Source organism: Xanthocytophaga agilis (assembly GCF_030068605.1).
Taxonomy (GTDB): domain Bacteria; phylum Bacteroidota; class Bacteroidia; order Cytophagales; family 172606-1; genus Xanthocytophaga; species Xanthocytophaga agilis.
In genome coordinates this window covers 229,688-279,373 of the sequence record NZ_JASJOU010000013.1, presented here as the reverse complement: position 1 = coordinate 279,373, position 49,686 = coordinate 229,688, and the positions used below count along the sequence as shown (strand labels likewise).

Sequence of the window (49,686 nt, the reverse complement as noted above, 5' to 3'; positions counted from 1 at the left end):
AAGCATTGTTGGTGGTTATAGTGAAGGTGATCACCTCTTCCCATTCCGAACAGAGAAGTTAAGCCCTTTCACGCCCATGATACTGCCTTCACCGGTGGGAAAGTAGGTCGCCGCCACTTTACTATTACTCTTTATTACTTCTAAGCCACTCGTTACGAGTGGCTTTTTTGTTTGTAACCATTCTTTCTATTCCGTTCCACAACTTTTATTTCTCAATCGCTACTTTTACATTGAAGCTCTCTATCTTTGTGACTTTATCAATTTAAAAAGCCACTAATGGCAAGAGAGCAAATATCAAATTTTCGGATGCTGGCCAAAACCATCGTTGGCCTGGAAGACATTTTAGCCAAAGAGCTACTTCAATTAGGAGCTCAAGAAATAGAAGTTCACAATAGAGCCGTTAGCTTTAGTGGTGATAAAGGGTTTATGTATAAGGCTAATCTGAACCTTCGTACAGCCTTACGCATTCTCAAGCCTATTAAGGAGTTCACTGTTCGGAATGAACAACATCTTTATAAAGAAATCCAAAAGATTTACTGGCCCGACTATCTAGATGTGACTGATACTTTAGCTATTGATTGTGTGTTAAGTACTGATCTTTTTAGTCATTCTCAGTTTATTGCTCAAAAGGCTAAAGATGCTATTGTAGATCAATTTAGAGATGAGTTTGGGGCTCGGCCTTCCGTAGAATTGGATAAACCTACGTTGCGGATAAACTTGCATATTAAAAACAATATCTGTACTGTTTCCTTAGACAGTTCAGGAGATTCACTACACAAGAGAGGATATCGGGATAAAACAAATCTGGCTCCCATTAATGAGGTCCTTGCTGCCGGATTAGTTCTTTTAAGTGGATGGGATAAAGAAGCTCCTCTTATTAATCCTATGTGTGGATCAGGCACTATTCTTATTGAGGCAGCTCTACTAGCTTGTAATATTCCTCCTGGCTATTATCAAGATGAATTTGGGTTTCAACGCTGGAAAGATTATGATGCTAATTTATGGGATAAGATTTATGAATCTTCTATGAAGAAAGTAAATACAAATAACATAGAGCTAATTGGTATTGAAATTTCACGAAATGTAGCACGGAAGGCAAAAGAAAATATAAAACGAGCGCAGCTAGATGATGTAATTACTATTTATAATGAACCATTTGAAGACTTTGAACCTACCTTTAAACCTGGAATTCTTATTGTCAATCCTCCCTATGGTGAAAGGATGGATCAGGATGAAGATATCAATGGTTTATACAAAAGTATGGGAGATACTTTTAAGAAAAAATACAGTGGCTCTACAGCGTGGATCATTAGTTCCAATATGGATGCTTTAAAGCATGTAGGGCTAAAACCATCCCGTAAAATTGTGGTATTTAATGGACCTCTTGAGTGTCGGTTTATGCGTTTTGATATGTACAGTGGTACAAAGAAAGGAGCGAAAACGGATCAATCTGCTACCTAAACTAAGCACTATCTGAATTTGGAATTAGTATGTTCTAAAAACAAATAAAATAGTAGTCTGTTTTTAGAAAGTTACAAAACATGTATCTTTCTGGCATATATTTTTCAATGCGTAACAGCATATCTTTTTACCAATTTATTTTAATACACTTATGGCAGCTTGCGATCCCGTATCATTTTCAGGAATAACTCCATCTGTTTTTGAAACCCTAAAAGGTGAATTAGCTAGAAAAGGTTTTAGTATCGAAGGTACCAGTGGCGTTATCAATGGTCCTTTTGGTATCTCTATACAATATTCCTGGGATGAAGCTACTCAGACATTGCACACAGAAGTGCTTGAGAAAAGTTTCTTCGTTTCCTGTGGACAGATTTATAGCCAGTTATCTGAGACTATAGACAAATTTACAGCTTAAAAGTTTGAAGAGGAAAACCTGTTACCGAGTTTTAAAAACTCAGCAACAGGTTTTTTATTTAATTATCATGCTATTGGCAATCCAGCCAAAAAGGAAGATACCAATCAAATAGATGGTACCTGTAGTTTCAATCCATGATTGGTTAAGAACTATACCTACCAGTGTAATAAAGCCTATAACTGCCAGACCTATTGTATAGAGTTTATATATACGTATTTCACGTGGCGTAATAGCGTCAAAGAAACGGGACAATGGAAGTACCATCGTCGCTCCAAAGATGGTTAGGGCAAGTAAAAGCAGTTCATCAGATATAAACCATCCTACAAGGGATAATATAGCAACTCCTAGTGAAGTACCTACCCAGTTAGCTCCTTCTTTTTCGTTGTCTGTCAGAATATGTTTGCCATATTTATCCAACCGCAAAAAGAGATTAAATAGTGGATTGATAATCCATGTCAGATAAATAAGAAAAGTCACTAAGACTGCAACAGGACGTAAAAACGGATATTGATCAGATGCCTTATTCAGGATTCTGTTGAGAATGTAGATACCAATAATGATTCCCCACTGTGTTTTTCCCTGATGCTTATTAAGCCAGAAAAAGAATTGCAGGAAAATTCGATACAGGAAATTTTGAGCTTTTAAGGCTTCCAGCATACCTGATCGCGCTATTTCCATAGTAGGGTTTAGCCGAAGTGCTTCTGCAAAATGAATCTTGGCTGCCTGCGGATTTCCTTGTTCCAGCTTTGCCCAACCTACATTGGCATGTGACCATGCATTATCCGGATCTTGCTCCAGTACATCTTCAATTGTAGCTAGCGCTTCCTGCTTGCGATTCAGTTTGGTCAGTGCCGTTGTACGAATATTAAGGCAACCCAAATGATTAGGATCTATGTTCAAACCCTCATCTGCATACTGCAACGCGTCCTGCCAGCGTTTTTGGTTCAGAAATATAATGGATAGTACATGAAAGAAGTCTGCTTCATGAGGATACATTTCAATTGCCTGTCGGATAAAACTTTCTGCCTCCTTATACTTTTCTAGTTCTGATAATACAATGGCATGAATATAGAGATTATAAGGTTCATCGGGTTCTATTGTAAGGAGAGTCTGTGTAATCTGTACTGCCTCAGCTTGTCGGTTCGTTTGTAATAAACAGTTTGCCAGCATGCGCATTGCTACTGTATTTTGAGGTTCCTGACCCAGCAGATTTCGTAACTCCTTTTCTGCCATATCATACCTGCTTTGTTCAATTAATACTTCTGCACGCTGTAAATGAGGATTTGCAATCATCGATATCGTTGTATAAATAAGTATAAGCCAATTTAGCTGCTTGTATTTTTCTGACTATGTTTACCATACCAGTACAGAACTACTATAGTGAGAACAATCCATGCCAGCAAAGGAACATTTTTCCCAAATATAATGCACAAGACAAGGAGAATTACTCCTATACCAATTAACTGTCCGGTTTGAACTACTTTTTGTTTTTCTGTCTGGTAGAGGTGTTTATGTTTCTTATGTGTATAGAGCCATAAGTCGGAAATATAAATTACCGGTTTCCATAAAGTGTTGAATAGGAACTGGAACAGGTAGAGGGAAATAAAAAACAACAAACATCCTAGAGGGAGTATGAGTAGAGCCCATACCATAGTTTGCTGTTTGAAAAAAAGAAATACAAATAATACAGCAATAAAGAGAAGTGAAAGTAGCGCATATCCATATTCTGTATGTGGCAATCGGGATGGGAGAGATAATAACCGATTAAATACAACATTTGCTGTACGACTGATTCTATATGGCCATTGTTTTTGTTTAATGGTTTTTCCCAGATGCTTTTGTACATCCTCATAAGATGGCTCAATACGCAAGGTTTCCTGTAAATGATATTCAGCTGCTTCATAGTCACCAAGATGCATAAGAGCAACACCTATGTCTCTTCTGAGATAAGGATTCTCTGGCTCAAGTTTAAGTGCTTGATTAATAGTAGCCCATGCTTCTTCCTTATGACCAAGCATAGAAAGTGAAAATAATCGGGCATCCAGACAATCTATGTGGTCAGGATCAAGTCGCAAGCCTTCATTGGCATAGATTAATCCTTCTTCATATTTTCCACGATGCTGATAGATTCGGGACAGGACCTCAAAATGCATAGCCCAGTCTGGCTCTAATTGAATGGCTGTTCGAATATGTTTTTCTGCCAGATCAAAATCCTTGATTCGTACCTCAACAAAGGCAGCCAGATAGTAAAAGTAGGCTCTGTCGGGTGCCAGATAGAGTAGCTTTTCAATCCATTGTTTTGCTTCACTGTATTGAGAAGATCCGGTAAGACTGCGAACCAGATTGGCTATGGCATCTACATGATCTGGTTCTGTTGTTAAAATCTTATAGAGTTCTTTGGCTGCCAGTTCATAACGTTCCTGATCAATCAGAACCTCTGCCCGTTTTAGAATAATGTCAGAAGAGTTAGACATTCGTTTGGTATTGATGGATCGCTGTTTGTAATGTATTAGATGTTATATAAACATAAACAGCAAATGAAATGAATGTGTAGTAGTTAAATCCTCTTCAGCCATATACAGATGAATTGCTGAAGAGGGCTATAGATCTAAAAATAACAGAAAAGTGGGTAACTCAGAATAAAATCAAACAAATGCTTTATTTCTTTATTTTCAGGTACTTTAAAATATCATCATACAAGCCACTCTCGTTGGCATATAACGCATAGTTTTTAGCTGCACTGAACCATTCCCGGGTTGTTGGTACATGGCGGCTGGTTGCAGCCTTTAAATCTTGTGTTGTTAATGGCATAGGACGGCCTGTTTTAAAGGACTCAGTGATCTTTGCTTCCACTGCAAGATCTACCACTGCTTTCAAATCAGCTCCTGAAAAATCTTCTGTAGCTTTGGCAATGGGCTCCAGATCTAGATTTTCTGTAGGTACTTCGCGAAGCAGTATCTGCAGGATTCCCAGACGTGCTGCTTTATCCGGAGGCTGTACAAATATCAGTCTGTCAAAACGGCCGGGACGACGGAAGGCTGCATCCAGGTACCAGGGCGAGTTGGTTGCTGCAAGGACGAGTACCCCTTCATTGGAGTATTCTACACCATCCAGTTCATTCAGAAACTGATTGATAAGAAATCTGCCTTCACTGCGACGCATATCTGAGCGACTGGCACCTAGTGCGTCTACTTCGTCAAAAAACAATACACAAGGAGCCTTGCGACGTGCCTGCTGGAATATCTGGTGCAGGTTTTTTTCACTGTTTCCTACCCACATATCCAGTACATCATTGATGCCAACAGAAATGAATCCTGCTTTGATCTCCCCAGCTGTAGCTCTAGCCAGTAATGTTTTTCCACAGCCAGGAGGGCCGTACATCAGAATACCTCCCCCAATCTTTTTACCATAAGCCTGATAAATCTGTGGATTCTGCATAGGGTAAATCACCTTCAGCGAAATCTCTTCTTTAACTTTATCCATCCCGCCTACTTCTTTGAACGTAACAGTAGGACGCTCCATATCTCTTTCAATAAAATCTTTTTCCGTTTCTTCCGAAGGCACACTCACTGAGACAGCCTGTCCACTGGTAGAAATGGCTTTATTCAACTTCTCTTCAAATTCTTTATCCTGCAGGTGTCCATTGCTGCTTATCGCTACTTTATAATGATCGTAGGCTTCTTTATAGGATTGTTTTTCAAACAAAAGCCTGGCATATAACATAAGTAGTGCGGCTTCGTTGTTTCCGAGAGACAACAATTCTTCGGTTACAACCAATGCTGCATCGTATTTTTTTAATGCATAAAATGTCTGAGCTAAACCAAGTTTTACAGATTCATTATGCGGATCATAGTTAAGAGTAGCTTTGTATTCCTGTTCGGCTTCTTCGTAGAGCATTTGACCATATAACATATCTGCAAGTTGTTTTCGCAGGACAACATTATTGGGAGAATAGGTTAAAGCTTCACGAAGGTTTTTTATAATGTCAGCGTAATTCATGTATTAACTTAATTAGTAGATGCTGGAAATAAACAGACTTCCTACGAATATATTCTTTTGAAGGAATGATTGTAAATTTTAGCAATGATTTTATAGATTTCCAAAAGTAATATTTTAGGTTAATGTAAAATTGTCAGTATTATTGTTCTGGAGAAGAAATTTTTATCAGATACTATGTACTTTCAAAAAGTATTGTCTTTCAGGATTCTAAATTATAGGATATAAAGATAACTCCGGTACATTCTGTTCAGATAAAAGATTGGTACTATTCCAAAGATTGGTCTGTTATTTGCTTATATTTGTCTGGTTACCTTTTAAAATAATCCAACATTAATAAGTACTTTATTTTGTAAGTGTTACCAGGTTTATCTTTTACTATTTTTGTTAACCTATGTCTTTATTTAAATCATCAAACCCAGCTCTGAAATCCTCTACCTTTGAGCAGATGGCTGGTACTGCATATGACTCTGATGTAATGACTATGCAGGGTGCTATTAATAAATCAGCTACATTGTTGATTATTCTTGTAGCTGCTGCTGGTCTTTCATGGTTTGCCATGTTATCAAATACTGCTTTGGGTTTTCCTATGATGATTGGTGGCGTATTTGGGGGATTACTGGTAGGGATTGTATTGACCTTTAAGAAAGAATGGGCTCCGTTCCTGGCTCCAGCATATGCTGTATTGGAAGGACTAGCTTTAGGTGCCATTTCTCTGCTATATGAACATGCGTTCTCTGGCTTAGTTTCGACAGCTATTGTATTGACTATCGCTGTATTTGCCGTAATGCTGTTTTTGTATGCAACACGTATCATTGAGGTTACTCAAAAATTCAGAATGATTGTAGTAGCTGCTACTGCCGGAATTGCTGTCTTTTATCTGTTAGCCTTTGTGTTACGATTCTTTGATATTGAAATGCCATTGATTCATGAAACGTCTACTATAGGAATTGTTTTTAGTCTGATAGTAGTGGTAGTAGCTGCATTGAATCTGGCTTTGGACTTTGATTTTATTGAGCAGGGAGCCCACCAAGGAGTTCCTAAATATATGGAATGGTATAGTGCTTTTGGATTATTGCTGACGTTGGTATGGTTGTATCTGGAGATCCTGCGCTTATTATCCAAGTTAAGAAGCAGATAGAACAATCCACTTTGATTTCTATAGATGGCGGGCAATCTCAGGATTGTCCGTTTTGTTTTATAGGCTATCCACAATGACAATCTGTTCATCTTAACTCAATATAGAATCACTAGAGTTAATCTAACTTGTCAGTCTCTTTTAGTTAAGGATGGGGATGGGGCAGTGACCTACGAACAGCATAATCCTCCTAATAATGCTAATAATGCTAATATTGAATAGGCGCCTACGTACTACCCAAGACAATCTCGTGTTTTATTCATAGCGAGCTGCCTCTTTTGTCTAACCGCAATATATTTTCTGCGCATGATTCACGGTAGGTTGCTGTTTGCGGTGAATTCCGATCAGATTTTGTTTTTGCGGTGAGTTATGCGCAAACATAAAAATGATCGGAACTCTAATCAAGATGAAAAGTGATTGGAGTTATAGGCAAGCTCTTCATTTAGTGAGCAGATTATGGTATCCTTATCAAAAAATAGTTTGCCATGAACTATGCGCAAAAAAATATCTCTAAAAGAATTGAGTTCTTTTAGAGATATTTGAAATGTTCCTTGTAATCGTAATTTGTTCTTACCTTACCATCTGTGGTATCCGTGTCTGTGTCTTGGATATACATACACCGGACGAGCAGGTACTACCACTACCGGACGAGGTCTGACAATGACAGCTGGTCTGGGTGCTACATATACAGGTGCAGGCGCATACACAACCGGAGGAGGAGGTACTGGACGTGCATACACTACCCGGCGTGGAGGAGGTGTTCCGATACGAACACTTACATATGTTTGTGAAAAAGCTTCCTGGGTTAAAACAACTCCTAATAAAAATACTAAACCAAAAAGAATGCGTTTCATAGTCGTGTTGTGTTATAGTTTATTGTTTAGATTACAAAAACTATGCAAAGGTTTAATACACTGGTAAACTTTTTTAGTTTATTCTTTTATGCTTTTCCTATTGATCTGTTTTATAGTTGATAATGAGGGATGTATTATTTTTTTACAAGCCCCAGCTTTTTCTTTAAGATCTCATTTTCCATTTTTAGCTGAGTTAAGATGAGTGTTTTTTCTTCTAGTTCAAGATTCGCTTCTTCAAGATTTTTAGTTTTGCGATACATTTCTTCCTGAGTAGTCTGCATCTCTTCCATATTTTGGCGCATTTCTTCTTCCTGGGCGCGTAAAGCTTCTGTTTGTTCCTGAGTATTCTCCAGTATAGCTTTCATCTTATCTGTTGTTTTTACATTAAGTAAAGCAGCTGCCAGAAATTCACCACATTTTTCCAGGAAAGAAACCTGATGGGGTTCAAAGCTCCCAAAAGTAGCAAGCTCCAGTATTGCTTCTGTTGTATCATTGTATCTCATCGGAACAATGATCAGAAAATTAGGGGTTGCTTCTCCTAGCCCTGAAGTGATATCTACATATCCCTGAGGAATTTCCCGAAGTAGAATCGTTGCACCTTCCAGATAAGCCTGACCTAGTAAACCTGTTTCTGCATTGATTCTCTTTTCAATGAATTTCTTTTTATCAAAGGCAAAACAGGCTGTCATGTCCAGATATTTTTCACCATATTGTTCTGTTACTACAAAAATGCTTCCTTGTTGAGCTTTTAGATATTTAGCCAGAAAACGGATGCACTCTTCAGCTAAAACAGACAATGTATTCTGGTGATTCCTTACCAGGGCTGAGAATTGTGCTAACCCTTCATTCACCCAGTTTCGGTTATCTTCTTCCTGCTTAACCTTTTTCATCTGCTCTCGCATTTGTAAGAGCTTCCCTGCCAGATTTGCCTGATTTAAAGATGCATTTTGTGTGGTCATTCCTGGCCACTCGACCTCATAATCTCCTTCAGAAATATGAGTAACGAAATTAGCTGCTGTGCGTAGGTTGACTATAGAGTTAGAGATAACTTCCTGTGCGTTTTTTACGTGAGTGGATGCTCCAGAATGAAAAAGATACTTTTGATTATTTGTTTCAAATTCATTAACCAGTTCTGCCCGTTGTGTTGCGTCCTTACGCAGGCGTAAAAAAATAAGGGCAATTGTTGGTAATCCTATCAGAATGATTAAAAACTGTATATAAATATTGCTTTGCATCGCCAGGTTGTATCGAAATTGTGCCTTTTGATGTAGTTCGTCTTCAAAAGTATGTACATACTTGATTGCTTTTTGATATACAGGGCCAATACTTGCTCCTTTATCTTTGTCAAACTCAGCCTTAAACTTCTCTATCTTTTCTTTTCTCAATAGATTAACCATGTATCCATGATAGTCTATGAAGTTCCAAATCACCGCTTTATACTGTTCAACCGCTTTCAGTCCTTCCGGATCTTGATAGTGCTGAACCGCTAGTAAGCTATCTAGCCTTTTAAAATTAGCTCTGCATAATTGCTCAATTTTCTCATGACTTATATACAGGTATTTTTCATTACGAATGATGGCATATCCTCGTATTGTAACATCAACATATCGGGTGATTTCATCATGAGCATAACGCAATTCATATTTGACCTGCTCTGTTTGTTTTTGTAAAGCAAGATTACTGTCGATGACACTACGGTTAAAGAAAATCAGACTGGCACCTACTACCAGTAGAAATGCAACAACTATCAATGTAATGTTAATGAGATTACCCCGGAGGGAGGTTACTATACGACTCATCTGAGAATAGGATATTAAGTTGAGGATGGTACCTATCTGAAAAGTATATGGTCGTAAGTACAGGCAAAAGTAGGAATGATTGTACGTGTCGCCAATCGTAAATAGTAAGTTTTGTTACATTTGTTTTGTTGGATACGTATTTGTAAATGAGTGCATTATGATTTGATAAGGAGAGATTTTACAATAAAGTAAATGAGTATAGAATAATAGTAGACTGCATTGTTTAAAGGTAATATGTAGTAATATCACGATCTGCAATACCTGGTTTACGCTGTCCTTCAATAGGAAAACATCCTGAGAATGGTATGAGTTAATAGAATGACATCCTCAGGATGAACAAAAAAAGAGCACTACACTAAGGCGGTTTTTATGAATGATCATCTTGCATAGGGCATTTCTTCTATATCCAGCGTAGTAAGTGCAGGGTTAAGTACTTTTTTGGTTATGACGACCCGAAAGACACGATTACCTGCTATATCAAACTCCCGGATATACTTACTCCGATCCTGTAGGGTTCGGTATACGGCAGAGTAATTTATTTTTACAGGCCATCCATTGAGAGCCAGCACTCCCGATAAACAGTCGATTGTTTTACTGAGGTTAGAAAAATAGGCATAATGAGGATCCTTTTTTCGGACGCTATTTAAGGTACCAATCGGAACGATTGTAAGCTCATAAATAAAACGAGTTTGAAGCGGCATAGCCATGTTTTTTGGAATTTATAGGTCTGTTCTTCTGTAAGTGTTAGTATTTTGAAAAATTATGCAATTATTTTTCAAATAGCAAACTTTTTGAACACATTTATCGTTATAAGACCATACCAGTTATTTAACTCCTTGACTCTCTTTGTGCAGGGAGTTTTTTATTTATTAATATATGTAATTTTTTCCACTATTTTCATTTTTTTGCTCTGTTGAGCTAAATTCTCTTCACAGAAAATCTACAGAATAGCCACAGCCTTCTCTTTCTGACCAGGGTTTATCACATTATTTCTGATAAAATTGAGTTATATATTACCTGAAAATACTTTCTGCTTTACCCTTTCCATTCATCTTCAAAACATTTAGTAATTTGCCGCAGTGATCAGATAATCAGTTAGCTTATGTCTTTCAATATATACATAAGAACCTGTTTGCTGTCTTAATAACATATCTCCACAAACAAATTTACTATTCTATATATTGTTATCTATGAGTGTATTTTTACCTTGTAATTATTTACGTATACTTTGCCTGATTGTGTTTGTTCTAATTGGTGGTGAATCCATAGCACAGCAAGTGAGTGCTGGAAATTGGCAGCAGCAGGCGATGTCGTTACGTAAAACTCTTGAAACCAAACATTATACATTACGTCCTGTTGACGATAACTTATCTGAACAAATTCTTTATCAGTTTATAGAAACTATTGATCCTCACCGACTGTATTTTCAGGCATCCGACTGGCAGTTGATGAAAGTATATCGTGCACAGATAGATGATGAATTAGCTGGAAAGGAATGGAAATTTCTTCCATTGGTATCTTCTCTTTATAAGAACCGATTGTTGCAGGCAGAAAAACGTATTGAAGAGATTACACAGAAGCCTTTTGTTTTTTCAGCTACAGAGACTATTGTATTCTCTGATGCACCCAAGGGAAAGGATAGTCTGAATTTTGCTGCTAATGATAAAGATGCTATTCAGAAGTGGACTAAATGGTTAAAATACCAGACTATTGATTTGATGGTAGATGATGTAGATGAGATTATAGAAGGGAAAATAGCTGCTATCAATGCAAAGGAACCTGCATCAAGGTTGAAGGTACGTACTGTTGAACAACGAAAGATTAAGCGGATCCTGGAGAGCCCTGCTGGGTTTGATGAATTTATTGCATCTGCCTTTTTCAACGCCATCGCAGAGTGTTTTGATCCCCATTCCAACTATTTCTCTCTGTCTACTGAAAAGAATTTTGAAGCATCTTTAGCGAAGGAGGGGTTATCATATGGCATCGATTTGGAAGAGAATGATAAGGGAGATGTATGTATTGCCCGCTTAGTACCTGGTGGACCTGCCTGGAAGTCTAACACATTACATAAGGGAGATGTACTATTAACATTACAATGGACTGGAAAATCTCTGGTTGATTTAAATGGAGCCGATGTATATGAAGTGGAAGAATTACTCAATGCCTCTTCGTCTGATAAGGTAGAAATTACTGTACAAAAAGCAAATGGACAGGAAGAAAAAGTAGCGTTGGTACGAGAGAAAATCAGAGAGGATGAGAATATTGTAAAAAGTTATGTATTAAAAGGTGATAAAAAGATAGGCTATATCTCTTTACCTGGTTTTTATACGGAGACAGAAGATGCCACCAGCTTAGGGTGTGCCAATGATGTAGCTAAGGAAATTTTGAAACTAAAGAAAGTAGGTATTGATGGTTTGATACTGGATATCCGTTACAATGGAGGAGGCTCTTTACAGGAAGGGCTGAATCTGGCAGGTATTTTTGTAGATGAAGGGCCATTGGGTATCATTCAGGGGAGCGATCTGAAACCAAGTATTATGAAAGATCAGAACAGAGGAACTATCTATGATGGACCATTGGTGTTGATGATAAATGGTCAAAGTGCTTCTGCATCAGAGTTATTAGCTGCAACATTACAGGATTATAACCGTGCATTGATTGTAGGATCTTCTACATTTGGGAAGGCAACCGGGCAGATAGTATTACCCTTAAGTGCAAATGCTAATCCAATGGCATTGAAAGAAGCTAAAGCTGACTGGGGATATGCAAAGGTGACTGTTAATAAGTTATATCGGATTACTGGCAAAAGTGCCCAGTTAAAAGGTGTACAACCACATATTTATCTGCCAGATATGTATGAAACAATTTTGTACAAAGAACATACAAAGCCGTTTGCAATGCCTTCTGATTCAGTCAATAAAAAGATCTACTATACTCCATTGAAAGCATTGCCTATAGAGGAACTTTCTGCAAAGAGTAAAACTAGAACAATGGCATTGCCTGTATTTCGGGCTATTCAGAAACAGAATGGGGTTCTGCGAAATCGTATAGCTAAAATCAATCGCTCCATACCTTTGCATCCGGCATCATATAGAACATATGTATTAGAGACTTATATAGGTTGGGAAGAATTTGAAAAAACGATGGAAGATGCCAAAGCTTCGTTTACAGTTGAAAATACAGGATATGACAAAGAGGTACTCCAGATAGATGCATACACCAAAGAAATCAATGAAGGGCTTATCGAAAATATTACACAGGATATTTATATAGAAGAAGCTTACCAGATTATGAAAGATTGGCTGGCTTTACTTAAATAGATGCTTCTTTGTAATCAAAGTATCGATGTTGCAATGTGCACAATCAGAAAAAATCTGATCTATGGTCTTTTTTTAGTTGTTTCCTGTATTACAAGCAGTAAGAACATACAAAATGGTTTTGCTATCAGCAAATCATGTACATGTTCTCCCTTAAAGGGATGGGTTGATACTTATAAAAGAAAAATTGTCTATAGATATGATCCAACGTCTGTTAAAATTAATGGACTGTTATATCATCCAGTTACTTTTGACTACAAAGAGGTTGGAAAAAGAAACAGTGGGTATTTGCGGATAAATCAAGATACAGTATTCTGGCTGGACACGACATGGGAAACAGAAAGTATTTTGGGTAATAAATTAAGGAAGGAGCAGGTATTTGCCATTTTGAGTCCAAACCAGATTTCAAATTGGGAATTACACACCTCTTCTGCTTTACTCCAGTCTCATTTGATTAGTCTAAAAGGAGTAATTAAATCTCATGAGGAACTGATTTATGAATATGAATTTAAAGTTGAAAATAAATCATTTTTGGGAAGTGATTACCTAACTATAAAACAAATGAGTATCTCAAAAGAAAGAGGTATAATTAGTTTAGTACTTCAATCTTCTGATGGAGAAAAAGCAGTATGTACATTTTAGGTTGCCTGCATTTCTATATAATACACAGATAAGGGAGAGTAGTCTCAAAATATAAAACACACACTTACTCAGCTTTTATAATATAAAGCTGAGTAAGTGTGTGTTTTTGCATTTTTATTGTGTCAGTGGTTTTGTTTGCAGAATAGAATGTTGTAAATATCAAAAGCTGCAAAATAAAAAATAACGAAAAATAGTGGGATTATTCGTTCTGTTTAAAAAAAACGTTATTTTTCACAGATCAAACCCCCTGAATCGTGTAATACTTATACTATGGCTATAAAAGTTGCTATTTCTCATAAGACAAAGTATTCTTATGACCGATATATAAATCTTGGTCCACACATTTTTCGTTTACGTCCTGCACCTCATTCCAGAACACCTATAGAAGGGTATTCTTTTAAAATATATCCTGAAAATCATTTTATTAACTGGCAACAGGATCCTTTTGGCAATTATTTGGCCAGAGTGGTTTTTCCTGAAAAAACCAATGAGCTGCGTATTGAAGTAGAGGTGATTGCCCGGATGGAAGTGATCAATCCATTTGATTTTTTTGTAGAAGATTCGGCAGAATACTATCCATTTGTCTATGATGAACAACTACAGAAAGAACTTGTGCCTTATCTGGAAGTACGTGAATCCGGACCCAAGCTGCTGGAGTGGGTTGAAAAGAATAAAATCCATGAAAAGAAACGTACAATAGATTATCTGGTGCAGCTTAACCAGCAACTGAATAAAGACATCTATTATAATATTCGTATGGAGTCGGGAGTGCAGACTTGTGAAGAGTCGCTAACCCGATTAAGTGGTTCCTGTCGGGATTCTGCCTGGCTTCTGGTACAAATATTACGACATCTGGGTATTGCAGCACGTTTTGTTTCCGGGTATTCTGTACAATTGAAAGCCGATGTAAAGCCATTGGAAGGGCCTCCTGGTCCTGGATCTGATATTACAGACTTACATGCCTGGGCTGAGGCCTATATTCCTGGAGCAGGATGGATTGGTTTGGATGCCACTTCTGGCTTACTGACTGGCGAAGGGCACATTCCGTTGAGTTGTACTCCGGATTATGCCAGTTCTGCGCCTGTAGTGGGAGGAAGAGATGCTGCTGAATCTGTTCTTGAGTTCGAAAACAAAGTATTTCGTATTCATGAAGATCCACGTGTGACAAAGCCTTATACAGATGAACAATGGAATAAGATTGTAGAAGTTGGCCATGTAGTAGAAGCTGATCTACAGGCTGGTGATGTACGTATGACAATGGGAGGTGAGCCAACCTTTGTGTCTATTGATGACATGGAGTCGCCGGAATGGAATTCTACTGCTGATGGACCTTTGAAACGGAAGCTGGCCTATGACTTATCTCTTCGTTTAAAGAACCGGTTTGCGTTTGGAGGACTTTTGCATTTTGGACAAGGCAAATGGTATCCGGGTGAACCATTTCCCAGATGGCAATATGCGTTATACTGGCGAAAAGATGGATTGTCTTTATGGCGTAATGATGACTTGATTGCGAAGGAAACAGATAATCGGTTTACCTTTCACGATTCTGAGCGTTTTATGATCGAATTGGCATACTATCTGGGAATTGCCCCTGAGAATATAGTACCTGCCTATGAAGATCCAGTCTATTGGGCATTGGAGGAGGGAAAGATACCCGTAAATCTTGACCCGCTGGATGTAAACTTAAAAGATTCTATAGAAAGACGTACGCTGGCTGGTCTTTTGGAAAGAGGAATGAACAATCCTAAAGGGTTTGCATTGCCTCTGGCCTGGAATTATTGGAATGATACCTGGGCTAGCTGTGTATGGCAATTTCGCCGAAGTCACTGTTTTCTGATTCCGGGAAATTCTCCTGTTGGTATGAGACTACCTCTGGAATCTCTACCATATGTAACAAAAAACAAACGGGAAGTAGCATTTGACCGTAGCCAGTTTGAAGATCTGCCTGATTTGATGGATTACCAGACAAGAGTTTCAGAACGATATGGCACACTAGCACCTCCTTATCAGACACCTGTTGCTACAAAAACAACTTCTAATGAAGAAGAAAAAGATACAAAAAAGAAGAATTCTTCTGCAAATAAAGGCAATGAGAAAGCTCCACTCTTTGAGGTTGATACAATTCGTACCGCTCTTTGTGTAGAGGAACGGGAAGGCATTCTATATGTTTTTCTGCCTCCGGTTAGCTATCTGGAACATTATATTGATTTGGTTGCTTCTATTGAGGCAACTGCAGAGAAACTCCAGATGCCTGTTCGTATAGAGGGATATGCTCCACCAACCGATTACCGGATGCAAAAACTGGTGGTGTCTCCTGATCCGGGTGTTATTGAAGTAAATATTCACCCGTCTCATAACTGGCAGGAATTAATTGACAATACAACAGCACTGTATGAAGAAGCATTTTTTGCGCGCCTAGGTACAGAGAAGTTTATGGTTGATGGACGCCATACTGGAACAGGGGGAGGCAACCATGTAACTATCGGAGGTGCAAAGCCTGCTGATAGCCCTATCTTACGACGACCTGATTTGTTGCGTAGTCTGATCACATATTGGCAACATCATCCAGCCCTAAGCTATCTGTTTTCCGGACCATTTATCGGACCTACCAGTCAGGCTCCGCGTATTGATGAAGGACGAGACGAAAGGCTCTATGAAGTAGAGCTTGCCTTTGATCAAATACCGGAAAACGAGCATGTGCCTTTCTGGATGGTAGACCGTATCTTCCGTAACCTACTTGTAGACATCACTGGCAATACACATCGTACAGAGTTTTGTATTGACAAATTATACTCTCCGGATTCTTCTACTGGACGATTAGGCTTACTGGAATTTCGGGCTTTTGATATGCCTCCACATAAGCATATGAATCTGGTGCAAACCTTATTGATTCGTGCGTTAGTGGCTAAGTTCTGGAATGAACCTTACAAGAAAAAACTAATCCGGTGGGGAACAGAGTTACACGATCGTTTCTTGTTACCACATTTTGCTTATATGGATATGATGGATGTGGTAAACGATCTGAAAGCTTCCGGTTACGATTTTGATATAGCCTGGTTTGATCCGTTTTTTGAGTTTCGTTTTCCACATCATGGTACTATTACAGTTGGAAATACACAACTCGAGTTGCGATTGGGTATTGAGCCTTGGCATGTCTTAGGTGAAGAACTTTCCAATGTAGGCACTGCTCGTTTTGTAGATTCCTCTCTGGAACGGTTACAGGTAAAGGTGAGTGGTTTTATACAAGATCGTCATATACTTATTTGTAATGGTTGTCGTGTTCCTTTACGTAATACAGGAGTGAAAGGGGAATATGTAGCAGGTGTTCGCTACAAAGCCTGGAATCCTCCATCTGCTTTACATCCTACCGTAGGGGTGGATTCCCCACTGGTGTTTGATATTGTAGATTCCTGGAACAACCGTATTCTGGGCGGATGTACCTATTTTGTTTCCCATCCGGGAGGACGCAGTTTTGATACCTATCCTGTGAATAGTTATGAAGCGGAATCCAGACGAATCAGTCGTTTCTGGGATTTTGGCCATACTCCTTCACAAACCAATCAGATTCCTGTACCTGTAAAATATACACCCAGCATATCACGGTTTGTCGCTGAAAATAAAAGCAGTGTAAAGCTGGATACTCCTGTTGAATTGATAAATTCTGAATATCCTAATACATTGGATTTAAGGAGGTTCTGGAAGGCAAGGTGATACTTAGAGAAGGATTTGGGTATATACTGCCATATTACCCGGTCTAATACTTACCTTTGTCAGAATATATAGGATGATATACTCATCCTGTTGGCAAAAAACATTGCAGCAGAAGATAGAAGATATTCGTATTGTACGAGAGATTATTTGGACATAACACAATTCAATGCTTACTGAGAATTCTATACGTTTGTTGCAGTCTTACCAGAAACAGATCAGTTCCTATGATGAAATAGTAGATAGCAAAGGGCAGGTAAAGCCTGTTTGGGCAACGCTTTTTGCTTCTATTGAAAAAATAGGAATACAGGAGATGACAAACCGGAAACAGGAGATTGTCAATACATTGCGGGAAATTGGAGCTACCTATAACGTATACGAATCCCCGGATGGAATGAACCGACCCTGGCAGTTGGATAGCATTCCGTTTCTGATAGAACAAAAAGAATGGCAACAGATTTCCAGAGGATTGCAGCAACGGGCTACCTTACTGGATTTGATGCTAAAGGATATATATGGTGATGGCAGGTTACTGAAAGATGGAATTTTACCTCCTGAGCTAGTCTATGGTAATACAGGATTTTATCGGGCCTGCCATGATGCAAAGATTGCCGGATCAAAGCAGTTGCTTGTCCATGCTGTAGATATGGCTCGTGGCCCTGATGGTCGTATGTGGGTGCTGGACAATCGAACACAAGCCCCTTCTGGTTCGGGTTATGCCTTAGTGAATAGAAGCGTGGTAAGTAAGCTGTTGCCCGAATTGGCTGAAGGCATGTATGTGAGTAGGCTGGCTCCATTCTTTACAACTATGCAGAATACTCTTATTCAGGCTTCTGGCCGTTTACGGGACAATCTGAATATTGTATATCTGACTCCTGGACCCAATAATGAGTCCTATTTTGAACAGGCATACCTGGCTTCCTATTTAGGCTATCCATTGGTGCAGGGTGATGATCTACTGGTTCGGGATGGCTATGTCTGGTTGAAATCCATAGATGGATTGGAACGAGTAGATGTGATTATAAGAAGGATTGACGATGAGTGGTGTGATCCGCTGGAGTTGCGTGAAGATTCTCGTCTCGGGGTGCCCGGGTTGTTACATGCCATTCGGATGGGAAATGTAACTGTCGTAAATCCTCCTGGTTCCAGTGTACTGGAAAATAATGCCCTGCATGCATTTTTACCCACTACCTGCCGTTATTTGCTGGGTGAAGATCTGATATTGCCACCTATTGCTACCTGGTGGTGCGGGCAAACAGCAGAACTAAACTATGTGCTGGAAAACCTGCACAAGCTAATTATCAAGAAAGCCAATCGTCGACAGAAGTTTCGTTCAGTGTATGGCAGATTACTTTCCCGCATGCAGTTGCAGGAGTTGAAAAAAGCTATTCGTGAATCTCCTTCAGAATACATTGCACAAGAAGAAGTAAGTTTTTCGACTACGCCATCGCTGATAGGAGATACCATTGAGCCACGTTATGCAGCTATCCGGGCCTATCTGATTGCTTCTGAAAATGGCTATCAGGTTATGCAGGGTGGACTAACGCGTAGCTCTCCTGAAAAAGATCGCTTTGTTGTATCTAACCAATACGGAAGTATTTCCAAAGACACCTGGATTGTATCAGATAGAGTAGAAGAGGTAAAAGAAAAGATTACATTGTCAGCAGGAATCAGCATACAAAAACATACCTCTTTGCCTAGTCGTAGTGCCGAAAATCTATTTTGGGTAGGCAGATACTGCGAACGTACATTATCTACTACTACCTTTATTGGGATTACATTGGATGTACTGAACGGACACCGGAATTTTGGAGGATCGACCAAGAGTGAACATATGGAATTGTTATTAAGGGCGCTTACTCATCTTACACTTACTTATCCTGGTTTTGTAGAAGATGAGAAGGGAGATATACTAAAAAATCCCTATCCGGAGATTCTGGACCTGATCTCCAATGCACAAAAGACAGGAACAATAGCCTATAATATCCAGTCATTTCTGATGTCTATCATTGCTGTTCGTGACAAATGGAATCTTGAAACCTGGCGCATTGTAGATCTGATCGAAAATATTCTGAAAAAGATAAAAGATCCGGCTACACTTAATACAAATACGGTTCAGCAATTGCTGGATAAGCTGCAAACCCGGTTGTTTACATTTTATGGGATTTTGTCTGAGACAATGCCCCGAAACAATGAGTATTTGTTGCTGGAAGCAGGAAAACAGATGGAACGGATTCTGTTACGGATTAGTATCCTGCGTTCTACACTGGTGTTTAAGTATGAAGAAAGTACCGAACATGAGATATTGGAAGCTGTACTATTGTATCATCACCTGTTGGTCAATTACCGGATGATGTATCGGGCTCAATTGACAGTAGAGGCTACACTAGACATGATCCTTCTGGAAGAAACATTGCCTTATTCGCTGGTATACCAGTTAAATGCATTGTCTGTTTGTCTGGGTAATCTACCGCGTGCAGGGCAGAATACAAGACTGAACCAAGCACAAAAGGCTGTGTTGGAAGCCTCTGCTTTGGTAAAGCTGTCTGATATCGCTCAACTGAGTAAATACGATTCGGAATCTTTCTATCGGGAAGATCTGGATAAATTGCTTTCAGAAGTGAGCAGGTTGATTTCTTCCGTTTCTGTGACGTTAACCAGCCTCTATTTCAGTCACACCATTATGCAGCATTCCTTTATTCAGTCATCTGACAACGGCAAAGCTCATGAAATATAACCTTACCCATATTACCCATTATGAGTATAAGGAGCCGGTAAATATTTATCATAGTCTGGCTTGCCTTACACCTCGTACGTTACCCAATCAGTTATGTGCTGATTTTACTATAAAGATCACTCCAAAGCCTACAGAGATTGTTGCACGTACCGATTTCTTTGGCAATACAGTGCACTACTTTTCTATTCATTCGGTACACACAGAACTGACGGTTTTGACAACCAGTCAGATAGACCGTTTTCCGCTGGGAAATGATTTGTCGTTGTTCGCTAAAGATATGACATGTGCCAGAGCGAGAGAAGAATGCTGGACAAGTACAGCCTTGAAGATACAGTTGTTGCAATTTATGTTGCCAAGTCCGTATGTATTTTGGGATGAAGAGATCAAGACTTTTGCAAAAGATTGTTTTCCGAATAACCAGTCGTTGTTTGACAGTGTGAAAATGTTGTGTCACAAGTTGTTCACTACCATTAAATATGTACCTGAGTCTACAACTATAAATACACCTATCAAAACGGTATTACATGAAAAGAAAGGTGTATGTCAGGATATTTCTCATCTGGCAATTGCCTGTATTCGGAGTATGGGGTTTGCTGCTCGTTATGTGAGCGGATATCTGGAAACACTGCCGCCACCTGATAAACCCAAGCTACAAGGATCAGATGCATCTCATGCCTGGATTTCTGTTTATATTCCGGATTTAGGATGGTGTGACTTTGATCCAACCAATGATATGATTCCGCAAGAACGCCATATTACTACTGCTTGGGGACGTGATTACAGTGATGTTCCTCCACTTAAGGGGATTATCTTTAGTGCAGGCAAACATACACTGAAGGTAGCTGTAGATGTATTATCTCTGGAATAAAAAAGAGGTCTGGATTTTACCAGACCTCTTTTTTATTATTTCTTGGCTCTTTTTTCAAGATCTTCTGCCTTGATAGTAATTTGTTTACCTAGTGGCTTGCCATCTCGATAGGTGATTACCCGAAAAATATCCGTTCCGTCAGGCAGTTCAACAGGTTTACTATACTTGTTGGAGAACTTATCCGGAAATGTATTGTCTGTAGTATAATAGATGTCTAGTCCGCTAAGTTCTGTACTCAAATCCACTACAATTTTGCCCGCGTTGTTTTTCTGAATTTTAAAGATAGGGTCGTAGATAGTTGTGGCATATTTGACTTCTGCAAGATCTGCCCGACCAAAATGATTTTCTACCCGTTTGGCAAAACCATCCCAGTTCTTTTTGTGCTTTGGAGACCAATACACTTCTGACAAAGCCCAGGCTCTGGGATACGTCATATATTCTACGTGACGGAAAGTTGGCACTTGTTCTGTCCATAGGTTGCCTTGCCCTCCCAGGATGTAGGTTGAATCTACACCCGCAGGAACAGGATTCCAGTCATAGGATGTTTTCAGACGCAGTGTGCTATAGATACGGATCTCTGTAGATATATCTCCTTGCATATAATCCAGATAAGCATACTGCACCGGACTCATTACAACCGGATGTTTCAGTTTGGCTGCTTCGATTCCACCCTGTACACTTCTCCAACTCATGACAGCTGCATTGGGAGCCAACCCACCTTCCAGAATTTCGTCCCAGCCAATCAGTTTTTTGCCTTTTTTCTCTATAATCTTTTCAACTCGTTTTACAAAATAACTCTGCAATTCTTCCAGTGTTTTTAATCCTTGTTTTTTCATCAGGGCCTGACAACCTGGATCTTTCTCCCAGAAACCATGATAGCATTCATCTCCCCCCATATGGATATACGTGCCTGGGAATAAAGTTGCTACTTCGCCGAATACTTTATCCAGAAACTCATATACTTTTTCATCTGAAGGATTTAGCGTATTGTCTTCCAGCATCTTGAATTTTCCATTACCATACCATTCAGAAAACTTGGTTCCGGGGTTTACTTTGGTGTTGGCATTTTTGGTACAGGACAACCAAGGGTAAGCAGCAATGGCTGCCATACTATGACCAGGTACATCTACTTCTGGTACAATGGTAACATACCGGTCCTGAGCATATTTTACGATTTCCTTAATATCTTCCTGAGTATAGAAACCACCATACGTAGCTTTTTCCCCTTCCTGCTGAGGCTTGCGGTCGCCAAAGTATCCTGTACGTTCTACACGCCATGCACCTACTTCTGTCAACTTTGGATAGCTTTTGATTTCAATACGCCAGCCGTTGTCATCTGCCAGGTGCCAGTGAAATACGTTGTATTTGTAACGTACCAATTGATCTATATAGGCTTTGACGTATTCTTTAGGGAAGAAGTGGCGGCTTACGTCCAGCATAATACCTCTCCATCCAAAGCGGGGATAGTCACTGATGCTTACTCCCGGAATCTGCCAGTTAATACCATTTACAGCTGTTTTGCTTTCAATCTCTTTAGGTAGTAGCTGCAGAAGAGTTTGGACGCCATAAAATAATCCGGCAGGCTGATTCGCTTTAATGGTAACTTCTGTAGGTGTTACATCCAGCAGGTAGCCATCTGGTTTAATTGCTGCATCCGGTTTTGTATTGAGCAGAAAGGTTATTTTGGAACCAGAAGCAGATTCTGCTGTTTTTAAATTAAGTCCTGTTGCTGGTTTTATTTTGTCGCTGAAATAGGTAGCTACTTTACGGGCTTCCGCGTTATTGGGTGCAACCAAGGTGGTACCTGAAGAGAGTGAAAAAGTACCGGAGGTAGATTGAAGACTGACAGGCTCAGGTATGATCGAATAGGTCTGGGCCTGCAAGGAGGCACACAGGCTGAAAAAGAGAAGAAGAGTACAGTAAGCGATTTTTTTCATATAGTTTAGGGATAATTAAGTTATATGCCTATCCTTGGAATAGTAAAATAAAACCATCTTGTTTGCATTCACAACATATTGTGTGTATAAGAGTGAATAAAACCAGAATCTGGTAGCTTTATTATTTTAGTTGTTTCTGTGGATATGTCCTATATAAACGAAGTAAAAGACTATTTCTACTCAAATAAATTCAAATTTATATAAATTGTTGACGATTATCATTTATGAGTTCATATGATGTAGTAATTATTGGTGCAGGTGCATCTGGTTTACTGGCTGCACGTGAGTTGGCTCGTGCTGGAAAGAAGGTAAGAGTATTGGAGGCAAGAGATCGGATTGGAGGACGTATTCATACTATACAAAAAGCTGGGTTTAGTATTCCTGTAGAAACAGGCGCTGAATTTGTGCATGGTGACTTGCCTGTGTCGCTGGGTTTGCTGAAAGAAGCCGGATTGGAGTATCTGGAGATGGAAGGATCTGCCTGGAGAGTAGAAGAGGGGAAGGTCCGGCAAAGTGATTCTTCTTCGATTGAAGAATGGGATTTGCTTCTTGAAAAGATGAGTCAACTAACAATAGATGAACCCATCGGGCAATTTCTGGAGACACACTTTCCTGATGAAGAATATAAAGGGCTAAGAGAATCCGTTACCGGTTTTGTAGAAGGCTATGATGCAGCAGAAACGTCCAAGGCAAGTACATTGGCTCTGCGTGAAGAATGGTCAGAAGAAAATGAAGCACCACAATACCGTATGCCAGCAGGATATAGTAAGCTACTTGCTTTCCTTGCAATAGATTGCGAAAAACAGGGTGGAGAAATTTCCCTCAATGCATTGGTAACCCATGTAAGCTGGCGTAAAGGACATGTAGAGGTACAGACAAGCAATGAAAAAACAGTGCATGCCTCTCAGATCATTTTTACGTTGCCACTAGGTGTATGGCAGGCTGAACCAAATAGTACTGGAACCATTCATATGAAGCCTGAGATTCCAGCAGTTCGATCTGCCTTTCAGCAAATGGGCTTTGGGGCTGTCATAAAGTTTGTCCTGGAATTTCAGTCTGCATTCTGGGAGAAAGAGGATCCGTTAACTATACAAAAAATGTCTGAACTGGGTTTTCTGTTTTCCGACGCAAATATTCCAACCTGGTGGACGCAGTCTCCTCAAAAAGCTCCTGTACTTTGTGGCTGGCTGGCTGGTCCCAAAGCTGTCGCTTATCAGAAATATACCAAAGAGCAGTTACTGGTACTGGCTATAGATACATTAGCTTATTTGTTTGGTACCTCATCAGCTGTAATAGAGGAACAACTGGTTGCGGAAGAAATAACTAACTGGACAATAGACCCACTGACACGTGGTGCCTATGCCTATGCTACTGTTGAGAGCAAAGAAGCTTTAAAAATAGTGTCTGAATCCGTAGAAGATACATTGTTTTTTGCCGGAGAAGCTTTGTATGATGGTCCTGCTATGGGAACTGTAGAAGCCGCATTTGCCAGTGGACTGGCTGTTGCACACCGGATAGTAAAAAGTTAGGATTCTGAATGAAAAATAAGTCAAAGCCTTGTATGAAATATTTGCTGTTATGTTGTCTGATGGTTGTGGGTTGTACTACTAGCCAGACAAAGGACACCACAGATTTAGGCAAGATAGATAGTAAAGATACACTACTTGTACAAAATGTGCAGGGACATACAGATACAGTGGTGATAGACAAGAGAGTTGCGTTATTTATTTCGCCAGATACGATACAAATAGAGAAGAGTAAGAAAGAACTGGGAGAAGAAAATTTTTATGTGGGAGCAGACGATTATATGTTTTATATGAGTAATGCCCGCGACTTTCTGGATAGTATGAAGATTGCGACGCTTGATATACAGGGAAAGAAGTTCGTAAAATTTATGTATAGTAATAAATCACAGCAAATGATAGCGTTGGATACGTTACCTGCTCTGTGGAGCATTTATTTTTAGAAGGTAAAAGATGTTGACATGACCATGATCAAAGAGGAGTATGAGAACTATTTTCAATAAGACTGTGGTAGCAGCCAAAAATACATATGAAATTACCTATGTTTAAGTATAGCCCGAATGTATATGAGTTGGGTGTATTTGACAGCATTGATGGAGTTTGTTCCATCTGCAATGAACAACGAAATCTGAAATATACAGGCTCTTTTTATAGCATTCATAAACCAGACTACATCTGTCCCTGGTGTATCGCAGATGGCAAAGCTGCTGAAAAATACAACGGAGAGTTTAATGACTATCTGGGTATTGAAGGTGTATCTCCAGATCCTAATGATCCACCTCCTTCTATTGCTCAGGAACTTCTAATAGAAGTAACAGAAAAAACACCTGGCTATCACTCCTTTCAACCAGAAGTATGGTTAACACATTGTGGTGAGCCTTGTGCACTGATTGGATATGCAGATAGCGAAACCATAAAGCCCTATCTGACAGAACTCAGAGCAGATATTGAATACCTGGGATATCCATCAGAATATATTATCAATCACCTGACAAAAGATGGTCCTCTGGCTGGGTATTTGTTTCAGTGCCTCACCTGTGGACAGCACAGACTGCATGCAGATGGTGATTAAATGTATTACTTATTGTAAGGTGATACCCAATATCTCATAGAGAGATTGAGCACCGTGTGAGGTAACTATTAATTCCCTCGAAAACTGGACTTTCCTGAACCATCCCTTCTGGAGCATTTTTTCCAACAAAAGAGCGCCTAACTGACCTGCCAGATGTGGACGTCGTTCGGACCAGTCAAGACACTGACGTGTTAAAGGACGACGGGTTGCTGGCAAACTATCAGCTGTAATACTGAACTGTGAGAGCCATTCCCAGCCCTTTTCTGTCACTAAATAGACTGAATCTGACTTCTGCAAATAGTCTTTTGTTTCCATTGCCTCCGTAATTTGTACCCCTACGTAACCTGCCATATGATCATAGCAGGTTCTACAATAATGAATGCCTTTGCCAGGAGCTGCGTTTGGTGATTTTGTAGATCTATCCGCTTTGGCAAGGTTTGCCAGAGACTCTACTACATAGGCCACTTCTGAACTAAAAAAATTGTAATACCGATGGCGCCCCTGTGTTTCTACCTTCAGGATATCTGCTTCTAACAGCCTGGACAGATGATTGCTGGCAGATGTTGTTGAAATATCTGCAGCAGTAGCTAGCTCAGTGGCTGTATAGGCTCGCCCATCCAGCAGGTTCCATAACATTCTGGCTCGGGTAGGTTCACATAATAAACCTGAGATAAAGACAAATTTCTCTTCTGTATCCATAGTTCAGTATAGGATGAAGTGTAAAGGTAGCCATTCCTGTACGTTTGCTCAAACAAACAAATCCAAAAATGATCGCAGTACTATTTGAAGCGTTTCCCGAAAAAGACAAATGGGATGAGTATCTGGATATTGCCGCCAGACTCCGGCCTGAGTTAAGCAAGATAGAAGGTTTTATCTCTATTGAGCGGTTTCAGAGCATTACACAACCCGAAAAAGTATTGTCCTTATCCTTCTGGCAGGACGAAGAGAGTATTGCCCAATGGCGAAATCTGGAGCTACACCGAATGGCTCAGAAAAAAGGCAGAGATTCTGTTTTTGAAAACTACCGGTTAGGGTCGCCACTGTAATAAGAGACTACGGAATGGCAGACAGACAACAAGCTCCTGACGACAGTAAATCCATTCATCATTAATTATCTTTTATGAAAGACATTGAAATTAAACTGGAAAACAAAGTTGGTACGTTAGCCTTACTTGGTGAAACATTAGGAAAAAACCAAATTAGCCTGGAAGGAGGTGGCGTATTTGACAATGGACAGTATGCGGTTGCACACTTTCTGGTTGAGGAGGCTGAACAGGCAAAGAAGGTATTGGAAGAGGTAGGGATACAAGTGGTTACTATTCACGAGGTAATTATTCAAAAGCTAAGACAGGATGTGCCAGGACAACTGGGACTGTTTTGTCGGCGATTAGCCGACGCTAATATTAACATCCTGACTCAATACAGTGATCATTCCAATCAGCTAATTGTTGTTGTTGATCAATATGAAGATGCTCTTCGTGTATGTAAGGCATGGATGACGGAATGGTGTTAATAGTTGAGATTCCAATTTTATACATGAGTCATTCTTACTTTTAAGGAAAAGTATAGGCAATGCGTCATTACTATTTTGAGATTATATAATCTTTTCTATGATAGTTGAAATGACTCATGTAACCACTCTTAACGGAATAGTGGATGTTTATCCATATCTGTGATTGTTTTATTGCCGCTATTTTCTTTTTGCCTATCTTCAGCCGTGTGCAGTCATATTTCACATATTGTCTGATTTTTTCCTCTGTCAACATCTAATACCAACTCTTTATGCGTAAACTAGGTATTCTGATTCTGTGCTATTGCCTTTCTTATAACCTGTTTGGACAAGGAAAAGCACATAGTATTCCTTTCCAGCTTACAGAATACAACAATATCTCTGTAAAGGCTATTTTGAATGAGAAAGACACTGTGAATCTGATGTTTCACTCTGCTGCGAATTTTGTAACATTAACAGAAGAGGCAGTTTCCAGATTAAAAACCATAACTTTTCAGGAGAAGACAGAAGGGATTAAGAGCTGGGGTGGGGATGTAAACTCTGCCCGGTTTAGTGAGAAGAATACTTTACAGATAGGAGATCTGACATGGAAAGATCTACCTCTCTGGGAAAATAAAAATTCTGGACGAAAGACAGATGGAAAAGTTGGAATAGATTTATTCAAAGACAAGGTGATTGAACTGGATTTCGAGAAACAGGTAATGATAGTTTCTGAAAGTCTTCCTGCCAAGAGTAAAAAATATAAAAAACACAAACTGGTTTTTGAGAATGACTATATGTTTCTGGAGGCAAACTGCAAAGTAGGAGATAGTACACTGACTAACCGATTTCTGATTCATTCCGGCTATTCCGGAGCTATTCTGTTTGATGATGCCTTTACTGGAGAACATAAACTGGGAGAGAAATTGAAAATTACCAGTGAAAAGAAGCTGACAGATTCGTATGGCAATGTAGTAAAAACCAAACAGGCTATTTTACCTGAACTGAAAATAGGCAATGAAACCTTGTCTAACGTGCCTGTTGGATTTTTCGAAGGAGCTATCGGTCGGCAGAAAATGAGCGTGTTGGGAGGCGAGATTATAAAACGCTTTTCTATTATCATAGATGCTCGTCGGGAATATATATATTTGGAACCCAATCGCCTCAAAGGTATGGAGTATGCTTCCTGATAGGCAACCATAAATTAAGTCAATGAATCGTAATAATTTCTTTGTAGGGAGTCGTCAGCTTCAAATCCATGATGAAGAAAATGAGCTTTCCTTTCCTGTGCTGGTACAGTATCCTACGTATACAGCAGCAACACCTACTTCCTTTGGTCCATATGTGATGGATGTGAGTGTTGATGCTGAAATAGCAGAGGGGAGTTTTCCATTGGTTATTATCTCACATGGTAATGGCGGTTCGCATTTGCTTTACAGAACCATCAGTATACATCTGGTACGAAATGGATATATAGTAGCCATGCTGGAACATTATGGAAATAACCGAAATAATAATACGCTGGAGAATACTACACTAAACTTACAATACCGACCACGACATGTAAGCATGACCATTGAACAGTTACTTACTGAATCGTGGTTACAAGCTTTTGTGGTACAGGATAAAATAGCTGTAATCGGACATTCAATGGGAGGCTATACAGCATTAGCTGTAGCAGGTGGAGTGCCCCGGACACTGGAAGGGGAGAGAGTTGATGTAACATCGAATCCACGGATAAAGGCTATCGTATTGTTGGCTCCAGGAGCAGGGTGGTTTAAGGATTCACTGAGTAAAGTAACTATTCCGATTCTGATGTTTATGGCCGAACATGATCCGGTTACGCCTGCATGGAATGCTGAAGTTGTATTGGCCAGTGTACCTGATTCCAGTCAGGTCATACATAAAGTAGTGGAAAATGCCGGCCATTTTTCTTTTCTTAGTCCATTTCCGGAAACCATGCGAAGGCCCGATTTCCGTCCTTCAACAGATCCTCCGGGATTTGATAGAGAAGCTTTTCACAAAGAACTTCCTGTTGTGGTTCTGACTTTTCTGGAGGAAACATTGAACAGCGTTCCAAATGAAAGATAAAACAGTCAACTAAATCCTCTCAAAAGAATATCAGGTATTGTAATCCGTAACTTTGCTCCATATGAATTTTTCTACAGGAGATCTCTTTTACCTTCAATCCGACCAACAGTATCATCTGTATAAGTTACTCGTGGACGATGCTGCATTTAATTGCTATCATGTGTTAACGTATGCTCCTCTGGATCGTGTGCCCGTTCAGGTAGATGTGGAAACACTCGATATCTGGATGTATCATTCTCCTATCGACAAAGATGCATTTGCCAATGCTACGTTACTGACCAATCAGCCTATCATAGCAGAAGATTTAATAGGCTATCATGAGTATCTGCGTCAGACCCAGGCACCAAAAGACTATATTCCTGTTGCTACTGCCTATTACAGAGACGGACTTCGTTTGACGGATGAAAAGAAGTATCCGGAAGCTATTGATGCCTATTCAAAAGCGGTTGATTTGTTTCCCCAGTTTTATGAAGCAATAGATAACAGAGCTTTTTGTAAAATGGATCTTGGGTTATGGGAAGATGCCATTGACGACTTCCAGCTTTCGTTAGAAGAAAATCCAACTAGTTTACTGGCTGAGTTTTCTATGGGAGAGTGTTATTATAAAATGGGCGACTATGAAACGGCGAAGCAGCATTTTGAGATAGCACATCAGATTGATCCCAATCATCAGGCACCTATACAGTTTTTAGCAAAAGTGAAGTCGATTTTAAATCAGTAAATAACACAAAACCTCTGAAAAGTAATTGAGTACATACCATGACAGAAGAGTTACAACAGGCAATTGAAAGTATATACTCTACCTTTTCCGTTTATTATGCCAGATCAGCAATAGATGGATGTCCTTGTTGTGTGTCAGATGCAGATCAGGAAGCTATTCACTCAAAGTCCCTTCGACAGCTTAGTGAAGATGATCTGGCAAAATATACCTTCAAAGCCATGACAACCTGGGGCGATACAGCGGATTTCAAACATTATTTACCTCGAATATTCGAACTTTTGGCAACTACTTCTTTTCCTGTTGACACTTTCATTGTTTTAGGAAAACTAACCTATGGAGATTGGCGTCACTGGAAAAAAGAGGAACAGGATGTTCTCACTCGTTTTCTGTTTGCCTGGTGGACGGATCTCATCAAGAATCAGTCGTATTTTGACAAAGAAACTTTTCTAGAGATCTATAAGCTGACAGGAGCTATTGAGCCAATGCTAACGCGCTGGAACCTTAGTTTTGAAGATTATAGCTTTCAAAATTTTGTTGATCTCATTCATAGCTACTATGATGAGTTACCCAACTTAAAGGCAGGCTTTAGAGAATTGTCAAGCGAATCAATAGCTATACTTATCAGCTGGATAAAAGAACGCAAAGAAATCCTTCAGAATGGTTTCTTTTACTTTGAAGATCAAGACAAAGAACTTGCAAAAAATGCCTCCATTGCACTCTGTATTCTGGAACATGCAGTCTAGAAGGCTTCCTTCTTTCTCATCATTTGATTCACAGCCTCACATTTCTATACTATAGGTATATACTCTGAAAAAGTTTACAAACTCCCAAAAATGTCAACATTGTTGCTGTCATACCCAATATGCCGAGAAAATATGCATCCATTTCAAGAATATTTGTATAGGGTCTCCTGAAAATGGTAAATAACCATATAACAAATGCTCCGACATATCTGAAGATCAATATAAAAACTACTTCTAGTAGTATCTCCATACATTATTTTCCTTTGTATAAATTCTGTTAAAAGTTAGTTGTTTTTTCAATTATATTCTAATTCTCTTTTAAAGCTATTGTGGAAGGACAGATGACATAAAAAACGAGGTTCAGAAAATTCCGAACCTCGTATATATACATTAATTGTAAACTACTTATACTACCACGTTTACAATCCGTTTTGGTACTACAATCACCTTTTTCGGTGCTTTACCTTCCAGCCATTTCTGTACTGTTTCTTCTGCCAATACTGATTGCTCGATATCTGCCGGAAGAGCATCTGCCGGGAAGGTCATTTTGATACGTACCTTTCCATTGATAGAAATGGGATACTCAAAACTATCTTCTGTCAGGTAAGATGCATTGAACACCGGATAGGATGCCTTAGTAACGCTGGTAGCGTGTCCTAAGATAGACCACAGTTCTTCTGCGATGTGAGGTGCAAATGGTGACAAAATCACAATCAGATCGCTCAGAATAGCCCGCTTGCTGCATTTTTGAGAAGACAATTCATTCACACAAATCATAAAGGCACTGACCGTTGTATTAAATGAATAGTTTTCAATATCATCCGCTACCTTTTTGATGGTTTTATGCAGTGACTTCAACTCTTCGCGGGTTGGTTCGGCATCTGTTACCAGCAGGTTCCCATTGTCTTCGTTATAGAATAACCGCCACAGTTTACGCAGGAAGTTATGTACACCACTGATGCCATTGGTGTTCCAGGGTTTAGCATCTGTCAATGGTCCCAGGAACATCTCATACATACGTAATGTGTCAGCTCCATAACGGGCTACAATATCATCAGGATTTACAACGTTGTAGTAACGTTTTGACATCTTATCGATTTCCCAGCCACAAATATATTTTCCATCCTCCAGGATGAATTCTGCATTTTGGAAATCTGGTCTCCATTTTTTGAATGCTTCTACATTCAATTCATCGTTTTCAACAATATTTACATCTACGTGAATCGCAGTTGTCTCATATTCTTTACGCAGATTGTATGATACAAATACCGGGTTTTTTCCTTCTCCTTCAGAAGATTTCACACGATAGACATAATTGCTTCGTCCCAAAATCATCCCCTGATTAATCAGCTTCTTTGCATACTCCTTCTGAGGAACCAGACCCAGGTCATATAGGAAGTGATTCCAGAAACGGGAATATAACAAGTGTCCGGTAGCATGTTCTGAACCTCCCAGATACAAGTCTACATTCTGCCAGTAGTCAACAGACTCTTTGGATGCAAACTCACTGTCATTCTGAGGGTCCATATACCGATAGAAATACCAGCTGGAACCAGCCCATCCAGGCATGGTACTCAATTCATATTCATACTGTCCTTTGTATTTCCAGTTCTCGGCTCTTCCCAGTGGTGGCTCACCCGTTTCAGTTGGAAGATACTTATCAATTTCGGGTAATAGCAATGGCAAATCCTGCTCATCAATTAATTGCGGCAGACCATCCTTATAATAAACAGGTACTGGTTCACCCCAATAACGCTGACGGCTAAATACCGCATTGCGTAGACGGTATTGTACCTTACCTTTACCCAAACCTCTTTCTTCCAGCCACTTAATCAGGGTAGCTGTAGCTTCTTTGTACTCCATACCATTGATGATACTAGAGTTGATATAGCGTCCCTCTTTGGTAGCATCTGCTTGCTTATCCATATCCTTTTGAGAATCCAGAATAGGAATAATCGGCAGGCTAAAATGGGTTGCAAAATTCCAGTCCCGCTGATCACCGGAAGGCACACCCATTACAGCACCTGTTCCATAGCCAGCCAGTACATAATCAGCGAGATAGATAGGTACTTTCTCTCCATTAAATGGATTGATAGCGTAACTTCCTGTAAATACTCCTGTCACCTTCTTTACTTCTGACATCCGGTCTACTTCTGAACGGGATGCTGCCCATTTTACATAGGTATCTACTTCGGTTTTCTGCTCAGGCGTAGTCAGGAATGACACAAACTCATGTTCAGGTGCCAGTACAATAAAGCTTACACCATAAATGGTATCTACCCTTGTAGTGAACACTTCAATCAGATTATCATTGTTTCCTTCAATCGCAAACTGTACACTCGCCCCCTGTGAACGGCCAATCCAATTGCGTTGCTGTTCTTTGATAGAGTCAGACCAGTCAATCTCGTTTAATCCATCCAGTAAACGATCTGCATAGGCAGTAATCCGCATAGACCACTGTTTCATCAGTTTACGCTCTACCGGATAGCCACCTCTTTCAGATACACCATCTTTTACCTCATCGTTAGACAATACACTACCCAGAGCCGCGCACCAGTTTACATAGGCTTCATCAGGCATAGTCAGACGGTATTTAAACAACAACTCCTGTTGCTGCTTATCTGTCATTGCATTCCACTCTGCTGCTGTAAAAGCAGGCGTATCCTCATCACATACTGCATTAATGCCACAATTACCCTGTTTTGCAAAGTGTTCGGTTAGTTTACTGATTGGAAGAGCCTTATCTGCATCCTTGTCATAGTAATGGTTAAACAGTTGCATAAAAATCCACTGTGTCCATTTGTAGAACTTAGGATCAGACGTACGTACTTCCCGGCTCCAGTCGTAGCTGAATCCTATTTTCTTCAGCTGACTGATATACGTATCAATATTATTTTCTGTTGTAACGGCAGGATGCTGTCCGGTTTGTATTGCATACTGTTCTGCTGGCAAACCAAACGAATCAAATCCCATCGGATGCAGCACATTGAAACCCTGCAGACGTTTATAGCGGGATACAATATCCGAGGCTATATAACCCAGTGGATGCCCCACATGCAATCCGGCTCCGGATGGATACGGAAACATATCCAGTACATAGTACTTGGGACGACTGGCGTCTACATCTGTACGATAGGTCTGCTGTTCTTCCCAGCGTTGCTGCCATCTTTTTTCTATTTCACGAAAGTTGTACTCAGACATACAGGTTATTTTCGGTTTAAGAGGTTCTAAACGAAGCGCAAAAGTAAGGATTTTTGCAGAAATGCAGGAGGGAGCAGAAAAATAACTGTACTTGCTATAAAATAGATTGGCTTGTATTAACAAATAAAGGTAATTTAGATACCAGATTCTTTGCCTGGGGTAAGATAAATGCGGAAGGTAGTACCTTTGTTTACTTCACTTTCAAGTTCAATACGACCTCCCAGAGCGTCTACCTGTGTTTTGACAAGATATAGTCCCAAGCCTTTGCCTTCCACATGAAAGTGAAAACGTTTATAAAGCTGATATACATTTTTGCCATACGCCATCAGATCTATGCCGAGACCATTATCACTTACTTCCATGCCAATGGTTTGCTCCTGTTGCCAGGTTCGGATACGTATAATGGGTGTACGATCCGGATGTCGGTATTTGATCGCATTACTAATTAAATTATGAAGAATACTATCTATATAAGCTGGAATGGATAAAAACAGAAATACCTCCGAAAAGTCTACTTGTAGTTCGGTTTCTGTATCCTGTATTTCTTTAGACAGATTAGCTTTTACCTTCTCAAGTTCATGATAAAGATTAACCTCTGATAAAATTTTAGTGCTGTTCTTTTTTACTTCCAGAATCGCATTCAGGTCTTTAATGACCTGATCCAGGTCATAGGCTGTTTTTATTAGTTTTTTTGTAACATCCTTAGGGTCAATATCTGTTTGCGTTTCTGCCAGTTCAAGTAGTGTACCTAGTCCCTGAATACGGGCAACGGGCGATCGGAGGTTGTGGGCAGTAATAAAAGCGAACTGTTCCAACTGTTGATTGTAATCTACCAGTTCCTGCGTACGTATGTCTACTTCTTTCTTCAGCGACTTATTTCGTTGTCGTATGGTCTTATTCTGTTCTTCTATGATCTGCTGGGCTTTCATAAGCTCTTCAAACTGAGCGCTTAGTTTATCCCGTTGCATCGCAATTTCTTCCTGTTGGGAATGCAATTCTTCATTCTGAGCCAGTATCTCCTGGTGTTTATTCCAGATGTCCTGTGTTTTGCTATCAATAATTTTGTTAAGCCGTAGTCTTTCGCGTTCATGTCGCCATGTATTTACCTGTATAAGAATCCAGATCAACGCAATCAGAATGGTAAAATAAATACCATACGCCCAGGTTTGTTTGTACCATACCTCTTCTATATGAAATGAGAATGATAAAGGAGGACTCCAGTCATAACCACCTTTTCGGGCACGTACCTCTAGGGTATAATCTCCTGCTGGCAGCATCTGATATGAAATGGTATGTTGTGTACTGGGAGTAGACCATTTTTTTTCCAGATTACGTAGTCGAAACCTGTATTCTATTGAGCCTGTAGGGTAAGACATGCTGATAAAAGCAGCTTTGAAATTTGTATGATAAGGAAATACAGACTCAAACGGAATAGTTTTGAATACTCTGTTATTAAAGTGTAGTTCCAGAAATAAAGGTTTGGGAGTAATAAGTGGTTTAGGCGCAGGCAAGAACGATGCTGTATAACTTGTATTGCTTCCCACCCAAAGTCGTTTTTGATTATCAATAAAGAGCCTGCGATACCAAAGCACGTTACTGGGAGGAGGTATTCCATTGTTAAGGGTATATCGTACAAATGTTCCATTCCTAAAGCACAATAGTCCATAGGCATCCGTTGAAATCCAGATTTGTTTCTGATCATCCTGCACAATAGCCCGCATTTCTGCTGTCGTAATGTATGGACCCAGTTCTATACGGGTAACATGCTTTTTTATAGGATCGTATTTTAGCAGACCATGTGTACTGGCCATCCATACATTCTCCTTTTCATCAATAATCAGGTCATGAACTTCAAAGTGGTTGATATCAAATGGAAGACGTTTGCTTAGATTTTCAAAATAATCTTTATCAGGATTGTATTTATACAGATAAGAGTTTTCTCCAATCCCTCCTACATAAATGTTTTTGGAAGAACTTTCTTTTACAGAGATGATACGGCTTATCAGACCTTTTTCTTTACCATAATAATGTATGGAAAGAGTAGAATCTGTATAGGTAATTCCAGGTAATGGACTATGAGTATACACCTGACAGAACCAGGTTCTATGGCGGGAATCTGTATAAATATTGAAAATAGGTCCACCCCGATTACTCAGATTTAAGCCAGGATACCAATAATCATTTTCAAGATAGGATAGTTGGCCCAGACTGCTACCAATCCAGATCCTGTTTCTGTCAGAAGCTGTTGTTGAGATTGAACCTCTGGGAAGCCGCATAACAGATATCGGGTTTTGAAAATGAGCAGATATCGGAAGACGTAATAGCTCATTAATGGAGCTAACATAGTAATTGCCGTTTTGTATCTGACTGATTGAGCCTAGTTCATAGGGTAAAATTGCTGGATATGGGTGATAGAAAAATTTAGGAAAAAGCAGGGTTACTCCTTCTTTAGATACAATCCAGATGGATGATGCTTTGCCTTGGTAAAATCGTTTGACAGATTGGAAAGGGAGCGTATCAAATAAGGTAATCTGATTGGAAAATAATGTTTCTTCAAAGTGATAAGATGTTTCAGATAAATTTGTCCGTAGTAGACCCCGATTGTTAGTCCCTACATACAAATGATTATAATGATCCTGAAACAAACTGGTAATCTCACTTGTTGGTAGATCCATTTTAGTGAGTTTAACTTTTTGCTTTCCGGAGGTTAGCAGTTGCATTTCATATAGATCATGATTGGTTGCTGCCCAGAATGAATAGTCAGATCTTTGGATAAGAGATACAAGACCTTTTAACTGAGGTAATTCATCTATCTGTTGGAAGGTGGGTTGATCAGATTGGATCTCGAATAGTTTTCCATCCTGTGACAATGCAGATATACCTTTTTGGGAGTTATTCCATAAAAACAAGGGTTGGGTATGTGATGGCACTGAAAACAGAACGGAACGTCCAGAAGTATAATGGAGAATGTCACCAGATATCAACTGAATCCACCAGCCTGCCTTTGAATCCTCAAAAAAGCCTATAGGTTGCTGGCTGGATAATCGATTATGGAATTTTATAGTATCCGGTAAACTAAGGACTTCATAAACTCCATGTAAGCCAAGTCCCAGCAGCTTGCCTGTATGTGTCTGAACGAGTTGAGTAAAGGAGGGGGCATGTCTTACTGGTGAAAATTCTAGTCCGTTAAAACGGAACAACCCTTTGTCTGTAAGAATCAGAATAAAGCCCAGCGAATCCTGTACAATCGACTTAGGTGTAGAGCCTGAGGCAATCTGGCTACTTGTATAGATTTTAAATTGTAGCTCCTGTGCTTGAGCAACAGAGGTAAAAAGAACAGTTAACAAAAAAAATACCAGAGCTTTGGAACAGAAATAACTAACTCTGTCCTTGATAAAGGACAAAACCAGAACATTTTTGAAACATTTACTAAATGGAAAAAGCTGCTGTAACAGTTTCCTCATTCTGGTAGTAATTAAAAGAATATACAAGCCAACATATGGTTCATATTCTGCCAGGATTTTGTCAGATACCCTAGGCTATGGATGCTAACAAATGTACCGGAATGTACAAAATATAAATTACAAATATGATTTTTGTAATAAAAAATATTGTTTTGCAAATTGCGTTTCGTAATGGCTATCTATTTGACGAAAAAACAAAACCCCAAACTAAGAAAGCTTGGGGTTTTGCACAAACGCCTAGTCTATAAAGTGCACTACTCTTATAACTCAATTTGGTTGATTATTTTACCGTTAGCTTTTACCTCGAACCGATTTTTAGCTGATTTCATTTTACTTAAATCATAGGTTCTGATAAAGCTTCCTTTTTGTGTTAATGTTTCTGTGTAAACAGGCAGATCAAACTGGTTGTAGATTGTAACCTCGATAGATTCTGCTGTACTACCAATCAAACGTAACTGATATTTGTTGCTTTCCAGTGATTTGATCTCAGCCTTACGTACTGGGCTAAGTACTGTGTGAGCATAAGTCAATGATAGTTCAGATTTACCAGCTGCATCTTTCACTATTAGTGTGTAGCTTCCTGCAGGCATTGCAGTAAAGTTATATGGACGGATAAATCCTTTTTTATCTGATTCAATTTCTTCCTGCATTACAACAAGACCATCCTGATTTTTGATAGATACTGTTACCAGACCTGCTTTGGCAGAAGTATATACCAGATTGTAAACCGCTGCGCGATTAGTTGTTGTAATTGTTGCTGAAGAAGTTTTTTTAGTGTCATCGATATTGTCCATAGCAAAAGTTGCAACTGAAAAAACAAGGGCAAGAGCGAATGACATTAGAGAGGTTTTCATAGTAATAATTGCTGATTGTTATTTTAGGTAATTTTTAAGATGGGTGATTTAAAGGTTATACTTTTATTAATTTGGTTTTGTATGGTTGATTGTGTAAATCAACGATACAAAGGTACGGCAGTTCTGTATTGAAAAAAGTACAATCACGATGTAATAATAGATTCGTAATAAAAGAAGAAAAAGCAAAAAGTGGTCATTGGAAAAGTACTATTGGTATGTTTGAAAAGTACTATTAGCCAGAAAAAGTACAAATGGATAGGTAAAGTTATTTACGAGTAGTTGAAATAGGTACCCCTGTGTTTGTATAGGAAAAGTACAATGATTTTCGTGGTTATATCAAATAGATGCAACTTGCAATTGTATTATTCTGTGGCGATATAGATAATTAGTTAAGAAAAAAGCTCTTATCGCTGTATTCAAAATATAAAAGAAAAATGAGTAATTAAACTTATGAATTTAGTAGGTATTTAGTAAGTTAGGTGAGGAATTGGACTTATAGGAGTATGTAAGAAATTTGTGAGAAATTGCAGTTTCGACTTAAAAAAGAAAAAATATTTTTTTATTGAATAGAATAGATAAAAATTTTATTAATTATAATATGTTGATTTGCAGATTATTATATAAGGTTTAGACTTAATAAAAGCATTCTTGTATGCAATTTATGGATGTAAGAACTCTTTTTAGGTATGTTGTTTAGTAATAGGTTGTTTGTTAGGTGTTTACGCTTTATATGCAATAACGAATTTAAAGTAGCAGAGTGAAAGATTATTTTTTACAAATAAAAACTGGTTTTGAAAGTATAAGGCCTTATTAAATGTAAATAGGATTTATTTGATAGGAAAATAGGATATTAGAGTTAATGGCTAAAAAGTATATGAAATTATCTTTATCAGGAAGGAGATGCTGGATCTTTATGAGCAATACGTAGGGCATTTACGGCATCATGTACTTTTCGGGTAGTTTCCGGAAGCCGATATTTGGTAATACACTTCTGTACTATCGTAACACTTTCTGCAAAAGTGATTTTATGACCAGGAGATATAAAAAGAGGTAGTGTGTTTCGCTTACTACGTAACACTATACCAATTTGATCCTGACGATCCCATAGTGGAGAGGTAGAACCTGGTTCATTATCTGGTAGGGTATAGGTACCTGTCAGCCGGCTTTTACCACAACCAATGGTGGGCATATCCAACGCCAGACCCAGATGGGTAGCAATACCTAGTCGCCTTGGATGAGCAATGCCATGACCATCTACAATTAAAAGGTCTGGTTTAAAGGTTAGCTGTTCCCAAGCTTGCAGCAAAGCAGGAATCTCGCGAAATGACAACAAACCAGGTACATAGGGAAAATGTGTTTCTGTTACAACCATAGAACGAGCTACTTCCTGCAAGGTTGTCAGGTCTAACACAACAATGCCTGCATATACAGTATCTGAGAATTTATTAAAGGAAATATCCGTACCCGCTACATATCGTATCTCTTTATCAAGAGGCGTAAGTTGTATTTGAGTACGTAGTTCTTTTTGTAACGCTATTGCTTCTGGTATACTCAGATCCCAGCTATGGTTTGCAATTGACATAATGGTATAAACAGAAATAAAGATAAAATAAAAAGTACATTACTGGCAGGTATAAACCTGTAGTAATGTACTATATAAATATAATGCCTGACTATTATTTGTTTTGAGGTTGAACAAGCCAGCTTGCAGGAATGTCTTTAGGTGCTTCATTACCCAAACTGTACTGTAGTTTAAGCGCATAACCACCACCACCTTCAATAAAATCAATCTCGATAGGCTGCAAGCCCTTTTTAAGCGCTACCTGTCCGCTTTTTTCAATAGCCGAATGCTGACCATCGTTATTGACTACTTCTCTACCTGCTATACGCAATATGCCACCATCATCACATGTCAGATAGAAGCTATACACACCTGTTTCTGGTATGTTCAGATATCCTCTATAGGTTAGTCCAAAGCTACCTGCTGTAGCCTCCTGAGGTACAACTACTGTTTTAACTACAGAAGTACCAGCGGCATTCTTGGTTTTGATTTGAATAGTATTCAGGAAATACTCAGGGTAGTAGGTACATTGTAGCCCCTGCACCGGATTGGCAACAGAAGCCGGTTCGGCGTACGTTTCCTGTTTGTAGGAAAGCGTGTAAATATCGCCACGGGATCCTGACTGAGTAAAGGCTGCTACTTTGATAGTAGAAGGTGTTTTAATGGTCAGAGAAGAGGGTAGTACAGGAGATGTCACCTGAGGTAAGGTTCCATCTGTTGTATAGCGGATGCTTAATTCCTGAAGCGGTTTTTGAACGGTTAGTACTGCCTGATCCGTAAATACATTTTCTCCTGTAAAACCTGTCAAGTCCGGAATACGGTAGTGTACACCCATTGTTTCCAGTCGATCATAATGTTGAATCAATCGGCTTTGATAAGACTCGTAAAGATCCTTATGTGTCCACAGTACTTCTGATAAGGCAGTCATACGAGGCATGAACATATAGTCCGCACGTTTTTCAGAAGGAATATACTCTGTCCATATATTAGCTTGTGCACCTATAATTGCTTTCCCTTCTATGTCAGTTAAGCCTTTGGGAACTACTTGAAAATGATACACATTGTATATAGAATTTTTATCAGGAGGAGAGTCGAAATACAAAGGGGTGCCAGGTGTCATGATTACCTGATTTCCATTTTTAGCCGCTTTGATAGGTGCCTGAGGTACCCAACTGCGCCAGTACATCACAATAGCTGATGGATTGATTCCTCCTTCCAGAATTTCATCCCAGCCAATTAGTTTTTTACCTTTTGAGTGGAAGAATTTCTCCATGCGGTGTACAAAGTAGCTTTGCAATTCATTGACATTCTTGATTCCTTCTTTTTGCATAAGTTCCTTGCACACATCTGCCTGTGCCCAACTGGTCTTTTCAACTTCGTCAGCTCCAAGATGAATGTATTCGCTTGGGAACAGATCTATGATCTCAGTGTATACATCCTGAGCAAACTGGTACGTAGCTTCATTACAAGGGCAAATAGGGGTGGAGAAATCTTTACCCCAGCCGGTATTTCCACTGCAACTCAGATAAGGATATGCTTTGATAGCTGCCATCATATGGCCTGGCATGTCTATTTCAGGAATAATTTCAATGTGTCGGGCTGCAGCAAAAGCAATGATATCTTTCATTTGTTGCTGGGTATAAAATCCTCCGTACATTGTTTTTCCATCTTTTTGTACAATATGTTTCGTATCAATCTCAAAGTCAGGATTATCCTTGGCTCTTTTCATACAGGTCGAATCCTGGTTGTTGAATGTTCTCCAGGCTCCTTGTTCTGTTAGTTTAGGATATTTCTTGATTTCAATTCGCCAACCCTGATCATCTGTGAGATGCAGGTGCAGTTTATTCATTTTATAAAGGGCCAGCAGATCAATATATTTTTTGAGATACTCTACTGAGAAGAAATGACGTGAAACATCCAGATGCATTCCGCGCCATGTATACATGGGTTCATCTTTAATTTCTACAGCTGGTATGGTAACAGATTGTGAAGATATTGCTTTAACAGGTAATAGCTGACGCAGCGTTTGGGTTGCCCGAAACATACCCGTAGGCGTTTTTGCTGTGATAGTTACTAGCTCTGGAGTAATTGCGAGACGATACCCCTCCGGATTGTTAATGCCTGGGTCCTGCTGAAACAGGATACCTGAGCCTCCTTTTGATTTTTGGGAAGACAAGGTAATACCTGTGGCATTTTTGATAATGGCTTTCAACTGGTTTGCTTCGTTGACAAATGAAGCTGCATTTTTAGCCAGTGAAAGATTGGTTTTGACAGTAATTGTAAATTGCCCTTCCTTCTCGACCAACGTTGTGGGGTAGGGGATAATGGGGTATTTCGTGGCTTGCGCCCAGCTAGCATGGCAGATGAGACCTGCTGTCAGCATGAGAAATACACGTTTTACTAAACAGAAACTCATTGAAATAAAGATAAATTAAATAAAACAAAACCGGATGATTCCGACAATCAAATGTAAGGCTAATATCGTTTTGATACATCCTGATTTATGCAGTTATTCTTATGCTAGCCAAAATGGGTTTGGATGTCAGGTAATTACTGTGTCTCAGATAAAAAAACAACTGGTTTTTCAGATAAACTATAGTTGTCTCTCTTCTACCAGTACTTTATTCTTCTGTCGTTTGTGTAATTAATCCTGTCATTATGAGTTGTTTGATCTTTACTATAGACGCTATATTGGACTAAGTAAATTGGAGGATTAAACCTTCTGCAGATTTTCTGGTCTGATTGAATACAACTTTTAAACAAACGAACAATGAAAATAATAGTTTTTGCAACTTTACTGATAAGTCTGTTGACTTCAGTAGAGAGTGACTTGCTTGCTCAACGACATGCACACAGAAGGGTAGAACGAGTACGGGTTGTCAGAGCCAGACCTGTCCGTCGTTATCCACGCGCTAAAGTAGTGGTGGTGAGACCGAGACGTGTTCGAACTGTGACTGTCTTACCTGCAGGCCATGTAACTGTAGTATCCCGTGGACGAAACTACTATTATTACAATGGATTTTATCATACACAAGTCAACAATGTATATACCGTAATTGCTCCTCCCAGAGGTGTGCGGATTAGAGTTTTACCTGTTGGATATACAAATATTGTTATTGGTGGTACACCTCACTATTATTATCAAGGCGCTTACTATAAGCAGGTTGGCAATGAGTATGAAACTGTTGAACCTGTAGTAGGTACAGTAGTACCCAATTTACCAGAAGAGAATGTGGATGAAGTGACAATTGATGGAGAGAATTACTATGAGTTTGACGACCTTTTGTATAAACCTGTAGTGACAGCTTCTGGGACACAATATGAAGTGGTTGGCAATCTGGATGATTAGGCAATAGCTTACAAAACAGAAAATGGTCAAACCCACACAATTGAAATTGCTGGTTTGACCATTTTCTGTTTTGTAATACTTTTATCAGGCAGACAGCTTTTCTGTCAGAAAGAAGCTTACAAGAAGTTCTTTGTTAAGTGGTTTGGAGCAAAAATTAAGTACATTAGAAAACTGCATACCTTTTTCTTTGTCAACTTCACTGGTAGAAGAAGTTAGGATCAAGACTTTATAATCCTGTTTGTTTTCTGCCTGCATCCGTTCCAGAAATGCCCATCCATCCATAACAGGCATGTTCAGATCCAATAAAATAATATCAGGGTGGATCTCTTCAATTTGTTCATACGCCAATTTCGGACTTGTAAAATCATATACTTCTACATCACCCAAGGTATTCTGAATGATTTTTTTGGAGATAAAGTTTGCAATCTCCATGTCGTCTACTAACATTACTTTCTTCGGCATACCTCTACTAAGTTTATTTTAAGATCTCCCGATCTGTGAGCTGTATAACATTTTGTAAGGCAGAGTCCAGATCTTGTGAGGATACCTGTAACATTGCCAGCCATTCTGGTTGAATTTCGTTACTATATATAAGTTCTGCTACCTGTATCAGCCCTAGTATTCTTGATAAGGGTTCCCGGACTGAATGGGCATTGAGTTTGGATAGTTCAAATAGTTTTTCGTTTTTTATTTGTAATTCACGAGTTCGCTGCTGAATAATTTCCTCTTGTTTATGTACGAGATCTGAAACAATTCGGTTTTTTTCCTGTACATCTTCCAGTGCGATCAGTAAATCCTGCTTTCGTTGATCCAGTTCCTGAATCAGACAAATGGTAAAGATTCGGGAATATAAACTTTCAGATACAATCTTTAGTACAGGAATATCTGTTTGAGAAAATAGTTTGTTTTCTCCGGAAAATACAGATACTACCATTCCGCTAGCAGTTCCAAAAGGAAAATGCCAGCCCCATATTTTATCACATACCTCTTTCAGTGGAATCGGATACGTTTCTGCTCTGACATCAAGATTGGAAAGGTTATCCAGTACAACCGGGATTTCCTGCTTTTGTAATATACGTTCATGTTCCCAGAATATTTTTGTACTGCCTGTTTCCAATCGGCTTTCAGCCTTAAAGACTGAGTAGATAGTATACTGTCCGTCCTGATAGTAGCCAAATCTGACCAATTGATAGTCAAAGAGATATTTCAGGTGCCTTTGCAAACAATGCTGTACCTCGTCGAGCGTCTCTGAATGATTCAGATGAGTAGTCAGTTTGGCCAGCGACTCATACACAAGACGGTATCTGAATTCTAATGGGTTACTCAATGATCAGGAAATTAAACTTCGATTTCGAGTAATTCATTATCAACTTTAATTCCTGAGATGTCAGCAATGGTATTAAGCATATTGACTAAATCAGCTTGCGCCATTAGTTCCTGAATTTCACCTGAATCAAAACCAGCTTCGTATAGTTCATCAAAGTCCTCTTGTCCGATTGTTTCCGGATGCAAAGCTCCTTTGGTCACAACCCGTAAAGCAGTTTTGTAACTAACAGGAATTATGTCGCTATCCAGGTTCTCTGTAATAATAAAGTCATTACCACCTATTGCTTTGCCCATCATATTGGCAAATATGGCATGTGCAGTAGCGCAGTATTCACATTTGCGTTTGCTGGATACATTATAAATAATCAACTGTTTTACAAGGTTGGGAACATTGCCCATGATCAATGTAGATCTAAGCTTTTCCCAGTTTCCTCTCAATAAGATGGCATTATTCCCCTGGCATTTAAACCAGTTAAGTACAAACGGAATCCCTAGCTCCTTTTTAGTTTCATCATAAATTTTTTGTACTTCAGGACTTGCTTCATTATAAGAAACAATAGTGAATAACGACTTGCCTGCCATCTGTTTACTAATTTTTGTTTTTTTAAGATACGGCAAGATAGCATAGATATAATGAAGTATTCCGTAAATGTGTATACCATTAATGTAATGTTTACGAAGCTTTGACACTGCCTGTATCGGAAAACTGTAGGATTAATGTGATAAGTTTTAAGCTGGATACGTATGCCTGTAACCTTCTTATAGGGGTAGATTTATACAAGTATTTTTGTGGTAATTTGCTTTTATAGAGTGATTTGAGTTCTATGAAAGTAAATTGAAAGGTACTGGTCGATGTGTTGCTCTCTGCTAATAAGATCAAATTCATGTGAATACCTTACATGGTCTATTAATGTATAAAAAATAGAAAGGAAGCAGGTGCAGAAGCTTTTGTTAGTTTATCTTCTATATAGCTTATTATTACAGACTTAGTAAATAAGATATTTAATTGAAACCTATTATTGAAGTTTTGGCTGTTAATATGGATTTTTCCGAGGTGAAAAGTATTTAAGGTTATAAAAAATATTTTATTCTGTATTTTATTTGTTGTTTCGCTAAATAGTGAAAATATGAAAAGCAGATTAAGCGGGAGTTGATGCATGCCCGAAGAATTTTTTTATGGAAAGTGGTTCAAAATAGATGTAACCTCTGATCTATAACGACAAAAAATAACCTGTTAGCTTACTGCATTCAATAGAGAAATAAAAAAGTCCCTCTGAATAGTCAGTAGGGACTGTGTAATTAAAAAATATAAGGTATACTTACCAGCTTCCTCCCAGTGCTTTGATAAGAGCAACTGTATAAAGTGCTTGCTGTCCGTGAAGGTTAACTGCCTGACGTTGCAGATCCAATGCAGTGCGTTCGGAGTCTACAACATCCAGAAAAGTAGTAAGTCCTTTTACGTACAATTCACGTGAGTAACTCCGTGTTTTTAAAGCAGATTCAAGAGCCTGTTGCTGACTTACATTTTGTTGAGTAAGTATTTGGAGATTAACCAGGGCTGTTTCTACTTCTTTTTTTGCTGTCAATACACGTTGCTGATACGTTGATGTAGCTGTTTGTACCTGCTGTTGAGCCAGAACTACATTGTTTCGGTTACGGTTACCTTCATAAATAGGAATTACAATGCTTCCGCCTACCATATAGGTAGCACTATTGGAACTGAGCAGCATATCGACTTTTCGTGAGGTTAATCCTGCTGATCCTATCAGATTTAATCTTGGACGTAGAGCTGCTTTGTTGATACGAACCTGTTCTTCCGCAATAGTTGTCATATAGGCAGACTGGATCAAGTCTGGGCGATGTAATGGTAATTCACTAGCTGATGCTGCTGGAACAACTGGTAATGTTTCTGCCAGCGTTTTTTCCGGAACGTTTAACTGAGTCGGTTCTGCTCCGGTTAAGACTGCCAGCGAAAGTTCAAGTTCAGAACGAGTGCGCTGAATGCTTTGTAACTGTATTTGTATGGTAGCTACTTCTGTTTGTGCACGTTGTACATCCATTTCTGTGGTAAGTCCTGCTTTATAGCGAGCTTTGACTACCTGTAGTGTTGAATCCCGTAAACGCAATCCCTGTTCCAATACCCGTTTTTCCGTATCTGTAGTTTGCAAAAGCAGATAACTGCGAGCAATTTCTGTAGTAACCGTAAGCTGTACAGCCTGACGTTCTGCTTCTGTTGCCTGGCTTAATATCTGGTTTACCTGTATCTGTTTTCTGTAACGTTGCCAGATATCTACTTCATAGCTTACATCTATTGGAAGCTGAAATGTATTCATAATGAAGCGTTTGACCTGTTGATCCTGTACCTGTAAGGCCAATGGACGATTTGGTGCAAGGTTTTGAGTAGACGCGTAGGGATCAAATCGTACAGAGGGAACCCGATAGGATTCTGCCAGTTTGATACGGGTACGTGATTCCTCCAGACGATTCATTACAGACTTAATCTCTAAGTTGTTGGCAATACCAACCTGAATCAGTGAGTCCAGCAAAGGGTCCTGAAAAAGCTGCCACCACTGATTGGTAGCAGGCACAGGATCTTTTTGCTGTGTAGACGGCTGTATTTTATCAGACTCAGTAACCGCTGTTGTTGACTGAGCCATACCTGACAGGCTTATGATTAAGGCAACAAGCCCTGTCAGGTAGTTGGTGAATACTTTCATATAAAGCAAATTCCTTGTTTTCAAATGGTTATTTGGTCGAATTAGCAGGAGCAGATGCGGTTTTAGATACTACACGCTGTCCTTCACGCAGGTTGTCAGATGGATTGATTACCAGATGTTCACCACCTTGAAGGCCCGTTCCTATCTCAACAGTAGAACCAAAATCACGGGCAATTTCAACAGGTTGAACATGTAGTGTGTTGTCAGCTTTTACAACCATTACCTGTGGACCTGTAGATGTCATCCAGAGAGCATTGGCAGGGACTATAACCGGAGGCAGAGATTGCTTTAACTGGAAGTTTACTTGTCCGTACAAACCCGATACCAGTTCACGACCCGGATTAGGAATAAGTACTTCTGTTAACAGAGTACGAGATTGAGAACGCAGTGCTTCAGAAGTTCTTACTACTTTTCCTTTGAATGTTTTACCTGACAGTTCCGGTACACGAACTTCTACAGCTTGTCCTAACTGAATATATTTATAATAGGACTGTGGTACATCCGTATATACACGTAAGGTATCTAACTGAGAAACTGTAAATAAAGGAGTGCTATTTCCTGCTGTAATTAGTGCACCTTGTTCTGTAGTACGTGCAGTTACAATGCCATTAAAAGGTGCACGTATTTCCTGAAGACTTTTTAATACTTCAATGCGGCGCAGATTTGCCTGGTTCATATCATACAGTGCCTGACGATTGTCTATGTCCTGTTTGGATACAGCTCCAGGTAATGTAACGCTTTCTACACGTTCCAGATTGGTTTTTGCCAGCCGCAGATCTGTTTGTGCACGGATAATGTCCTGGTCCAGTTCTGGTGCATCCAGACTTGCCAGCAATTGGCCTCTCTTTACCGGACTTCCAATATCTACCAGACGTTTTTTCAGATAGCCCTGAGTACGTGCATACAATTGGGTTTCCCGAAGCGGTTGAATCTGTCCAGGTAAAGTAAGACTGGAGATAGAATCAGAACGGGTTGCGGTAGTTGTATTTACCTGGACAACCAGGTTTTGTTCTTTTTGTACAGAAGCATCTAATTCCTGGCGGTTGCGAACGCGGGGAAGAACGCCAACAAAGAGAAAAAGAAGGATTAAGGCAACTGGAACTAGCCAGATTAAGATTTTTGATTTCATCTTTACTATAGTTTTTATGGTATAATGGTCGTGTGTATTGACAGGCAGTGGATTAAGCCACTGCCTCTTTTACTTTTTTAGGTGCCAGATAGCTAAATACGACAGGTACAAACAACAGCGTTGTAAATGTGGCAAGGATCAAACCTCCAATTACGGCGCGTCCCAGTGGCGCATTTTGTTCGCCACCTTCACCCAATCCAAGCGACATAGGTAACATACCAATAATCATAGCCAGAGCTGTCATTAGAATAGGACGCAGACGGGCTTTACCTGCTTCATAAGAAGCCTGCCATGGAGAAAGGTCGCTTTCCAGTAAAGTATCTGAGGCAAAATTTACCATCAGGATACTGTTAGCTGTGGCTACCCCCACACTCATGATAGCCCCCATAAGAGATGGGATACTGAAAGGTGTCTGTGTTAAGAACAGCATCCATACCATACCACACATAGCTCCAGGCAGGGCTGTGATAATGATAAATGGGATACGGAACGACTGGAAGTTAACTACCATAAGCAGGTATACCAGTACTGCTGCAAATACCAACCCAATACCCAAGCGGGAGAATGCACTGTTCATACTCTCTACCTGTCCACGTAAAATGATCTTGTTACCGGGCTTCAGTTGAGATTGATATTCTCCTACAATTTTTTCCAGTTGACTGGAAACAGACCCTAAATCTGTCTTCTCCACAGAGGCATACACATCATATACAGGCTGTGTGTTGACACGATTGATGATCATTGGAGCCATTTTGCGTTCAATACTCATCACGTTGCTCAACAGCTGTGGGGTTGAGGCATCCTGGGTCAGTACCATAGGGGTTTGCAACAATTTATCCATTGTATTTAACCGGAATGGTGGTGTTTGCACTGCAATCAGGTATGGAAAGCCTGTCTGTGGATCTGCCCAGAAGTTTGGTTGCACCTGTGTAGTACCACTCAATGAAATCATCATGTTGGTGGCGATTTTTTGTTCACTAAGACCCAACTGATGTGCCCGTTCACGATCAACATTCACAAACAACTCTGGTGCGTTCAAGACCTGATGTAACCGAACATCTACTGCACCTGGAATACTTGCTACACGTTGTTTGATTTCCTGTGCTACTTTCAGGTTATTGGCTCTGTCAAAACCAGCGATCTGAATATCAATAGGAGCCGTTAAACCAAAGTTCAGAATCTGGCTCACAATATCTGAAGGCTGGAAGAACACAACCAGTTCGGGCATTTGTTCGTGTAATACTTCACGCAGGTGGCGGATGTAATCCCTGGTAGATTTTGTCTTTTCTTCCGACAAGGCCACCAATAATTCCGCATCCGCAGTACCCAGCGAGGAGTTATCTGTAAAGGTCAGGTTATAACCTTCACTAGTCATCCCAATATTGTTAATAATCGTTTCTATTTCTTCAGACGGAATTTCTTTTCGGATAACAGCTTCTACCTGAGAGGCAATCCGTTCGGTTTCTTCCAGACGGGAACCAGATGGAGCCCGTACATGTAGTCGAAACTGACCTGCATCTACACTTGGGAAAAAGTCACGTCCGGCAAAAGGAATCATTACCCCTGTACCAATGACT

General features: G+C 39.5%; 37 protein-coding genes and 1 rRNA gene (1 of these 38 running past the window's edge). 19 read left to right on the top strand and 19 right to left on the bottom strand.

Features of this window, described 5'->3' with window-relative positions:
• The first annotated feature begins 7 nt into the window (after nucleotides 1-7).
• The 3 genes from rrf (at nucleotide 8) to QNI22_RS29870 (ending at nucleotide 1,873) form a co-directional block, all read left to right on the top strand.
• Nucleotides 8-119: ribosomal RNA gene (rrf, locus tag QNI22_RS29880) — 5S ribosomal RNA — on the top strand.
• A gap of 157 nt (nucleotides 120-276) precedes the next feature.
• The gene (locus tag QNI22_RS29875) at nucleotides 277-1,461 is read left to right on the top strand and encodes a THUMP domain-containing class I SAM-dependent RNA methyltransferase (RefSeq protein ID WP_314516640.1); all 1,185 of its coding nucleotides are present in this window, start codon (nucleotides 277-279) and stop codon (nucleotides 1,459-1,461) included.
• Between the two features lie 151 nt (nucleotides 1,462-1,612).
• Nucleotides 1,613-1,873 carry a hypothetical protein gene (locus QNI22_RS29870; protein ID WP_313987478.1) on the top strand — a complete coding sequence of 87 codons (261 nt, stop codon included), beginning with the start codon at nucleotides 1,613-1,615 and terminating at the stop codon, nucleotides 1,871-1,873.
• Nucleotides 1,874-1,927: 54 nt separating this feature from the next.
• On the opposite strand, the gene QNI22_RS29865 is transcribed toward QNI22_RS29870, so the two are convergent.
• The 3 genes from QNI22_RS29865 to QNI22_RS29855 form a co-directional block, all read right to left on the bottom strand.
• Nucleotides 1,928-3,166: a tetratricopeptide repeat protein gene (locus tag QNI22_RS29865; RefSeq protein WP_314516639.1), complete on the bottom strand. Its 1,239-nt coding sequence runs from the start codon at nucleotides 3,164-3,166 to the stop codon at nucleotides 1,928-1,930.
• A gap of 32 nt (nucleotides 3,167-3,198) precedes the next feature.
• Complete coding sequence (locus tag QNI22_RS29860) at nucleotides 3,199-4,347, bottom strand: tetratricopeptide repeat protein (protein ID WP_314516637.1); 1,149 nt, start codon at nucleotides 4,345-4,347, stop codon at nucleotides 3,199-3,201.
• Between the two features lie 184 nt (nucleotides 4,348-4,531).
• The gene (locus QNI22_RS29855; RefSeq protein ID WP_314516635.1) at nucleotides 4,532-5,872 is read right to left on the bottom strand and encodes an AAA family ATPase; all 1,341 of its coding nucleotides are present in this window, start codon (nucleotides 5,870-5,872) and stop codon (nucleotides 4,532-4,534) included.
• A gap of 391 nt (nucleotides 5,873-6,263) precedes the next feature.
• On the opposite strand from QNI22_RS29855, the gene QNI22_RS29850 reads away from it, so the two are divergent.
• Nucleotides 6,264-7,010, top strand: coding sequence for a Bax inhibitor-1/YccA family protein (locus tag QNI22_RS29850; RefSeq protein ID WP_314516633.1), 747 nt, complete (start codon nucleotides 6,264-6,266; stop codon nucleotides 7,008-7,010).
• 572 nt (nucleotides 7,011-7,582) lie between these two features.
• Here QNI22_RS29850 and QNI22_RS29845 read toward each other — a convergent pair.
• The 3 genes from QNI22_RS29845 to QNI22_RS29835 all read right to left on the bottom strand — a co-directional run bounded on the left by QNI22_RS29845 (nucleotide 7,583) and on the right by QNI22_RS29835 (nucleotide 10,367).
• Entirely contained in the window at nucleotides 7,583-7,861 is a 279-nt protein-coding gene (locus QNI22_RS29845; RefSeq protein ID WP_313987465.1) for a hypothetical protein, read from the bottom strand.
• A gap of 134 nt (nucleotides 7,862-7,995) precedes the next feature.
• On the bottom strand, nucleotides 7,996-9,660 hold the full coding sequence (locus tag QNI22_RS29840) for a GAF domain-containing protein (protein WP_314516632.1): 1,665 nt from the start codon (nucleotides 9,658-9,660) through the stop codon (nucleotides 7,996-7,998).
• A 377-nt stretch (nucleotides 9,661-10,037) separates the two neighbouring features.
• Nucleotides 10,038-10,367, bottom strand: a complete 330-nt coding sequence (locus QNI22_RS29835; protein WP_314516631.1) for a hypothetical protein — start codon at nucleotides 10,365-10,367, stop codon at nucleotides 10,038-10,040.
• A 483-nt stretch (nucleotides 10,368-10,850) separates the two neighbouring features.
• Between QNI22_RS29835 and QNI22_RS29830 the strand changes: the two genes are divergently transcribed.
• From QNI22_RS29830 to QNI22_RS29810, 5 genes are all read left to right on the top strand, one after another.
• Nucleotides 10,851-12,980: a carboxy terminal-processing peptidase gene (locus tag QNI22_RS29830; protein ID WP_314516630.1), complete on the top strand. Its 2,130-nt coding sequence runs from the start codon at nucleotides 10,851-10,853 to the stop codon at nucleotides 12,978-12,980.
• Nucleotides 12,981-13,619: a hypothetical protein gene (locus QNI22_RS29825; protein WP_314516629.1), complete on the top strand. Its 639-nt coding sequence runs from the start codon at nucleotides 12,981-12,983 to the stop codon at nucleotides 13,617-13,619. It abuts the gene before it with no gap.
• Between the two features lie 270 nt (nucleotides 13,620-13,889).
• Nucleotides 13,890-17,330, top strand: a complete 3,441-nt coding sequence (locus QNI22_RS29820) for a transglutaminase family protein (protein ID WP_314516628.1) — start codon at nucleotides 13,890-13,892, stop codon at nucleotides 17,328-17,330.
• A 166-nt stretch (nucleotides 17,331-17,496) separates the two neighbouring features.
• A complete protein-coding gene (locus tag QNI22_RS29815) occupies nucleotides 17,497-20,064 on the top strand; it encodes a circularly permuted type 2 ATP-grasp protein (protein ID WP_314516626.1) in 2,568 nt (855 codons plus the stop codon).
• Complete coding sequence (locus QNI22_RS29810) at nucleotides 20,054-20,932, top strand: transglutaminase family protein (RefSeq protein ID WP_314516625.1); 879 nt, start codon at nucleotides 20,054-20,056, stop codon at nucleotides 20,930-20,932. The genes QNI22_RS29815 and QNI22_RS29810 overlap by 11 nt, the downstream gene beginning before the upstream one ends.
• Before the next feature lie 35 nt (nucleotides 20,933-20,967).
• On the opposite strand, the gene QNI22_RS29805 is transcribed toward QNI22_RS29810, so the two are convergent.
• Entirely contained in the window at nucleotides 20,968-22,869 is a 1,902-nt protein-coding gene (locus QNI22_RS29805) for a beta-N-acetylhexosaminidase (protein ID WP_314516623.1), read from the bottom strand.
• A 224-nt stretch (nucleotides 22,870-23,093) separates the two neighbouring features.
• Here QNI22_RS29805 and QNI22_RS29800 point away from each other — a divergent pair, with 224 nt between their 5' ends.
• The 3 genes from QNI22_RS29800 (at nucleotide 23,094) to QNI22_RS29790 (ending at nucleotide 25,464) form a co-directional block, all read left to right on the top strand.
• Nucleotides 23,094-24,398: a flavin monoamine oxidase family protein gene (locus tag QNI22_RS29800; RefSeq protein WP_314516622.1), complete on the top strand. Its 1,305-nt coding sequence runs from the start codon at nucleotides 23,094-23,096 to the stop codon at nucleotides 24,396-24,398.
• 32 nt (nucleotides 24,399-24,430) lie between these two features.
• Nucleotides 24,431-24,835: a hypothetical protein gene (locus QNI22_RS29795; protein ID WP_314516621.1), complete on the top strand. Its 405-nt coding sequence runs from the start codon at nucleotides 24,431-24,433 to the stop codon at nucleotides 24,833-24,835.
• An 86-nt stretch (nucleotides 24,836-24,921) separates the two neighbouring features.
• Nucleotides 24,922-25,464: a CbrC family protein gene (locus QNI22_RS29790; protein WP_314516620.1), complete on the top strand. Its 543-nt coding sequence runs from the start codon at nucleotides 24,922-24,924 to the stop codon at nucleotides 25,462-25,464.
• 9 nt (nucleotides 25,465-25,473) lie between these two features.
• Here the strand turns inward: QNI22_RS29790 and QNI22_RS29785 are convergent, their stop codons facing one another.
• On the bottom strand, nucleotides 25,474-26,163 hold the full coding sequence (locus tag QNI22_RS29785; protein ID WP_314516618.1) for an ArsR/SmtB family transcription factor: 690 nt from the start codon (nucleotides 26,161-26,163) through the stop codon (nucleotides 25,474-25,476).
• Between the two features lie 68 nt (nucleotides 26,164-26,231).
• On the opposite strand from QNI22_RS29785, the gene QNI22_RS29780 reads away from it, so the two are divergent.
• The 6 genes from QNI22_RS29780 to QNI22_RS29755 all read left to right on the top strand — a co-directional run bounded on the left by QNI22_RS29780 (nucleotide 26,232) and on the right by QNI22_RS29755 (nucleotide 30,508).
• Entirely contained in the window at nucleotides 26,232-26,510 is a 279-nt protein-coding gene (locus QNI22_RS29780; protein WP_314516616.1) for an antibiotic biosynthesis monooxygenase family protein, read from the top strand.
• 74 nt (nucleotides 26,511-26,584) lie between these two features.
• A complete protein-coding gene (locus tag QNI22_RS29775) occupies nucleotides 26,585-26,977 on the top strand; it encodes an amino acid-binding ACT domain-containing protein (protein ID WP_314516615.1) in 393 nt (130 codons plus the stop codon).
• A 269-nt stretch (nucleotides 26,978-27,246) separates the two neighbouring features.
• Nucleotides 27,247-28,143, top strand: a complete 897-nt coding sequence (locus QNI22_RS29770; protein ID WP_314516613.1) for an aspartyl protease family protein — start codon at nucleotides 27,247-27,249, stop codon at nucleotides 28,141-28,143.
• Between the two features lie 22 nt (nucleotides 28,144-28,165).
• Nucleotides 28,166-29,044, top strand: a complete 879-nt coding sequence (locus QNI22_RS29765) for an alpha/beta hydrolase family protein (protein ID WP_314516611.1) — start codon at nucleotides 28,166-28,168, stop codon at nucleotides 29,042-29,044.
• 61 nt (nucleotides 29,045-29,105) lie between these two features.
• Entirely contained in the window at nucleotides 29,106-29,765 is a 660-nt protein-coding gene (locus QNI22_RS29760) for a tetratricopeptide repeat protein (RefSeq protein WP_314516610.1), read from the top strand.
• 38 nt (nucleotides 29,766-29,803) lie between these two features.
• Nucleotides 29,804-30,508 (top strand): hypothetical protein, encoded by a 705-nt coding sequence (locus QNI22_RS29755; RefSeq protein WP_314516609.1) that lies wholly within the window; start codon nucleotides 29,804-29,806, stop codon nucleotides 30,506-30,508.
• 405 nt (nucleotides 30,509-30,913) lie between these two features.
• Here the strand turns inward: QNI22_RS29755 and leuS are convergent, their stop codons facing one another.
• From leuS to QNI22_RS29730, 5 genes are all read right to left on the bottom strand, one after another.
• Nucleotides 30,914-33,709, bottom strand: coding sequence for a leucine--tRNA ligase (gene leuS, locus QNI22_RS29750; RefSeq protein WP_314516607.1), 2,796 nt, complete (start codon nucleotides 33,707-33,709; stop codon nucleotides 30,914-30,916).
• 134 nt (nucleotides 33,710-33,843) lie between these two features.
• Entirely contained in the window at nucleotides 33,844-37,056 is a 3,213-nt protein-coding gene (locus QNI22_RS29745) for an ATP-binding protein (protein WP_314516606.1), read from the bottom strand.
• A 377-nt stretch (nucleotides 37,057-37,433) separates the two neighbouring features.
• Nucleotides 37,434-38,027, bottom strand: a complete 594-nt coding sequence (locus QNI22_RS29740; RefSeq protein WP_314516605.1) for a hypothetical protein — start codon at nucleotides 38,025-38,027, stop codon at nucleotides 37,434-37,436.
• 889 nt (nucleotides 38,028-38,916) lie between these two features.
• Complete coding sequence (nfi, locus tag QNI22_RS29735; protein ID WP_314516604.1) at nucleotides 38,917-39,609, bottom strand: deoxyribonuclease V; 693 nt, start codon at nucleotides 39,607-39,609, stop codon at nucleotides 38,917-38,919.
• Between the two features lie 94 nt (nucleotides 39,610-39,703).
• Nucleotides 39,704-42,004 carry a family 20 glycosylhydrolase gene (locus QNI22_RS29730; RefSeq protein WP_314516602.1) on the bottom strand — a complete coding sequence of 767 codons (2,301 nt, stop codon included), beginning with the start codon at nucleotides 42,002-42,004 and terminating at the stop codon, nucleotides 39,704-39,706.
• A 354-nt stretch (nucleotides 42,005-42,358) separates the two neighbouring features.
• Between QNI22_RS29730 and QNI22_RS29725 the strand changes: the two genes are divergently transcribed.
• A complete protein-coding gene (locus tag QNI22_RS29725) occupies nucleotides 42,359-42,937 on the top strand; it encodes a DUF6515 family protein (protein ID WP_314516601.1) in 579 nt (192 codons plus the stop codon).
• An 84-nt stretch (nucleotides 42,938-43,021) separates the two neighbouring features.
• On the opposite strand, the gene QNI22_RS29720 is transcribed toward QNI22_RS29725, so the two are convergent.
• From QNI22_RS29720 to QNI22_RS29695, 6 genes are all read right to left on the bottom strand, one after another.
• Entirely contained in the window at nucleotides 43,022-43,399 is a 378-nt protein-coding gene (locus QNI22_RS29720) for a response regulator (RefSeq protein ID WP_313987410.1), read from the bottom strand.
• A 13-nt stretch (nucleotides 43,400-43,412) separates the two neighbouring features.
• Nucleotides 43,413-44,264 carry a hypothetical protein gene (locus tag QNI22_RS29715; RefSeq protein ID WP_314516600.1) on the bottom strand — a complete coding sequence of 284 codons (852 nt, stop codon included), beginning with the start codon at nucleotides 44,262-44,264 and terminating at the stop codon, nucleotides 43,413-43,415.
• 11 nt (nucleotides 44,265-44,275) lie between these two features.
• The gene (locus QNI22_RS29710) at nucleotides 44,276-44,845 is read right to left on the bottom strand and encodes a carboxymuconolactone decarboxylase family protein (protein WP_314516599.1); all 570 of its coding nucleotides are present in this window, start codon (nucleotides 44,843-44,845) and stop codon (nucleotides 44,276-44,278) included.
• Nucleotides 44,846-45,582: 737 nt separating this feature from the next.
• Nucleotides 45,583-46,980, bottom strand: a complete 1,398-nt coding sequence (locus tag QNI22_RS29705; RefSeq protein ID WP_314516598.1) for an efflux transporter outer membrane subunit — start codon at nucleotides 46,978-46,980, stop codon at nucleotides 45,583-45,585.
• Nucleotides 46,981-47,008: 28 nt separating this feature from the next.
• Nucleotides 47,009-48,109 (bottom strand): efflux RND transporter periplasmic adaptor subunit, encoded by a 1,101-nt coding sequence (locus QNI22_RS29700; protein WP_314516597.1) that lies wholly within the window; start codon nucleotides 48,107-48,109, stop codon nucleotides 47,009-47,011.
• Between the two features lie 52 nt (nucleotides 48,110-48,161).
• Nucleotides 48,162-49,686, bottom strand: partial view of an efflux RND transporter permease subunit gene (locus QNI22_RS29695; protein ID WP_314516595.1) — the final stretch only. It continues 1,646 nt past the right edge of the window; only the last 1,525 of its 3,171 coding nucleotides appear in the window; its start codon lies off the right edge, out of view; its stop codon occupies nucleotides 48,162-48,164.

What these genes read in the sequence shown, in the direction of transcription:
- QNI22_RS29875 (WP_314516640.1), top strand. Translation starts at nt 277, where the DNA reads ATGGCAAGAGAGCAAATATCAAATTTTCGGATGCTGGCCAAAACCATC.
- QNI22_RS29870 (WP_313987478.1), top strand. Translation starts at nt 1,613, where the DNA reads ATGGCAGCTTGCGATCCCGTATCATTTTCAGGAATAACTCCATCTGTT.
- QNI22_RS29865 (WP_314516639.1), bottom strand. Translation starts at nt 3,166, where the DNA reads ATGATTGCAAATCCTCATTTACAGCGTGCAGAAGTATTAATTGAACAA.
- QNI22_RS29860 (WP_314516637.1), bottom strand. Translation starts at nt 4,347, where the DNA reads ATGTCTAACTCTTCTGACATTATTCTAAAACGGGCAGAGGTTCTGATT.
- QNI22_RS29855 (WP_314516635.1), bottom strand. Translation starts at nt 5,872, where the DNA reads ATGAATTACGCTGACATTATAAAAAACCTTCGTGAAGCTTTAACCTAT.
- QNI22_RS29850 (WP_314516633.1), top strand. Translation starts at nt 6,264, where the DNA reads ATGTCTTTATTTAAATCATCAAACCCAGCTCTGAAATCCTCTACCTTT.
- QNI22_RS29845 (WP_313987465.1), bottom strand. Translation starts at nt 7,861, where the DNA reads ATGAAACGCATTCTTTTTGGTTTAGTATTTTTATTAGGAGTTGTTTTA.
- QNI22_RS29840 (WP_314516632.1), bottom strand. Translation starts at nt 9,660, where the DNA reads ATGAGTCGTATAGTAACCTCCCTCCGGGGTAATCTCATTAACATTACA.
- QNI22_RS29835 (WP_314516631.1), bottom strand. Translation starts at nt 10,367, where the DNA reads ATGGCTATGCCGCTTCAAACTCGTTTTATTTATGAGCTTACAATCGTT.
- QNI22_RS29830 (WP_314516630.1), top strand. Translation starts at nt 10,851, where the DNA reads ATGAGTGTATTTTTACCTTGTAATTATTTACGTATACTTTGCCTGATT.
- QNI22_RS29825 (WP_314516629.1), top strand. Translation starts at nt 12,981, where the DNA reads ATGCTTCTTTGTAATCAAAGTATCGATGTTGCAATGTGCACAATCAGA.
- QNI22_RS29820 (WP_314516628.1), top strand. Translation starts at nt 13,890, where the DNA reads ATGGCTATAAAAGTTGCTATTTCTCATAAGACAAAGTATTCTTATGAC.
- QNI22_RS29815 (WP_314516626.1), top strand. Translation starts at nt 17,497, where the DNA reads ATGCTTACTGAGAATTCTATACGTTTGTTGCAGTCTTACCAGAAACAG.
- QNI22_RS29810 (WP_314516625.1), top strand. Translation starts at nt 20,054, where the DNA reads ATGAAATATAACCTTACCCATATTACCCATTATGAGTATAAGGAGCCG.
- QNI22_RS29805 (WP_314516623.1), bottom strand. Translation starts at nt 22,869, where the DNA reads ATGAAAAAAATCGCTTACTGTACTCTTCTTCTCTTTTTCAGCCTGTGT.
- QNI22_RS29800 (WP_314516622.1), top strand. Translation starts at nt 23,094, where the DNA reads ATGAGTTCATATGATGTAGTAATTATTGGTGCAGGTGCATCTGGTTTA.
- QNI22_RS29795 (WP_314516621.1), top strand. Translation starts at nt 24,431, where the DNA reads ATGAAATATTTGCTGTTATGTTGTCTGATGGTTGTGGGTTGTACTACT.
- QNI22_RS29790 (WP_314516620.1), top strand. Translation starts at nt 24,922, where the DNA reads ATGAAATTACCTATGTTTAAGTATAGCCCGAATGTATATGAGTTGGGT.
- QNI22_RS29785 (WP_314516618.1), bottom strand. Translation starts at nt 26,163, where the DNA reads ATGGATACAGAAGAGAAATTTGTCTTTATCTCAGGTTTATTATGTGAA.
- QNI22_RS29780 (WP_314516616.1), top strand. Translation starts at nt 26,232, where the DNA reads ATGATCGCAGTACTATTTGAAGCGTTTCCCGAAAAAGACAAATGGGAT.
- QNI22_RS29775 (WP_314516615.1), top strand. Translation starts at nt 26,585, where the DNA reads ATGAAAGACATTGAAATTAAACTGGAAAACAAAGTTGGTACGTTAGCC.
- QNI22_RS29770 (WP_314516613.1), top strand. Translation starts at nt 27,247, where the DNA reads ATGCGTAAACTAGGTATTCTGATTCTGTGCTATTGCCTTTCTTATAAC.
- QNI22_RS29765 (WP_314516611.1), top strand. Translation starts at nt 28,166, where the DNA reads ATGAATCGTAATAATTTCTTTGTAGGGAGTCGTCAGCTTCAAATCCAT.
- QNI22_RS29760 (WP_314516610.1), top strand. Translation starts at nt 29,106, where the DNA reads ATGAATTTTTCTACAGGAGATCTCTTTTACCTTCAATCCGACCAACAG.
- QNI22_RS29755 (WP_314516609.1), top strand. Translation starts at nt 29,804, where the DNA reads ATGACAGAAGAGTTACAACAGGCAATTGAAAGTATATACTCTACCTTT.
- leuS (WP_314516607.1), bottom strand. Translation starts at nt 33,709, where the DNA reads ATGTCTGAGTACAACTTTCGTGAAATAGAAAAAAGATGGCAGCAACGC.
- QNI22_RS29740 (WP_314516605.1), bottom strand. Translation starts at nt 38,027, where the DNA reads ATGAAAACCTCTCTAATGTCATTCGCTCTTGCCCTTGTTTTTTCAGTT.
- nfi (WP_314516604.1), bottom strand. Translation starts at nt 39,609, where the DNA reads ATGTCAATTGCAAACCATAGCTGGGATCTGAGTATACCAGAAGCAATA.
- QNI22_RS29730 (WP_314516602.1), bottom strand. Translation starts at nt 42,004, where the DNA reads ATGAGTTTCTGTTTAGTAAAACGTGTATTTCTCATGCTGACAGCAGGT.
- QNI22_RS29725 (WP_314516601.1), top strand. Translation starts at nt 42,359, where the DNA reads ATGAAAATAATAGTTTTTGCAACTTTACTGATAAGTCTGTTGACTTCA.
- QNI22_RS29720 (WP_313987410.1), bottom strand. Translation starts at nt 43,399, where the DNA reads ATGCCGAAGAAAGTAATGTTAGTAGACGACATGGAGATTGCAAACTTT.
- QNI22_RS29710 (WP_314516599.1), bottom strand. Translation starts at nt 44,845, where the DNA reads ATGGCAGGCAAGTCGTTATTCACTATTGTTTCTTATAATGAAGCAAGT.
- QNI22_RS29705 (WP_314516598.1), bottom strand. Translation starts at nt 46,980, where the DNA reads ATGAAAGTATTCACCAACTACCTGACAGGGCTTGTTGCCTTAATCATA.
- QNI22_RS29700 (WP_314516597.1), bottom strand. Translation starts at nt 48,109, where the DNA reads ATGAAATCAAAAATCTTAATCTGGCTAGTTCCAGTTGCCTTAATCCTT.